Source organism: Nonomuraea sp. NPDC048881 (assembly GCF_040649795.1).
In the GTDB taxonomy this organism is placed as follows: domain Bacteria; phylum Actinomycetota; class Actinomycetes; order Streptosporangiales; family Streptosporangiaceae; genus Nonomuraea.
In genome coordinates this window covers 1,127,961-1,176,758 of record NZ_JBEZGC010000001.1, presented here as the reverse complement: position 1 = coordinate 1,176,758, position 48,798 = coordinate 1,127,961, and the positions used below count along the sequence as shown (strand labels likewise).

Annotated in this window: 41 protein-coding genes (1 of these 41 cut by a window edge); 17 read left to right on the top strand and 24 right to left on the bottom strand. The window is 72.4% G+C overall.

Translation table 11 applies throughout. The annotated features are described in order from the left end of the window. The first annotated feature begins 561 nt into the window (after positions 1–561). A complete protein-coding gene (locus AB0C33_RS05535) occupies positions 562–1,587 on the top strand; it encodes an AI-2E family transporter (RefSeq protein WP_358283885.1) in 1,026 nt (341 codons plus the stop codon). Here the strand turns inward: AB0C33_RS05535 and AB0C33_RS05530 are convergent. The 4 genes from AB0C33_RS05530 to AB0C33_RS05515 form a co-directional block, all read right to left on the bottom strand. Further along, positions 1,564–2,286: a helix-turn-helix transcriptional regulator gene (locus AB0C33_RS05530; RefSeq protein ID WP_358283883.1), complete on the bottom strand. Its 723-nt coding sequence runs from the start codon at positions 2,284–2,286 to the stop codon at positions 1,564–1,566. The genes AB0C33_RS05535 and AB0C33_RS05530 overlap by 24 nt on opposite strands. Positions 2,287–2,322: 36 nt before the next feature. Then, entirely contained in the window at positions 2,323–3,177 is an 855-nt protein-coding gene (locus AB0C33_RS05525) for a hypothetical protein (RefSeq protein WP_358283881.1), read from the bottom strand. 86 nt (positions 3,178–3,263) lie between these two features. Then, on the bottom strand, positions 3,264–5,039 hold the full coding sequence (locus AB0C33_RS05520; RefSeq protein WP_358283879.1) for a hypothetical protein: 1,776 nt from the start codon (positions 5,037–5,039) through the stop codon (positions 3,264–3,266). Further along, positions 5,036–6,097 carry a MoxR family ATPase gene (locus AB0C33_RS05515; RefSeq protein ID WP_358283877.1) on the bottom strand — a complete coding sequence of 354 codons (1,062 nt, stop codon included), beginning with the start codon at positions 6,095–6,097 and terminating at the stop codon, positions 5,036–5,038. The genes AB0C33_RS05520 and AB0C33_RS05515 overlap by 4 nt, the downstream gene beginning before the upstream one ends. Positions 6,098–6,329: 232 nt before the next feature. On the opposite strand from AB0C33_RS05515, the gene erm reads away from it, so the two are divergent. Next, on the top strand, positions 6,330–7,157 hold the full coding sequence (gene erm / locus AB0C33_RS05510) for an ErmE/ErmH/ErmO/ErmR family 23S rRNA (adenine(2058)-N(6))-methyltransferase (RefSeq protein ID WP_358283875.1): 828 nt from the start codon (positions 6,330–6,332) through the stop codon (positions 7,155–7,157). Here the strand turns inward: erm and AB0C33_RS05505 are convergent. Next, the gene (locus AB0C33_RS05505) at positions 7,143–8,486 is read right to left on the bottom strand and encodes a hypothetical protein (RefSeq protein ID WP_358283873.1); all 1,344 of its coding nucleotides are present in this window, start codon (positions 8,484–8,486) and stop codon (positions 7,143–7,145) included. The genes erm and AB0C33_RS05505 overlap by 15 nt on opposite strands. Positions 8,487–8,603: 117 nt before the next feature. Between AB0C33_RS05505 and AB0C33_RS05500 the strand changes: the two genes are divergently transcribed. After that, positions 8,604–10,190, top strand: a complete 1,587-nt coding sequence (locus AB0C33_RS05500) for a molybdopterin-dependent oxidoreductase (protein ID WP_358283871.1) — start codon at positions 8,604–8,606, stop codon at positions 10,188–10,190. Here the strand turns inward: AB0C33_RS05500 and AB0C33_RS05495 are convergent. The 5 genes from AB0C33_RS05495 to AB0C33_RS05475 all read right to left on the bottom strand — a co-directional run bounded on the left by AB0C33_RS05495 (position 10,177) and on the right by AB0C33_RS05475 (position 18,683). After that, the gene (locus AB0C33_RS05495; protein ID WP_358283870.1) at positions 10,177–12,003 is read right to left on the bottom strand and encodes a glycoside hydrolase family 18 protein; all 1,827 of its coding nucleotides are present in this window, start codon (positions 12,001–12,003) and stop codon (positions 10,177–10,179) included. The two genes, AB0C33_RS05500 and AB0C33_RS05495, sit on opposite strands and share 14 nt — an antisense overlap. 76 nt (positions 12,004–12,079) lie before the next feature. Beyond that, complete coding sequence (locus AB0C33_RS05490; protein ID WP_358283868.1) at positions 12,080–13,768, bottom strand: carbohydrate-binding protein; 1,689 nt, start codon at positions 13,766–13,768, stop codon at positions 12,080–12,082. Then, the gene (locus AB0C33_RS05485) at positions 13,765–15,585 is read right to left on the bottom strand and encodes a glycosyl hydrolase family 18 protein (protein WP_358283867.1); all 1,821 of its coding nucleotides are present in this window, start codon (positions 15,583–15,585) and stop codon (positions 13,765–13,767) included. The genes AB0C33_RS05490 and AB0C33_RS05485 overlap by 4 nt, the downstream gene beginning before the upstream one ends. 502 nt (positions 15,586–16,087) lie before the next feature. Then, complete coding sequence (locus AB0C33_RS05480; RefSeq protein ID WP_358283865.1) at positions 16,088–17,917, bottom strand: M14 family zinc carboxypeptidase; 1,830 nt, start codon at positions 17,915–17,917, stop codon at positions 16,088–16,090. A gap of 73 nt (positions 17,918–17,990) precedes the next feature. Further along, complete coding sequence (locus tag AB0C33_RS05475; RefSeq protein WP_358283864.1) at positions 17,991–18,683, bottom strand: nitroreductase family protein; 693 nt, start codon at positions 18,681–18,683, stop codon at positions 17,991–17,993. Positions 18,684–18,777: 94 nt separating this feature from the next. Between AB0C33_RS05475 and AB0C33_RS05470 the strand changes: the two genes are divergently transcribed. The 3 genes from AB0C33_RS05470 to AB0C33_RS05460 are packed head-to-tail and all read left to right on the top strand — an operon-like array spanning position 18,778 to position 20,964. Then, entirely contained in the window at positions 18,778–19,254 is a 477-nt protein-coding gene (locus AB0C33_RS05470) for an Lrp/AsnC family transcriptional regulator (RefSeq protein ID WP_358283862.1), read from the top strand. A gap of 40 nt (positions 19,255–19,294) precedes the next feature. Beyond that, positions 19,295–20,206: an ATP-binding cassette domain-containing protein gene (locus tag AB0C33_RS05465; protein ID WP_358283860.1), complete on the top strand. Its 912-nt coding sequence runs from the start codon at positions 19,295–19,297 to the stop codon at positions 20,204–20,206. Beyond that, positions 20,203–20,964 (top strand): ABC transporter permease, encoded by a 762-nt coding sequence (locus tag AB0C33_RS05460; protein ID WP_352350427.1) that lies wholly within the window; start codon positions 20,203–20,205, stop codon positions 20,962–20,964. Before AB0C33_RS05465 ends, AB0C33_RS05460 begins: the two co-directional genes overlap by 4 nt. A 33-nt stretch (positions 20,965–20,997) precedes the next feature. Here AB0C33_RS05460 and AB0C33_RS05455 read toward each other — a convergent pair whose 3' ends face one another. Beyond that, complete coding sequence (locus AB0C33_RS05455) at positions 20,998–24,237, bottom strand: BTAD domain-containing putative transcriptional regulator (protein WP_358283858.1); 3,240 nt, start codon at positions 24,235–24,237, stop codon at positions 20,998–21,000. Positions 24,238–24,461: 224 nt separating this feature from the next. On the opposite strand from AB0C33_RS05455, the gene AB0C33_RS05450 reads away from it, so the two are divergent. Continuing rightward, positions 24,462–25,265 carry a hypothetical protein gene (locus tag AB0C33_RS05450; RefSeq protein ID WP_358283856.1) on the top strand — a complete coding sequence of 268 codons (804 nt, stop codon included), beginning with the start codon at positions 24,462–24,464 and terminating at the stop codon, positions 25,263–25,265. Positions 25,266–25,285: 20 nt separating this feature from the next. Here AB0C33_RS05450 and AB0C33_RS05445 read toward each other — a convergent pair whose 3' ends face one another. The 3 genes from AB0C33_RS05445 to AB0C33_RS05435 form a co-directional block, all read right to left on the bottom strand. Then, positions 25,286–25,450, bottom strand: coding sequence for a hypothetical protein (locus AB0C33_RS05445; RefSeq protein WP_358283854.1), 165 nt, complete (start codon positions 25,448–25,450; stop codon positions 25,286–25,288). A 64-nt stretch (positions 25,451–25,514) separates the two neighbouring features. Further along, positions 25,515–26,123, bottom strand: a complete 609-nt coding sequence (locus tag AB0C33_RS05440; RefSeq protein ID WP_358283929.1) for a hypothetical protein — start codon at positions 26,121–26,123, stop codon at positions 25,515–25,517. A gap of 14 nt (positions 26,124–26,137) precedes the next feature. Continuing rightward, positions 26,138–27,529, bottom strand: a complete 1,392-nt coding sequence (locus AB0C33_RS05435) for a selenium-binding protein SBP56-related protein (protein WP_352327571.1) — start codon at positions 27,527–27,529, stop codon at positions 26,138–26,140. A gap of 106 nt (positions 27,530–27,635) precedes the next feature. Between AB0C33_RS05435 and leuE the strand changes: the two genes are divergently transcribed. Both leuE and AB0C33_RS05425 read left to right on the top strand, forming a co-directional pair. After that, on the top strand, positions 27,636–28,289 hold the full coding sequence (leuE, locus tag AB0C33_RS05430) for a leucine efflux protein LeuE (RefSeq protein ID WP_358283853.1): 654 nt from the start codon (positions 27,636–27,638) through the stop codon (positions 28,287–28,289). Positions 28,290–28,506: 217 nt separating this feature from the next. After that, positions 28,507–29,148, top strand: a complete 642-nt coding sequence (locus AB0C33_RS05425; protein WP_358283851.1) for a VC0807 family protein — start codon at positions 28,507–28,509, stop codon at positions 29,146–29,148. Here AB0C33_RS05425 and AB0C33_RS05420 read toward each other — a convergent pair. Next, positions 29,056–30,024: a hypothetical protein gene (locus AB0C33_RS05420; protein ID WP_358283849.1), complete on the bottom strand. Its 969-nt coding sequence runs from the start codon at positions 30,022–30,024 to the stop codon at positions 29,056–29,058. The genes AB0C33_RS05425 and AB0C33_RS05420 overlap by 93 nt on opposite strands. A 16-nt stretch (positions 30,025–30,040) precedes the next feature. Further along, positions 30,041–31,216: a histidine kinase gene (locus AB0C33_RS05415; RefSeq protein ID WP_358283847.1), complete on the bottom strand. Its 1,176-nt coding sequence runs from the start codon at positions 31,214–31,216 to the stop codon at positions 30,041–30,043. 392 nt (positions 31,217–31,608) lie between these two features. Here AB0C33_RS05415 and AB0C33_RS05410 point away from each other — a divergent pair, with 392 nt between their 5' ends. The 8 genes from AB0C33_RS05410 to AB0C33_RS05375 all read left to right on the top strand — a co-directional run bounded on the left by AB0C33_RS05410 (position 31,609) and on the right by AB0C33_RS05375 (position 41,157). Further along, positions 31,609–32,226 carry a DedA family protein gene (locus AB0C33_RS05410; protein WP_358283845.1) on the top strand — a complete coding sequence of 206 codons (618 nt, stop codon included), beginning with the start codon at positions 31,609–31,611 and terminating at the stop codon, positions 32,224–32,226. Between the two features lie 36 nt (positions 32,227–32,262). Then, complete coding sequence (locus AB0C33_RS05405; protein ID WP_358283843.1) at positions 32,263–33,075, top strand: DMT family transporter; 813 nt, start codon at positions 32,263–32,265, stop codon at positions 33,073–33,075. An 87-nt stretch (positions 33,076–33,162) separates the two neighbouring features. Next, on the top strand, positions 33,163–34,368 hold the full coding sequence (locus tag AB0C33_RS05400) for a glycosyltransferase (RefSeq protein WP_358283840.1): 1,206 nt from the start codon (positions 33,163–33,165) through the stop codon (positions 34,366–34,368). Beyond that, positions 34,365–35,039 (top strand): DUF998 domain-containing protein, encoded by a 675-nt coding sequence (locus AB0C33_RS05395; protein ID WP_358283838.1) that lies wholly within the window; start codon positions 34,365–34,367, stop codon positions 35,037–35,039. The genes AB0C33_RS05400 and AB0C33_RS05395 overlap by 4 nt, the downstream gene beginning before the upstream one ends. 59 nt (positions 35,040–35,098) lie before the next feature. After that, complete coding sequence (locus AB0C33_RS05390; RefSeq protein ID WP_358283836.1) at positions 35,099–35,890, top strand: cytochrome P450; 792 nt, start codon at positions 35,099–35,101, stop codon at positions 35,888–35,890. Further along, positions 35,887–36,633, top strand: a complete 747-nt coding sequence (locus AB0C33_RS05385; protein WP_358283834.1) for an isocitrate lyase/phosphoenolpyruvate mutase family protein — start codon at positions 35,887–35,889, stop codon at positions 36,631–36,633. The genes AB0C33_RS05390 and AB0C33_RS05385 overlap by 4 nt, the downstream gene beginning before the upstream one ends. 7 nt (positions 36,634–36,640) lie before the next feature. Beyond that, entirely contained in the window at positions 36,641–39,619 is a 2,979-nt protein-coding gene (locus tag AB0C33_RS05380) for a BTAD domain-containing putative transcriptional regulator (RefSeq protein WP_358283831.1), read from the top strand. 35 nt (positions 39,620–39,654) lie between these two features. Further along, entirely contained in the window at positions 39,655–41,157 is a 1,503-nt protein-coding gene (locus tag AB0C33_RS05375) for an MFS transporter (RefSeq protein WP_358283829.1), read from the top strand. Here the strand turns inward: AB0C33_RS05375 and AB0C33_RS05370 are convergent. The 8 genes from AB0C33_RS05370 to AB0C33_RS05335 all read right to left on the bottom strand — a co-directional run. Next, complete coding sequence (locus AB0C33_RS05370; protein WP_358283828.1) at positions 41,126–42,364, bottom strand: MFS transporter; 1,239 nt, start codon at positions 42,362–42,364, stop codon at positions 41,126–41,128. The two genes, AB0C33_RS05375 and AB0C33_RS05370, sit on opposite strands and share 32 nt — an antisense overlap. Positions 42,365–42,577: 213 nt before the next feature. Next, positions 42,578–43,480 carry a serine hydrolase gene (locus AB0C33_RS05365; protein ID WP_358283826.1) on the bottom strand — a complete coding sequence of 301 codons (903 nt, stop codon included), beginning with the start codon at positions 43,478–43,480 and terminating at the stop codon, positions 42,578–42,580. Positions 43,481–43,560: 80 nt separating this feature from the next. Continuing rightward, a complete protein-coding gene (locus AB0C33_RS05360) occupies positions 43,561–44,505 on the bottom strand; it encodes a zinc-binding dehydrogenase (protein WP_358283824.1) in 945 nt (314 codons plus the stop codon). A 38-nt stretch (positions 44,506–44,543) separates the two neighbouring features. Then, positions 44,544–45,437 carry an alpha/beta hydrolase gene (locus tag AB0C33_RS05355; RefSeq protein WP_358283822.1) on the bottom strand — a complete coding sequence of 298 codons (894 nt, stop codon included), beginning with the start codon at positions 45,435–45,437 and terminating at the stop codon, positions 44,544–44,546. 60 nt (positions 45,438–45,497) lie between these two features. Then, entirely contained in the window at positions 45,498–46,892 is a 1,395-nt protein-coding gene (locus AB0C33_RS05350) for an FAD-dependent oxidoreductase (RefSeq protein ID WP_358283821.1), read from the bottom strand. A gap of 176 nt (positions 46,893–47,068) precedes the next feature. After that, the gene (locus AB0C33_RS05345) at positions 47,069–47,863 is read right to left on the bottom strand and encodes an ABC transporter permease (protein ID WP_358283819.1); all 795 of its coding nucleotides are present in this window, start codon (positions 47,861–47,863) and stop codon (positions 47,069–47,071) included. A gap of 14 nt (positions 47,864–47,877) precedes the next feature. Continuing rightward, positions 47,878–48,729, bottom strand: a complete 852-nt coding sequence (locus tag AB0C33_RS05340; RefSeq protein WP_358283817.1) for an ABC transporter permease — start codon at positions 48,727–48,729, stop codon at positions 47,878–47,880. Positions 48,730–48,731: 2 nt separating this feature from the next. Then, positions 48,732–48,798 carry the 3' end of a spermidine/putrescine ABC transporter substrate-binding protein gene (locus tag AB0C33_RS05335; protein ID WP_358283815.1) on the bottom strand. It continues 1,127 nt past the right edge of the window, so 67 of the gene's 1,194 nt are visible here — the last part of the coding sequence; its start codon lies off the right edge, out of view; it ends in the stop codon at positions 48,732–48,734.

The window sequence follows — 48,798 nt, the reverse complement described above, 5'->3', positions numbered from 1 at the left end:
CGTTCGTCCTGAGCCAGGATCAAACTCTCCAAACAATGCTTGGAAAAGTGGTTGAACCCAACCAAAAAGGAATCCGTCCATCCGCCGAAGCAGACTTGGACGGGGTTATGCATGTGTTTCATGCACTGGCTTTTAACACACTGTTGAGTTCTCAAGAAACGGACGCGTACTTCCTCACCAGAACCCGTTCCCGGATCCCCGCTCAGAGGCGTTCATTTCGTCTTGCGTTCTTTCGTTGTGTCTTAATTCTTTCAGCCGTTCAAGTCTCTGTCAAATTGACCGGACTTGCTCGACCTGCTGGAATTAAGTCGCGCCCCGCTTCCGGGACAACCCCTCTAACTTACTCCCAAGCCTGACTCTTGTCGAATCGACCTTCCGTTGGACGCGAACGTCCGCCGGAGTGGCAGTGTCTGGAGGTGGCCCCCGAGTGAGGTCGGCGATCAACGCCTTCCTCGTGGGACTGGTGAACTCTATGTACGGTCCCCAGAACCGTCAAATCGGCGACCCGCCACGCGTCGGGAAGACATGGTGGGTAGGTATTCCGGCGTGCGAGATCAATCCGTGCCGAGAGCACTCATCCTCCTGGTGGGCATCGCCGGCGCGGTGATCGCTCTGTTCGGGCTGCGCGAGGTCAATTCCATCGTCGGGCCCGTCGTGCTGGCGCTCGTGCTGGTCATCGCCGTGGCGCCGGTGCGGAGCTGGCTGTCGGCGCGGCGGGCGCCCATCTGGGTGCAGGTCGCCGTGCCGTTCCTGATCGTGGTGCTGGTGCTGCTCGGCATGGTGGGGATCCTGACGATCTCCGTCACCCAGCTCGCCTCGCTGCTGCCGACGTACGCCAAACAGTTCGAGGAGCTGCTGGCGGCGTCGCAACACTGGGCCGGCACCCACGGTCTGGGCAACGACGTGCTGGCCAAGGCGGTGCAGGCGTTCGATCCCGGCCGGATGCTGGGGCTGGCGCAGAGCCTGCTCGGGAGCCTGATCGGCGTGCTGTCGAGCCTGTTCCTGATCGTGGTGCTGTTGCTGGCGATGTGCCTCGACGCGCCGGTGACGGCGCGGATCCTCACCGCCGGCGAGGGGAACCGGCCGCAGCTGGTGACGGCGCTGGCGACGTTCGCGCACAAGACGCGGCGGTATCTCATCGTCTCGACCGTCTTCGGGCTGATCGACGCGGTTCTCGACGTCATCGTGCTGTCGTTGCTGGACGTGCCGTTGCCGCTGTTGTGGGGGGTGCTGGCGTTGATCGCCAACTACATCCCGAACATCGGGTTCGTCATCGGGCTGCTGCCGCCCGCCCTGCTGGCCCTCCTGCACGGCGGCGTCAAGACGATGGTGCTGGTCGTCGTGGCCTACATCGTCATCAACGTGGTCACGCAGTCGTTCATCATGCCGAAGTTCCTGGGGGACGCGGTGGGGCTCTCGACCACGATGACGTTCCTGTCGCTGATCGTGTGGACGTTCATGCTGGGGCCGCTCGGCGCGATCCTGGCGATCCCGCTCAGCCTGCTGGCGCGGGCGGTGCTGATCGACAGCGACCCGAGCGCGAAGTGGGTGCAGGCGCTGGTGTCAGGGAAGATGCCGGACGGGTGAGAGCAGGCGGCCCAGCGGGACGCCGCTCAGCCGTTTCACGTCGTGGGACAGGTGGGCCTGGTCGGCGTAGCCGGCGCGGACCGCCGCCTCCGCCGCCGGCACGCCTGCGCGGGCCAGGGTGAGCGCGCGCTGGAAGCGGACGACGCGCTGGAGGGTCTTGGGCGAGTAGCCGAAGGAGGCGACGCTACGGCGGTGGAGCTGGCGTTCGCTGAGGCCGATGGCCCAGGCGACGTCGCGCACGTTGCGGCCCATGCGCAGCGCCCCGGCGATGGCGGGCGCGGCCGGGTCGGGGGCGGGGGTCTCGCGCAGGCGGGTCAGGACGGCGGCGCGCATGGCCGCGAGCCGCGCCGCCGGGTCGGGCGCGAGGGGCGCGTCGGACAGCAGCGGGGACGCGACGGCGAGGGCGGGCAGGGCGGCGAGCGGGACGCGGCGGTCGCGCAGTTCGTGGACCGGGACGCCGAAGACGGCGCCCGCCGCGCCGGGCTTGAAGCGGATGCCGACGTAGGCGTCGCCCGCCGCCATCGGGGTGGGCACCGGGCCGGTGTCGGGGCCGGCCACGAAGAGGCCGCCGGGCCCCCAGACGAGGTCGAGACAGGCGTCGGGCACCACGAGCTGCGTGGTGTCGCCCTCGCTGACCTGCTGCCACACGCAGGCGACACGGCCGGAGAGAGCGTCGCCGGGGTGCCGTTCCGCGTACATGCCTCCAACGTACGCGACCCCGCCGACAGAATCCGTTCAGGCGGGCAGGCGGCCGTACGCGCGCAGGGTCTGCAGGCGTGCCACGGTCAGGTAGCCCCCCCATTCGTGGGCGACCAGCGGGGTCCAGGTGTTCCAGTTCGGCTGCCAGCCGCCTTCCGGGGACTGGGCGGCGGCCATGGCGTCCAGGTGGGGGTCGAGGGTGGCGGCGTCGAAGAGGGGCAGGGCCGACGGCGCGGGCGCGAAGTCGAGGGGGTGGTGGACCGCGCCTTCGGCGTGCGGGTCGAAGGTGACCGTGGCCAGGACGGCCTCGCGCAGCCGGTCGAACTCGGCGACCGCGCGCTCCCGGTCGGGGACGTGTTCGAGGAACACGAGCAGGGCGCGGGCCTCGTACGGAGTGGTCCGCGTGAGCTGGGCGACGCGCGACCAGCAGAAGTCGGTGGCGGGCCCGAGCCAGGGGTGGGTGACGCCGTGCTTGTGCAGCAGCCCGGCGAGCGCGGCGGTGGGGTTGAGGTCGCCGGGCGGGTCGTCGGGGGCCTGCCACCAGGGCGCACGCGGCGTGTCGCGGACGGACGGCAGCACGAACGGCACCCCGCCCCCGGCGGCCGTGATGCCCGCCAGGTAGTCGCAGGCGGCGGCGACCATCGGCGAGTCGAAGGCGTCGAGCTCGTCGAGGATCCAGAAGGCGACCTCGACCGGTTGCGGCTGGCTGCCGGCGCCGCGCAGGTCGGGCTCCAGGGCGTTGCCGAAGCCGCCGTCGGCGTTCTGGTAGCAGCGCAGGGCGTCGAGGACGCGGGCGCGGGAACCGCCCGCGAACAGCGCCTCGAATCTCAGTCTGTCGATGAGCCTGCCGTGGAGTCGCAGGAACTGTGCCGCTCGGTCGAGTGTGTCCATGTCCGCTTCCGTAGAGAGAGCCGTGTCCTGCGACGCTACCGCCGGGGGCGCGGACGGCTCTTGTCGGAATCGGACGCGTCGGCGGGTCACTTCATGAAGAAGACCGGGCCGCGCGGCCGGAAGGGCAGCGGCGCGCCCTGGGGCACCAGGAAGGCGTGCTCGCGGCGGATGCGCAGCACGTCGCACTGCCCGTCGGTGATCAGCAGGATGGGGCCGTCGGGCGGGAAGTCGTCGGCGCGTTCGAGCAGCTTGACGCCGGGCTGGAGGATCGTGCCGCCGCGGCCGCGCACCCTGACCCGGCCGGCGATCTCCTCGACCGGCAGGTAGCCGGCGTCGTAGGCGGTGGCGTCGCAGAAGACGACCCTGGCCCGGGGCACGTCGCGGGCGGCGGCGTAGGAGGCGATGGCTCCGAGTGCCTTGCCGAGCAGCTTGACGTCCATGGAGCCGGAGGTGTCGAGGACGACGCCGAACGTCTTCCTGCGGACGACCTCCTCGGGCCGTACCCGGCCGGGGCGCGGGATGCCGGGGCTGGCGGCCTGGCGGCGGGAGGCGCGGGCGTACGAGCGGCGCGACTCCTCGGGCCGGAAGTGCTCGTCGAACCAGCGGGCGAGCTGGGCGTCCCAGGGCAGGGGCGGCTGTTCGAGCGCGCGGATCTCCTGTTCGAGCCCGGCGGGCAGCAGGCCGCGTCCGCTGGAGTGGTGGTAGGCCAGGCCGGTGCACAGGGCGTTGCGGTAGTAGTCGTCGAGTTCGACGTGGCCGCGGGCCTGTCGTGCCGGGCGGTCGAGCACGTCGCCCATGCCCCGGCCGCGCAGGGTGGCCAGCTTGCGCATGCGCCGCAGGTCGCCGGCGATCTGGTCGTAGACGGCCTCGGCGGACAGCGTGCCGAGCGACTGGTCGAACAGCAGCCCTTCGGGCATCTCGCCGACGCCCATCTCGACCAGCCAGCCGTTGATCACGTAGTCGCAGGCGACGTTCCACAGGTACGGGTCGCGCATGCCGGCTCGTTCGCCGTGCCGCAGGGCGGCGTGCAGCATCTCGTGGGCGAGCACGAAACGCCATTCGTGCTCGGTGTGCGTGGCCAGCGGGTTGACGTAGATCTCGGCCGCCTCGGCGCTGACGGCGGCGATCGAGATGTCCCAGGCCCTGGCCAGCTCGGCGTCCGCGACGATCTTCATGCCCGCCGCCAGCGCGCCGAGCAGCGGGTACGACGACATGAACCAGCGCAGGGCGCCGTCCCAGGGGCCCTTGACGTGGCCTTCGGCGGGGGTGCGCGGCGCGCCGGCCCGGTCGAGCGCGGACGTGGCGGACCAGGCGACGCCGATCGCGAAGCCGCGCTGGAAGTCGAAGTGCTCGGCGTCCTCCTCGGTGCCGATATGGAAGTCGGCCGGGCCGAGCGGCTGGAACGGGGGCGGGACGCCGGCCTTGCGCCACCGTTCGGAGAGCGTCACCTCGTCCTCCTCGGGCAGTTCGGCGGGCAGCGGCGCGGGGCAGTGTCCGATCTTGACGGTGCGCAGGAATCGGTCGACCGCCAGGCAGCAGGCCGCGTGGTAGGCCGGGTCGGGCAGGTCGCCGTCGACGTCCTTGGGGGCGCAGGCGCGCGGGTCGGCGTGGCCGAAGCCCAGGTGGAGCAGCAGGTGGGCGAAGACCCATGCCCACTCCTCGGCGGGGGCGCGGCGCTTGGGGTGGAAGGTGACGTCGCTGTCCTCGCTGACGACGGCCCACGTCTCGGGCGGCAGCCGGCCGTCGGCCGCCTCCAGCAGGGTGCCGTGCAGGCCGGCGAACAGCGGGTGGCGGTTGACGGCGGCCCAGCCGTTCATGACCTCGGCCCGCCAGGGGTCGGCCTTGGGCTTGCGGCGGCTCACGAGCGGGCCGCCATGAGCCGGGGCACGTCCCTGCCGATCTCGACGAGGAACCAGGTGGGCAGCGCGGGCGCGCCGTCGGCGTCGTTGGCGATGACGAGCTGGGCGCATTCGAGGGAGATCTCGGCCAGCTCGACGAGCAGTGTCTTGGCGCGGAAGCCGAGGTCGCGGCCGCGGGCCGAGGCGCCGCGCTTGTCGGCGGGCAGCTCCTTGATCAGGCGGGCGCGGAAGGTCTCGGCCAGGAAGTAGAGCAGGTCGCGCTCCTCGGGGCGGCGCGGCCAGGGCGCCTCGCCCTTGAGCACGGCGTCGAGGTCGTAGGCGTGCCGGACGGTCCTGACGTAGGCGCGGAAGGCGGAGGCGTGGGCGGTGGTCAGGGTGCCGAAGGCGAGCATCGCGAGGGTCTCGTCGCCGACGTCGTCGCCGTAGGAGGTGAGCACGTCGGAGAGCATGTGCCAGGCGCGCGGCGAGGAGAACGGCTCCTCGGTCTTGGGCGGCGGGCTCCAGAGGTGGTCGGGGCGCTGGACGAGGTAGTCGACGATCCAGGGGTGGATGCCGCTGGACGCCGCCCACTTCAGCCAGTCGTCGGCCGAGGCGCGCAGGTGCACGTGGACCAGGCGGTTGATCAGGGCCGAGGCCATCGGGCGGGCCAGCGCGTTGTCGGTGGCCCGGTTGCCGGCGCCGATCACGACCGAGCCGGCGGGCAGCTCGTACGTGCCGATGCGGCGGTCGAGGATCAGTGAGTAGAACGCCTTCTGCACCTCGGGCGCGGAGGCGTTGAGCTCGTCGAGGAACAGGCAGTAGGGCTCGTCGCGGGCGATGGACTCCGGCGGCGCGAACCGGCTGCGCCCGCCGACCAGCTCGGGCACGCCGATCAGGTCTTCGGGGGCGAGCTGGGTGCCGAGCAGGGTCACGCAGTCGAGGCCGAGGGAGCCGGCGAACTCGCGCACCAGCGAGCTCTTGCCGATGCCGGGCGCGCCCCACAGGAAGACCGGGCGGACCACGGCGACGTGCAGCAGCACCTCCGGAAGCTGCGCCGGGGTGACGGTGACCGTTGCCTGCATGCGTCCAAGGGTGACGAACCGGGCGTGCCCGCGCATCACATTTAATCGTTTGCCCTGGTGGCGCCGTCCGGCCTACTGTCGGCGCCATGTGTTCCATGTTCTGCACCGTGTTCATCCGCATCCGCCGCGGCCGGGCTCTGGCCCGCTAGCGGACGGCTGACACCGCGCGTCCGCCGGCGCGCCCGGGGCCCTTCGAGACCTGTTCATCTCGAGGACCCGAAAGGGCAGTGCTGTGGCGCAGAACTTCGCGCACGGAAACTATTCACACACCCAGAAGAACGTCAGGAACGGCGGCGGCGGTCGCACGCCCGCGGACCGGCTCAGGCGCGAGCTCTCGCAGAACTTCCTGGCCGACCGGCATGCCGTGGAGCTGATGGTCAAGGCGGCGGCGCCGGAGGGGCTGGTGCTCGAACCCGGCTCGGGGCCGGGCGTGCTCACGCTGGCGCTGGCCGAGGCCGGGGCGCAGGTGATCGGCTACGAGCTCGATCCCCGGCTCGCCGGGCGGCTGGCCTCGCGTACGCGCGACGATCCGCGGATCGAGGTGGTCAGGGGTGACTTCACGGTCGCGCGGGCGCCGCGTGAGCCGTTCGCGGTCGTGGGCAACATCCCGTACTCGATCACGTCGAGGATCGTCGACTGGTGCCTGCGGGCGCGGGAGCTGACCTCGGCGACGCTGCTCACCCAGCGGGAGTACGCGCGCAAGCGCACCGGCGACTACGGCCGGTGGAGCCTGGTCACGGTGTCGTCGTGGCCGTGGTTCGACTGGCGGCTCGGCAACACGATCGGCAGGGAGAGCTTCCGTCCCGTGCCGTCGGTGGACTCGGCGATCCTGCGCGTGCGACGGCGGCCCGAACCGCTGGTGAGCGACCGCGGGAGCTACCTGGAGCTGGTCGAGCTGGGCTTCGGCGGGGTCGGCGGCTCGGTGCGCGCCTCCCTGCGCCCGCGCTACCGGGGGGTGGACGCGGCGCTCGGCGAGGCGGGCGTGCCCCGCGACGCCGTCGTGGGGCACGTGCACCCGGACCAGTGGGTGCGCCTGTGGCGACGGCTAGAGCGCCGTTGAGGCGACCTTCGGCGGGACGGCGGCGACTCTGTCCTGGGCCGTCGACACGCGACGGGCCCAGGGCATCGCCAGCAGCAGCACCGGCAGCAGCACGATGGAGGCCCGTGACCAGTCGCGGTGGAGGTACCACCAGTCGTTGACGCTGAACTGCGTCATGTACAGGTAGCCGAAGGCGGCCCAGAAGGAGGTGCCGATGATGGCCGGCCAGGCCCACCTGGTCGGCCTGGCCACCAGGAACGGCATGAACCACAGCAGGTACTGGGCGCCGAGGCGGGGCGTCACGACCATGAAGATCAGCAGGATGGCCGTGGTCAGGTCGATCGGGTCGGCCCGCCGCCACAGCAGCAGGACGCCGACGACGCTGATGTAGATGAGCTTCGTGCCGAACGAGGCCAGCCCCGGCATCAGGGCCCAGTCGCCGCCGGTGAACCACGGGGTGTAACCCCATTCGCCGACGATCGGACGGATGTCCTGGATGGTACGGATGACGGCCGGGATCTCGTCGAGCGTGGTGCCCGCGAAGATCGGCGAGGTGACCAGGAAGAACACCGGGACGATGCCCGTCATGACGAGCGCGGCGATCCTGGCCCGCAGGTGGGGCAGGAGCAGCAGCATGCCGGGGATCAGCCAGATCGGCCAGCTCTTGGCGCACAGCGCGAGGCCCATGAGCAGCCCGGCCAGCATGGCGCGCCGCAGGTCGGCGCGGTCGTCGGAGCCGGGCATGAGGGCGCGGCGCAGCGTGGCGACAGGGCGGCGCGCCACGGCGCCGAGGACGGCGGCGTCGATGGCCACGCCGGGACGGTCGGGTGCGCCGGGCCCGCGGGCCACCACGAACGCGGCCACGCCGAACACGAGCGCGACCGGCTCGACCTGGCCGTGGACGCTGGCGATGAGCACGGCCAGCGGGTTGAACGCGTACTGGAGGGCGCGCAGGGACGCCTTGGGGCCGCCGGCCAGCTTGCCGACCAGCGGGATCAGCACGATGTCGGCGACGACGGTGACCAGGCGGCCGGCGTACTCCCACGGGATGCCGAGCCACAGCAGGATGCCGTAGACGTAGGGGATGGTCGGCAGGAAGTGCCAGCCGCCCTCGCTGGCCAGCACCGGGTCCTTGCCCTGCAGCACCGCCTCGCCGGCGGGCTTGAAGCTCTCCATGAAGTCCACGGGTTGCCATGAGTCGATCGCCGAGGTGTACATGATCAGCACGCGGACTGCGATGCCGACGAGCACGGCGACGTAGAGGGGCGGACGCCAGTCGCGCCACTGCGCGACGAGGGCGAGGACGACACCGGTGACGAGGACGACCCCCGTGAGAACTGCGTAATCCATGGCGGCCCCTAGCCTGCCGTAACAATCTGAGTGCCGCCACCTGGGCTTCCAATTCTTATCCCCGACATGCGGACACGTAACGCGATAGAACATGACTGTCTGTGTTGAACTTTTTCCATGGGGGGATCGCAGGTCAACCAGGCACTGGTCAGGCTCTATTTCGAGGTGAGGGACGGGGTCCGTGACCCGGTCGCGGCCTGGGCGAAACTCACAGGCAACTCTCAGGTCTACCAGGCGCGGCGCGGGGAGCGGCGCGTGCCGCTGGACGACGCCACGGCGGCCGAGCTGGCGGCGGCGGCGATCGTGCACACGGCGTCGGAGCACGGCGCGGACCGGGTGGCGGCGCTGGCGACGTCGCCGCTGGCGGGCGTGGTGGACGGGCTGGGCGGCGCGCTGCTGACCGAGCATCCGTGCGCGTCGGAGCAGGTGCTCGGGCCGCGGTTCACGGGGCCGGGGGCCGAGGACTGGGCGCGGGCGGCGTACGTGCTGCTGTGGGGGGAGAACAACCGGCTGGCCCGGACGGCGGACACGCCCTGGGTGATCGCCGGGCGGTACAAGGGCCAGAAGGTGGTGGCGATCGGCACCCATCCGACCCGGTTGTCGGACGAGACGCTGGTCGTGCGGCCGGGCACGGACGGCGCGCTGGCGATGGCGATGGGGCACGTGCTGCTGAAGGAGTTCTTCCTGGACCGGCCGCCGTTCGCCGCGCACGCGATGGAGCGGACGGACCTGCCGTTCCTGGTGCGGCTGCGCGAGCGCGAGGACGCGTACGTGCCGGGCGGGCTGCTCGGCCGGGCCTGCGACCGGCTCAGCGTGTACGGCGGCGAGGCGGTGCAGGTGCTGCTGCCGCGCTTCGACTTCGGGCCGGGCGTGCTGCGGCGCGGCGTGCCGGTCGTCAGGGACGGCGGCGAGCTGGTGACCACGGTGTTCGACCTGCTGCTGGCCGCCTACGGCGTGGCGCGGGAGGGGCTGCCGGGGGTGTGGCCGCAGGGGTACGGGGACCGGGAGCCGTACACGCCGGGCTGGCAGGAGATCTACACGGGGGTGGCCGCCTCGCGGACCGTGAAGACGGCGCGGGAGCTGGGCGTGACGGCGGAGAAGACCGGCGGGCGGTGCATGATCGTGCCGGGCCGGCTGGAGACGCCGCACGCCGACACCGCCTACCGGGCGATGCTGGCGCTGCTGGTGCTGACCGGGTGCGGCAGCGGGTGGGCGCAGCCGGCGGGCGGCGCGGGGATCCCGCTGGTGCCGTACCTGTGCCTGCACGCCTGCGGGGAGGACCGCGCCGACGTGGGCGCGCTGAGCTGGGCCCTGTGCGAGGGCCTGTTCGCGCGCCGCACGTCGCGGTCGGTGCTGCTGGAGGCGGTGCGCGACGGGTGGCCGATGGCTCCCTCGCCGCGCGTGCTGGCCATCCCCCGGCCGATCTACCCGCTGCCGCCGGAGGTCGACCTGCTCATCGGCCCCGACGAGCAGTGCGACCTCGCGCCGCCGGACGCGGGCCTGGTGGCCGAGGCGGTGGCCCGGCTGGCCGGGCGGACGTCCCGGGCGGACCCGGACGGCACTCCGGCGGACGGGCGCATGCGCCTGATGGTCGACCACGCCTGGATGCACGAGTACGGCGAGGCGCTGCCGACCTACCGTCCGCCGGGGTTGGGGGTGCCGCTCAAGCCCACCCAGCTCGTCCGGCCGTTCACAGGCCGTTGAGGTAGGCCCGGTGGCTCCTTGAGAACTCGAAGGCGTTGTACCTGTCCCAGTTGATCGACCAGGTCATCAGGCCGCGCAGGTTCGGGTAGACGCCGCGGGGCCGGTAGCTGCCGCAGTTGCTGCCCTTGGCCAGGCAGTCGAACGCCTTCTGGACCTCGGCGACGGTGGTGAACCCGTTGCCCGCGTTGGGCGAGGCGGGCAGGCCGATGGCCACCTGGTCCTGGCGCAGCGGCGGGAACACGTTGTTCGGGTTGCCCATGATCGGGAAGCCGGCCAGCAGCATGTCCGTCATGGCGACGTGGAAGTCGTGGCCGCCCATCGTGTGGTACTGGTTGTCCAGGCCGGTGATCGGGCCGGAGTTGTAGTCCTGCACGTGCAGCAGGGTCAGGTCGTCGCGCAAGGCGTGGATGACCGGCAGGTAGGAGGCGGCCCTGCTGTCGGCCGAGCCGTTCGGGCCGGGGCCGTAGAACTGGTAGCCGAGCTGCACGAAGAACGTCTCGGGCGCCATGGTGAGCACGAACTTGGCGCCGTAGCGGCTCTTGAGCGCGCGCAGCGCGGAGATCAGGTTGACGACGACGGGCGTGGTGGGGCCGGCCAGGTTCGTGTCGCCCTGGTTGAGGTAGAGGGAGTGGCCCTCGAAGTCCACGTCGAGGCCGTCCAGGCCGTACCTGTCGATGATGGCCGCGACCGACTCGACGAACTTGTCCCTGGCGGCCGTGGTGGTGAGCTGCACCTGGCCGTTCTGGCCGCCGATGGAGATGAGCACCTTCTTGCCCTGGGCCTGCTTGGCCTTGATGGCGGCGACGAAGTCCGCCTCGGGTTCGACGTTCGGGCACTCGGCGACCGGGCACTGGCGGAAGCGGATGTCGCCGGAGGTGACCGAGGTGGGCTCGCCGAAGGCGAGGTTGATGACGTCCCATTCGGCGGGCACGTCGGCCATGCGGATGTAGCCGGAGCCGTTGGCGAAGGAGGCGTGCAGGTAGCCGACCAGGACGCGTTTGGGCAGTCCGCCTCCCCCGCCGCCGCCCGCGGTCGTGGTGCCGGTGGCCTCGGCGGTGTAGGGCGAGCAGTTGCCGGCGGCGTCGCAGGCGCGGACCTTGAAGCGGTAGGAGGTGGAGGCGGCCAGGCCGGTGGCGGTGTGGCTGGTGGCGGTCACGGCGACCGGGGCGCCGCCGTCGCGGGAGACCTCGTACCGGTCCACGCCGACGTTGTCGGTGGCGGCCGACCAGGTGGCGGTGAGCGAGCTGCTGGTCGCGCCGCCCACGGTCAGGTTGCCGGGGACGGTGGGAGCCTGGGTGTCGCCGCCGCCTCCGCCGCCGGGCGCGCCGTCCAGGACGACGTCGTCGGCGAGGTAGGCGCTCTGGCCGTACCAGGAGTTGAGGTAGATGGTCACGGACGTGGTGGCGGCGCCGGTGGTGAACGTGGTGCGCAGCTGCGTCCAGGCCGAGCCGGGCGAGCCCCACGTCTGGGGGTCGGTGCCGCCGGTGCCGGTCGCGCCGAGGAAGACGTAGCCGCCCTGCACCCAGGCCGACAGCGTGTACGACGACGACGGCTGCACCTTGATCTGCTGCTGGCAGCGGGCGAGGTCGGCCCCGGCCGGGGTGGCCTTGAGCGCCTTCGTCCCGCCGTGGACGGGCGAGGTGACGGCCGCGGCCCCGGCGGAGGAGCTGCAGGTCCAGCCGGTCAGCCCGTCCTCGAAGCCGGGGTTGGACAGGATGTTCGCGGCGGCGGCCGGGGTGGCGTGCAGGACGGTGAGTCCCAGTGCGGCCAGGGCCGTGGCCGCCAGTCCGCGCAGTGTCGTGCGGGGTCTCATGCGGGTCCTTTCGGGGGGTGCGGACCGCGCGCCGGTGCGGCCCGCCACCGCGGGGGTGGCGGGCCGCCTCAGCGGGTCAGAAGCCAGCGGTGATCTTGGTGAACTCCCAGTTGTCCTGGGCGATGCCACTGCAGTTCTCCGCGACGCCGCCGCCGGGGCAGGGGCGGTCGCGGTTGACCGACCAGAAGGCGAGCCTGGTCAGGCCGTGGGAGTTGGCGTAGTCGCGGATCTGGGTCCAGGTGCTCTGGTTGGTGAGCTCCTGCTGGTCGGACAGGCCGTTCATGCCGGAGATGCCCATGTGGGCGTACGCCTGGGCGTCGGTCCAGCCCTGGGCGGTCTTCAGGGCGTTCTTGAGCCCTTCGGCCGCGTTGACGGTGTTCTGGTACATGTTGGCGCCGCCGCCGAAGTCGAACGGCATGATCGTGTAGTTGTCGATCGGCACCGCCAGTTCCTTGGCGCGGTTGATCAGGCGGGTGCCGTAGTAGGTCGGGCCGGTGGTCGCGGTGCCGAAGGTGACGGCGATCTTGACGTTCGGGTTGGCCGCCTTGACGATCTTGAGGGCGTTCAGGATGCGGTCCTGGACGGTCAGGTTCTCGAACTCGTCGGTGTTCTCGATGTCGAAGTCCACCACGGCCGGGCCGACGGCGTTGATGACCTTCTGCACCGCACCGGCGAACAGTTCGGGCGTGGAGCAGTTCGGGCCGAGCTTGTTGCCCTGCCAGCCGCCGAAGGACACCTGCACGCTGCCGCCGGCCGCCTTGATGGCCGAGATGGCCTGCGCGTCCTGGCCGCCGGTCAGCGGGCGCTGCCCGTCCCACGCCGGGTTGCAGCCGTTGCTGGCCAGGATGAAGGCCATCGTGAACGACTTGATGCCGGTCGCGCTCATCACCGTGGTGGGAGAGGGCGGGTCGCCCCAGCCGGTGTAGAGGTAGGGGGCGCCGGGCATCTTGCCGCCGGTCGGGCAGCCGGTCGTGGTCGCCGAGACGTCACGCCCGGCCGACTCGCCCACCGAGTTGTACGCCTTGACGGTGTAGGTGTGGCTCTGGCACGCGCTCAGCCCGGAGATCGTCGTGCTGGTCCCGGTGACCTCGGCCTTCTGGGTCGCGCCCTCGTAGACGCGGTACCCGGTCACCGTGCCGGAGGAGGCGCCCCACGACAGCGCGATGCTGGTGTCGGTCACGGTCGTGGTGACCGTGCCGGGCTGGCCGGGCGCGCCGGTGCCGCCGGGGGTGGTCACGCTGAGCGCGTTGCTGACGCCGGACAGGTTCCCCGCGGCGTCGCGGGCCCGGACGGTGTAGCTGTAGGTGGTCGAGGCCGTCAGCCCGTTGTCGGTGTACGTCGTGCCGGTCGCGGTGCCGACCTGGGTGCCGCCGCGGTAGACGTTGTAGCCGGTCACGCCGACGTTGTCGGTGGAGGCGTCCCAGGCCAGGCCGGCGCTGGTGGCGGTGACGGTGGTCGAGCGCAGGTTGCCGGGCACCGACGGCGGGGTGGGGTCGCCTCCGCCGCTGCCCTGCTTCCACAGCGCGGGCACGTTCGGCGGCTCCCAGCCGGGCTGGGAGGTGTGACCCTGGAGGGCCACGTAGTCCACGCCGTTGTAGGTGACGGCGGCGCCGGTGGCGTAGGCGGTCCACGGCGCCCAGGCGGCGGCCAGCTGCTGCTGGGCGGCGGCGCCGTAGGCGGTGGGGACGCCCGTGGCCAGGCCGGCCCCGGTGAGGGCGATGGCCAGGCCGGCCACCGAGCTGATCAGTCTGCTGCGTAATCTCATGGCATTCCCTGAAGGTGCGGCTTGACGGTCTTGGAGAAGGACCAGTTGTTGCTGGCGTCCCAGTTGATGGACCAGGTCATCGCGCCCCGGATGTCCGGGTAGGCGCGGGGCGGCACGAAGGATCCGCAACTGGTGCGCTTGGCCAGGCAGTCGAGCGCCTGGTTGACGAGGGAGGGCGAGACGACGCCGCCGCCCGCGGCCCCGGGCCCGGCCGGCAGGCCCAGTGCCACCTGGTCGGGGCGCAGGCCGTTCTCCAGCTGGATGCAGGCCAGGGCGGTCATGAAGTTGACCGTCCCCTGCGAGTACGCCGCGGACTGGTCGCAGCCGAGCATGGAGCCCGAGTTGTAGTACTGCATGTTGACGACCGTGAGGATGTCCTTGATGTTCAGGGCGAGCTTGAAGTACTCCATCCCGGTCGACTGCATGTCGATGGTCTGCGGGGCCATCATGATGATCAGTCCGCTGCCGGCCTTCGCGCGCAGCGACCGCAGGGCCTGGCCCATGTAGGTGGCGTTGAGGCCGTTCTCCAGGTCGATGTCCACGCCGTCGAAGCCGTAGCTCTGCATCAGCGCGTACACCGTGTCGGCGAACTTCGTGGCGGCCGCGCCGCTGGAGACCTGCACGCGGCCGGCCTCGCCGCCGACCGACAGGATGACCTTCTTGCCGCGCTGGTGCAGGGCCTGCACGTCGGCCTTGAACTGGGCGTCGGTGTAGCCGCCGAGCGCGGTGGAAAGGCCCGGGTCGACCGAGAAGACGACCTCGCCCGCGGTGGAGGTGGCCTCGCCGAAGGCGACGGCGACGACGTCGTACTCGTTGGGCACGGCCGACAGCTTGAGCTCGGTCGCGGCGTTGACGAAGTTGTGCCAGTAGCCGGTCAGGAAGTGCTTGGGCAGCGGGTCGGTGGTGCAGCCCGGGGTGGTGAAGGTCGCGGGGTCGCTGGGCGGGCCGTCGCCGGCCGCGTTGGAGGCGGTGACCGTGACCGAGTACGAGGTGCAGGCGGTCAGGCCGGTGAGGGTGTGGGAGGTGCCGGTCACCGTGGCGACCTGGGAGCCATTGAGGCGGACCTGGTAGCCGGTGGCGCCGTTGACCGCCGGCCAGCCGAGCGTGGCGCCCGTCTGGGACGTGCCGGTCACGGTGATCGGGCCGGCCTTGCCGGGCACGCCGGTGCCGCAGCCCGTGGTGGTCGCGGTCACGGCGTCGCCGGCGGCCGACTCGCCCGCCGAGTTGTACGCCTTGACGGTGTAGGTGTGGCTCTGGCACGTCCCGAGGCCGGAGATCGTCGCCGTGGTGCCGGTGACGGTGGCCTTGACGGCGCCGCCTTCGTAGACGCGGTAGCCGGTCACCGTGCCCGTGGAGGCGCCCCAGGACAGGGCGATGCTGGTGTCGGTGCTGGTCGCGGTGGCCGTGCCGGGCTTGCCGGGGACCTCGACGGTCGTGCCGCCGCAGGAGGAGCCGTTCAGCGTGCAGCCGGTGATGCCGGGGAAGTTGCCGGGGGCGCCGTTGAAGCCGAAGCTCGTGCTCGCCCCGGCCGCCAGCGGTCCCGCCCAGCTCGGCGCGGTGAACGTGTAGTGCTGGCCGCTCCTGGTCAGGACCGCGTCCCAGGCGGACGGGATGGAGAACCCGGCCGGCACGTCGAACTGCACGTTCCAGGCCAGGGGGGCGGTGGTGCCGTTGACGACGGTGACCTTGCCCTCGAAGCCGGACCCCCAGTCGGCGACCTTGACGAAGGTCGCGGTGGCGGCGGCGGCGTGGGCGGGCAGGGCCAGGAGACTCAGTGCGAGGGTCGCGAGCGCTAAGAAGATCGCGCGAAATCTCACTGTCGATTTCCGTTCTTCTGGCGTGCCGTACGGCTTGCACCGGGGGGTGAGAGCGCAAGCCGTACGGCACGGGCCCGTGGAGGTGAGACACGGGCCTTTTCGGGGGGTGTCGGCGCAGGCCGGTGGAAAAGCGAGGCGCGCGCGGAGCTTGCAGCGGCAGTCAGGGCCGGTGCGTCCGGCCGGGCCGCGTGACCGCTCCAGCGGCTGGGAAGAGGTGGGGGGTGTGCACGCCCGCAGCGCCGGGGGCGTGGCAAAGGGGGTCGTTCGGGCGGATGTCTCCGCAGCTCAGCAGCGAGTCATGCGGGCGGCGAGCGAGTCATGGGCCATCCGATCCATGATTTCTTTTAGGAAAGTTTCCTAAGAGTTGTCGCGATCGTAGCCTTGACACCCTGTGCTTACAAGACCCAATCACGTGACGGCCCGTGACGTGCCGAAACGCGGCGGCAACGGCGGCGCCCCCTCGCCCGGACCGGGGTCCGGGCGAGGGGGCGCGGTGGTCGGGTCAGGGCTGCTGGGTGATCTTGACGTCGTCCACGCCCGCCTCCACCAGGGAGGCCCCGGAGGCGTCGGCCGCGTCGATGAGGATGCGGACCGTCTGGCCCGCGTAGGCGGTCAGGTCGGCCGTCGCCACGGCCCAGGCGCCGTTGCGGTTCGTGGCCGCGCCGGCCTGCTGGAACACGGTGGTCGTGGTGCCGCCGACCACGCGGACCCGGAAGTAGTCCGCGCTGGAGGCGTTGGAGCCGTGCGCCAGGTACCACGACAGCGACAGGCTCAGCGTGCCCGTCGAGGGCAGCGTGATCGGCGGCGACTGGATCGAGCTGACGCCGCCGTCGAGGTCGTAGTCACCGGCCGCGGCGCCCGCCAGGCGGCCGGTCACCAGGTCGTTCGTGCCGCTGGCCGTGGTGCCGAGCTGCTTGGCGCCCGAGGAGGTGGTCGCCTCGGGGTCGCCGCGCTCCCACGCGCCCGTGGTGGCGGTGTCGGCGCCGGACGGGTTCGCCGTCCAGCCGGTCGCCGTCTCGAACGTGTCGGACCAGACCGTCACCGGCGGCGTGCCGGTGCCGCAGTACTGCGACTCCTTGCCGATGATCCGGTAGACGCAGTCGGAGTACTCCAGGAAGCGCAGCACGGCCTCCTTGTTGCGGGTGGTCTGCGGGACGATCTGCTCGTCCGGCGGGTAGAAGCCGGGGCTCGCGCCGACCGGGTACATCTCGAACGTGAAGCTGAAGATCTTGTACTGGCCCCACATCCAGTCGTCGATCGTGCCGTCGGTGATGTAGAGGTCGCTGGACTGCTCGGGCGTGTAGCCGTTGGTGCCGGCCATGTTCTGACCAAGGGTGGCGTGGGCGTCCCGGTCGTCCTGGGTCAGGCCGGGGGCGGTGTCGTTGTAGGTGTAGCCGTAGGGCCACAGGACCAGCTCGCTGTAGGTGTGCCAGTCGAGGTTCGTCCTGATCTGCTGCACGCCGCCGACGACCCGGCTGCGCACCCAGTCGGCCGCCGCCTTGACCTCGGGGGCCGACTCGGCGCTCGCGCCGCGGTAGGTCTCGCTGGAGGTCGAGCCCGAGGAGCCGCCGCAGCAGCCCCACTGGTAGGCCCAGTTGCGGTTGAGGTCGGTGCCGACCGCCGAGGAGCCGGAGTTCGGCTGCCGGTTCTTGCGCCAGGAACGGTAGGTGCCGCTGGCGATGTCGTACTCGCCGCCGTCCGGGTTGAGGTCCGGCATGATCCAGATCTCACGGGTGTTGACCAGGTTCGTGATCCTGGCGTCGGTGCCGTAGTTGTCGGCCAGCAGGTGCATGATGTACAGCGCCATCTCGACCGTGAGGTGCTCGCGGGCGTGCTGGTGGGCGGTGAACAGCACCTCGGGCTCGGCCTCGTCCGTGCCCACGTTGTCGCTGATCTTGACCAGGCGCATCGGCCGGCCCTCGTACGAGGTGCCGAACGTGCTCTGGCTCATGATCCCCGGATGGGCCGCGACCATGGTGTTGATCTCGGCCGTCATCTCCGCGTAGTTGTGGTAGCCGGAGTCCGACGGCGGGAAGTCGAACGTCCCGACGGCGTCCGGCGGCGCCGGGCGCGGGGCCTCCGTCACCCGGTAGCCGAGCCGCCTGATGGCCGCGATCTCCGCTCCCGTGGCGGTGACCAGCACCGAGTCCGCCTGCACGTCCTCGATGGCGGCGCCCGTCGCCGCCACGGCGCTGCGCTGCCGCGCGTCGGCCGGGCCGGAGACCCGGTACTGCTTGTTCGCCGGTGGTTCCGCGCCGGCCCCGGCGCCGGTCATGCCGGTCAGGCTGACCATGCCCAGGACCGCCAGCAGGATGAGTAATCGGCGTTTCACCTCGTCCTCCTCGCCCGCGCGGGACTGGGGGGTTTGACCCGCGCCTGAACTGAGAGTGAAGACGATGGGTGCCCTAGGAAAGGCCCAATTTTCCGTCGAACCGGATCAGGGCCTCTTCCAGCGGTTTCCTGGCGAGGTCAGGCACCTCGGCGTCGGGGGCGGCGTACCCGACGGGGAACAGGATGTAGGGCCGCTCGTTGGCCGGGCGTCCGCAGATCTCGCTGAGGAAGGCCATCGGGTTGGGGGTGTGGGTGAGCGTGGACAGGCCCATGGCGTGCAGGGCGGTGATGAACAGGCCGCAGGCGATGCCCACGCTCTCGTTGACGTAGTAGTGCTTGACCTTGCGGCCGCCGGGGCGCATGCCGTACTTCTCGGCGAAGCACACCACCAGCCACGGCACGACCTCCAGGTAGCCCTTGTCGGAGGTCGTCTCCAGCGGGGCCAGCGCCTCCCGCCACTCCTGCGGCAGCCTGCCGCCCTCGTAGTTGCGGCGTTCCTCCTCCTCGGCTGCCTCGCGGATGCGCCGCTTGACCTCCGGGTCGCCGATCACCACGAACTTCCACGGCTGCTGGTGCGCGCCCGACGGCGCGGTGTTGGCCGCCCGCACGGCCAGCTCGACGCAACGGTACGGCACCGGCTCGTCGCTGAAGAAGCGCACGCTGCGCCGCCGGTCGGCCAGCGCGTGGAACTCCTCCCCGCGCTTGATCATCTCGTCGGCGTCGTAACGTTCGGGCCGGTAGGGGACGAACGGAAACTGGTGCTCCATAAGATCCGCAGTCTCGGCACGACCGGCGGGTCTGACAACACCGCGCGCCGTATGCTGCCGATCTGACAGCCGAATCGGCTTTTGGGAGGCGAATATGCCGGCACGTCGCCGCGGGCTCGACGATCTAGACCTGCGCGTCCTGCGCCTGGTCGCCGACCGGCCGCGCAGCGGGCTGCTGGAGATCGCCCGGCTGCTCGGGGTGGCGCGGGGGACCGTACAGGCCAGGCTGGACCGGATGGCCGCGGACCGCGTGATCATCGACTACGGCCCGAACCTGTCCCCCGCCGCGCTCGGCTACCCGGTGCAGGCGTTCACCACCCTGGAGGTCGAGCAGGCCGCCCGCGAGCACATCTCCAGAACCCTGGAGTCCATCCCCGAGCTGCTCGAAGCCTGCATCGTGACCGGTCCTGGCGACGTCTGGTGCCGCGTCGCGGGGCGCGACAACGAGCACGTGCAGCGGGTGATCGACCGGATGCTGACGATCCCCGGCGTGCGCCGGAGCACCACCGTCATCGCGCTGTCGACCGTCGTGCCGCACCGGGTGCTGCCGCTGGCGGCGGCTGACAGGTAGGTGCCAGGCCGCTGCCAGCGCCCTCCGCGACCGTAGGGGCATGACATACGCGATCGAAGCGGAAGGGCTCGTCAAGCGGTACGGCGACAAGACCGCGCTGGACGGCGTCGGCCTGCGGGTCAGGACCGGCACCGTGCTCGGCGTGCTCGGCCCCAACGGCGCGGGCAAGACCACCGCCGTCCGCATCCTGGCCACCCTCGCCGCCCCCGACGCCGGCCACGCCACGGTCGGCGGGCACGACGTCGTCACCCAGGCCCGCCGGGTCCGCGAGCTGATCGGCCTGACCGGCCAGTACGCCTCGGTCGACGAGAAGCTGACCGGCACCCAGAACCTCGTGCTCGTCGGCCGCCTGCTCGGCCTGTCCAGGGCGGCCGCCAGAACCAGGGCCGCCGAGCTGCTGGCCAGGTTCGGCCTGGAGGAGGCGGCGGGCCGGGCGGCGGCCGGCTACTCGGGCGGCATGCGCCGCCGGCTGGACCTGGCGGTCAGCCTGGTCAGCCGGCCCCGGATCCTGTTCCTCGACGAGCCGACGACCGGCCTCGACCCGCGGGCCCGCGGCGACCTGTGGGACGTGGTCAGGGAACTGGTCGCGGACGGGGTGACGGTCCTGCTGACCACCCAGTACCTGGAGGAGGCCGACCAGCTCGCCGACGACCTGCTCGTCATCGACCGCGGCCGGGTGGCGGCGAGCGGCACGCCTGCCGAGCTCAAGTCGCTGGCCGGCGGCCACCGGCTGGACGTCCGGCCGCTGCACGCCGCCGACCTGGAGAAGGCCGGCTCGATCCTCGGCGCCACGGCCGTGGACGGGCTGCTCAGCGTGCCCGTGCACGACCTGGCCGCGCCGCCCGACCTGCTGAGGCGGCTGGACGACGCCGGGATCGTGCTAGCCGAGCACGCCCTGCGCCTGCCCTCACTCGACGACGTCTTCCGCACACTCACCGGAGCAAGCTCATGACCACCGCGCTCTCCCAAGGGCTGACGCTCGCCTGGCGCAGCCTGATCCCGTTGAAGAACAACCCCGGCCAGCTCGCCGGGCTGCTGCTCCAGCCCGTCTTCATGATCGTCATCTTCGTCTACCTGTTCGGCGGGGCGGCCGGCGGCGACCGGGCGGGGGCGGTGTCGTACATGCTGCCCGGTGTGCTCGTCCAGGTCGCGCTGATGGCGACGATCACGACGGGCATGAACCTGGCCACCGACATCGGCAACGGCGTGTTCGACCGGTTCAGGACGATGCCGATCGCCAGGTCGGCGCCGCTGGCCGGGCGCATCATGGCCGACCTGCTGACCCTGCTGATCACCATCGCCATGTCGCTGGCCGTGGGGTACGCCGTCGGCTTCCGCGTGCGGACCGATCCGCTGAGCGCGCTGGCCGGGATCGGCCTGGTGCTGCTCATGGTGACGGCGCTGAGCTGGGGGTCGGCCTGGATCGGGCTGGTGGCCAAGTCGGTCGCCTCGATGCAGGGCATCGCGACCGCCGTGCTGCTGCCGCTCACGTTCGGCAGCAGCGCCTTCATCCCCGCCACCGACCTGCCGGGCTGGCTGACCTGGTGGATGGGCGTCAACCCGGTCTCGCACCTGGCCGGCGCGCTGCGCGGGCTCCTGGTGGGCGGCCTGGCGGCGTCCGACGTGTGGATCACGCTCGGCTGGGCCGCCGCGCTGCTCGCCCTCTTCGCCCCCTTCGCCCTTCGTGCCTACAACAGGAAAGTGCGGTGACCGCGCCCTTCTACGTGGTGCCGCCGCGCCCTCCTACGTGGTGCCGCCGGCCATCGCGTAGAGCTCGTCCGGCGGCAGGGCGGCGCCCTCGGCGAAACGGCGGTCGAAGAGCTCGTCGCCGAGCGCCTTCCTGGCCGCCGCGTGTCCCTCCAGGGTGTCGGGCGAGGTGTCCTGGGGGACGACCGCCGACGCCCCGCCGAACAGCACCGCCGCCCGTTCCTGGTCGCCCGCGGCCTGCGCCGCCAGCGCGAACCCGGCCAGCGTCATCGACAGCAGCGGCCGGTCCGGGCTGACTTCGCCGAGGACGTCGAGCGCCTGGCGGTGCCGGGCCAGCGCGGCGTCCAGGTCGCCGGCGCGGGCCAGGGCCCGGCCGTAGGAGATCAGGTACACCGCCGTGATCTGCGGCACCCGGGGAGCCGCGGCCACGACGCCGTCCATGTCCCGGTAGATCGCCAGACTGCCGGCCAGGTCGCCGCGCCGCTCCTGGTACGCGGCCTCGCCCAGGCCGAGCAGCACCAGCGTCCACGGCGACGTCTCCTCGCCCACCCGGGACCTGGCCATGGCGAGATCGGCGCCCGCGCCGTCCAGGTCGTCCACCCGCAGGCGGAGCTGGGCGAGCCGGATCAGGGTGGAGATCGACTCGTCGTCGCTGATCCATTCGCTGGTCAGCGACCTGGTCTCGGCGATCAGGTCGTCGGTGCCTGCGCCGCGCTCGGCCCGCAGGTCGGCCAGGCCCAGCAGCGCCTCGCTCAGCCCCCAGCGGTCGCCGAGCCGCCGGAAGCCCTCGACCGCCCGTTCCAGCTCCCGCTCCCGCTCTCCCCCCGACCGCATCCGGCCGCCGATCATCAGGGCGGCGGACGACAACCACAGGTCGTCGCTGCCGGCGTAGTCGCCGATCAGCGCGGCCGCCCGCTCGTCCTGCCCGGCCGCCGCGGCCATGACGACCCTGCTGATCAGCAGCAGCGGGTGCACCGGCCCCTCCCGAGCCGCCCGCTCCACCAGCTCCTCCATCCGGGCCGACAGCTCCAGCATGGCCGCGCGGTCGTTGCTGATCGTCCCGAACACGTCGACGCCGTAGGCGAACATGCAGGACGTGTACGCCTCCGCGAGCCCCGGCGGCGGCGTGTCCCCGGCCAGGTCGAGCGCCTGCCTGGCCCAGGCCGCGCTCTCGCGGCGGTAGCCGCACATCCACCAGTACCAGTTGAGCGCCCCGCACAGCCGCAGCGCGGGCCCGGCGTCCCGCCGGTCGATCAGCCAGCGCAGCGCCGCCGCGAAGTCGTCGCGTTCCGCCGCCAGCCGTTCGATCCACTCCACCTGGGTGGCGGTGCGCAGCTCGGGCACCGCGCGTTCGGCCAGGTCGAGCAGGTGGCGGGCGTGCCGGTCGCGGTACTCGACGGTCTCGTCCGCCTCGGCCAGGCGTTCCAGGGCGTAGGCGCGGATGGTCTCCAGCATCGAGTAGCGGCCTTCGGGCGACAGGCGCACCAGGGACTTGTCGGCCAGCGCGCCGAGGACGTCGGCCGTGCCGCCGCACACCTCCTCGACGGCCTCCAGGGACGCGCCGCCGGCGAACACGCCGAACCGCCTGGCCAGCACGCGTTCCCGCTCGTCGAGCAGGTCCCAGCTCCACTCCACGACCGCCCGCAGCGTCTGCTGGCGCGGCAGCGCGGTACGGCTGCCGCCGTCGAGCAGCCTGAACCTGTCGTCCAGCCGGTCGGCGAGCTGGCGCGGGGTCATCGTGCGCAGCCGGGCGGCGGCCAGCTCGATGGCCAGCGGCATGCCGTCGAGCCTGCGGCAGAGCGCGACCACGGCCGCCGCGTTGCCCTCGTCCACGGCGAACGACGGCCGGGCCGCCGCCGCCCGGTCGACCAGCAGCCGCACCGACGGGTAGGCCGCCGCCTCGGCGGGTCCGGCGCCCGCCGGCGGCGGTTCGAGCGGCGGGAGGGGCAGCAGCCGCTCGCCCGGCACGTTGAGCGGCTCCCTGCTGGTGGCCAGCACGCGCAGCTCGGGGCACTCGTCGAGCAGCCGCTCGACCAGCACGGCCGCGGCCGTCACCACGTGCTCGCAGTTGTCCAGCACGACCAGCGCGGGCCGCTCGCCCAGCGCCTCGGCGACCTGCTCGACCACGTCCTTGGCCGCCTCGGGCGGGCGGTAGCCGGGGCGGTCGTCGCGCAGGCCGAGGGCGTCGAGCACGGCTCCGGACACGCCGGCCGGGTCACTGACCGAACCCAGCTCCACCATCCACGCCACGACCTCCCGCCGACCGCCGGGCTCGCCTGCCGTCCGAGGTGTGGAGGGTCCGGCGGCCGCCCGGAGGGCGGCCTCGGTGCGGGGTTCGGTGGACAGCTGAAGGGCCGCCTCGGTGCGCGGTTCGGTGGACAGCTGGAGGGCCGCCTCGGTGCGCGGTTCGGTGGACAGCTGGAGGGCCGCCTCGGTCGCCAGTCTGGTCTTGCCGGCGCCGCCGGGGCCCACGAGCGTGACGAGCCGGTCGTGGCGGAGCAGGCCGGTGAGCCGTCCGAGCTCGGCCTCCCGGCCGATGAAGCTGGTGCGCGGCTTGCGTACGTTGCCCTTCGGCCGGCTTCTGGGCCACGCGACCGGAGGCGGCTCCGCCGACAACACGGCCAGGTGCGCGGCCCGCAGCTCGGCGCCGGGATCGACGCCCAGCTCGTCGGCCAGCCGGTGACGGGTGCGTTCGAACAGCTCCAGCGCCTCGGCCTGCCGTCCGGACGCGGCCAGCCCGCGCATGGCCAGCCCGACCAGCCGCTCGCGCAACGGGTGCGCCGTCACCTCGGCGGCGAGCTCGACCGGCCGCCCCGCCGCCAGCAGGCGCTCGGCCCTGGCCTCGACCGCCGCCAGCCGCTCCTGCTCCAGCGCGGTCGCCGCGTCCGCCAGGTACGGGACCGACGTGAGATCCGCCAGCGCCGCCCCACGCCACAACGCCAGCGCCCGGTCCGCGTCCTCGCCGGCCAGCCGCCGGAACTCCAGCGCGTCCACCTGCTCGGCGGGGAGCGCGAGGGCGTACCCGGCGGGGCGGCTGTCGATCACCTCGTCCGGCCTGAGCGCCGCCCGCAGCCGTCTGACCAGCGTCTGCAGCGCGTTGGCCGCGTTGGCGGGCGGCTCCTGCGGCCAGAGCACGTCGATCAGCCGCTCCGCCGTGACCGTACGGCCCGCTTCGAGCGCCAGCACGGCCAGCAGCGCCCGCAGCCGGAGACCGCCGACCACGACCGCTCCCCCGTCGCCCTCGACCTCCAACGGCCCCAGGATGGATATCCGCATCCATCACATCCTGCCCTGCTTGTACACATGCTCCGGTAGAGACCTTTCCCCCGTCCGTTTCCTCCCGGGGATGAACTCTTTCCACTGCCACGCGCCCGCCGTCCGTTTTTCGCGAACACAGAGCGTCATCGGCCGCTAACGTTCCGCCCGTGATCTCCTCCCAGCACGAGGCGCTGCACCGCGTCTTCCGTGACAATCCAGAGCTCTGCACGAGCGTCTTCAAGGTGCTCGACATCCCCTTCCCGTCACCGACCGAGGTCGCGGTGGTGGACACCGACCTGACCGAGATCAAGCCGATCGAGCGGCGCGCCGACACGATCATGATGTTCACGTCCCTGGAGGGACAGCACGCGGTCATCACCGAGTCGCAGTCCAAGCCCGACGACCGCAAGACCGCCGCCTGGGCGCACTACATCAGCCACGTACACGTCAAGTTCGGCTGCCCCGTGACGTTGCTGGTGATCTGCCAGGACGAGGCGACCGCCACCTGGGCCGCCCTTCCGAAGACGATCGGCCTGCCGGACTGGCCGACGCTGTCCGTCCGCGCGGTCGTCGTGGGCCCGCACAACATCCCCGTGATCGACGACCTCGCCGAGGCGGTGAACGACGTGGTGCTCACCATGTTCTCGGCGCTGACCCACGCCCGTTCCAAGGAGGTCGCTGCCATACTGGAAGTCCTGGCAGACGCCTTGGACACCACCGACACCACCAGCGCGGGACACATCGCCGAACAAACCGAAGTAGGCCTCGGAAACACCGACGCCCGACGAATCTGGAGAGACCTGATGGCGACCAAGACCTACCGCTACCAGTCCGAGTACGCCCAGATGCTGCGCGCCGAAGGCGAAGCCAAGGTGCTGCTGATGATTCTCGACGGCCGTGGAGTGGTGATCCCCGACGAGGTGCGCCGGCGCATCACCACCTGCACGGACACCACCGTCCTCGAAACCTGGTGCAAGCGGGCCATCCACGCCACCAGCCTCACCGACATCTTCGGCACGGACGACGAGCAACCGGAACAGGGCTGACCGGCGGCCATGACGTACCGCTACCGGTCCGAGTACGCCCAGATGCTGCGCGCCGAAGGCGAAGCGGAGGCCATGGCCAGGGACATGGCCAGGGGCATGGCCAGGGGGCTCTTGCGGCTGCTGGACGGGCGGGGCGTGGAGGTGCCCGATGACGTGCGGGAGAGGGTCACCGCCTGCACGGACATCGCCGTCCTCGAAACCTGGATCGACCGGGCCGTTCACGCCGACCGGCTCTGCGAGGTGTTCCGGTCAGGCCTGGAGGAGGGTGAGGAGGCCGGCGGCGATCAGGGCGGCGGCCCACATGCGGTCCACGTTGAACCAGGCGCGGCGCAGGATCGTCAGGCCGAGCACCTCGTAGACCACCAGGGCCACGACGCCGGCCACCACGAACATGGCCAGCGTGTGCAGGGCCGCCACCGCCAGCCCTCCTGAGACGGCGTGCCCCGGGTGGCCCTCCGCGCGCAGCCCGGTGAGTACGGGCAGCAGCATGAGCCCGGCGCCGTGGGCCGACGACATCAGGAACGACCAGCCGGCGAGCTGGGCGAGCGACAGGCGCATGCCCACCCACCGGAAGTGGCGGGTGGACAGCAGCCGCCACAGCCCGAACGCCACCAGCACCAGCCCGCCGACCACCGGCAGCGCCGCGCCCGTCACCAGGGAGCCGGTGGCGGCCACCACCAGGGCGACCAGGGCCACCGACGCCAGGTGGCCCAGGGCGATCACGGGGATCGACTGGAGCAGCAGGTCGCGGCTGCGCTCCTGCAGGCCGCGGGCCACCGCGAAGAGCCAGCCCATGGCCGGGTTCAGGCCGTGGAAGGCTCCGAGCAGCAGGACCGTCGCGGTGCTCATGGCGGGCATGGTGGCGGGCATGGTCACGGATAGCAGTAGGAGTCGGAGGAGGCGTCGCCGCCCTGGAGGCGCACCTGGTGGGGACGCAGGCCGCGGAAGGCGTCGCCGTGGGGGAAGAAGGCGGTGTCGAAGGTGAAGGAGTCGGCGTCGACCTTGGCGAGCCAGGCTCCGACGCCCTCGGGATAGAACTGGTCGTCCCAGGAGCCGTACAGGGAGTTGGTGAGGTAGACGCGGCGGCCGTCGCGGCTCACCTCGACCATCTGGGGGCCGCCGCGCAGCGGGAGTCCAGGCTCGGCGGGGTGCGGGGTGCGCCGGGTGATGCCGCCGATCCGCAGGGATCCCAGCTCGACCGGCTTGTACGGGTCCGACACGTCGTACTGCTTCAGCTCCCCGGTGCCCCAGCAGGAGACGTACAGGCGCTGGTCGTCCACGGAGAGGGCGATGTCGGTGACCAGCGGCGGCACGGCGGCGAACGGCTGCAGCACGGGCGGCAGCAGGGCGGGGTCGGCCGGTTCTGCGGGGATGGTGATGACCTTCCGCGCCTGCCAGCGGCCGTCCTCGTGGAACCACAGCCAGACGGAGGCCGACAGGTCCTCCACGCTGGTGACCACGCCGACGAAGCCGTACAGGCGGGTGGGGTCGTGGGCGGGGCGCAGCTCCAGCGGCATCTGGTGCTGATCGCCCAGGTCCACCTCCTGGACGTGCCGGCGCTTGCGCAGGTCCCAGAAGTGCAGCTTGTGGCCGTACTTGCGGCCGAGCAGCAGCTCGCCGACCACGCCGTCCTCGATCATGGACGGCGTGCCCCACTCCGAGGTGATCAGCACGTCGTGGTTGATGTGCCACCAGAAGTCGTAGGCGAGGTACTGCGGCCCGCGGTCCAGCTCCCACCGGCCGAGCACCTCGAAGGAGGTGTGGTCGAGCACGGCGATGCCGCCGGGGCCCTCGGCGCCGTCCGCGCCGCCGAGCGCCGAGACGTACAGGCCCTCGGGACCGCAGTGGACGGTGTGCGGGCGGGAGTAGCCCGCCCGCCTGGCCAGCGACTCGGCGTCGATCACCTTGACCAGCTCGGGGCTGATCCGGTCCTTGGTGTCGTAGATGTGGATGCGCGAGGAGCGCAGGCCGGGCACGACCAGGTAGCGCCGCTCGACGTGCGGGTGCGGGGCGTTGGGGCACAGAGCGCTGCTGCAGGCGTTCCAGCCGAAGTGGTGCAGCTCGTCGCCGGTGCCGGGCAGGTCGGTCCAGCCGATGACGGTGCCGTAGGCCGGCGAGGCGGGGTCGGTGTCGAGCACGGCCAGCGCGTCCGGACGATTCGCCGACCGGTCGAAGGCGGCGACGTAGGCCAGCTTCTCCACGGGGGCCTCGACGGCGTCGCGCGGGGAGGGGTAGAACGTGGGGTCGGGGGTCCAGAGAGCCATGACACCAGATATTCACGAGTATCCCTACTGGGTCAATAGGCATCAGCGCCGCAATGTGCAGCCACCGACCGACTGAATCGGCACATATCACGCGATACCGTTAAGCGTGTTCTTCGGTATCACGGACATCTGGACCTACGTCGTCGGCGCCTTCTTCATCGTGCTGCTGCCCGGCCCGAACTCCCTGTACGTCCTCAGCTTCGCCGCCCAGCACGGCGTCCGGCAGGGCTACCGGGCCGCGGCGGGCGTGTTCCTCGGCGACACCGTCCTGATGGTGCTCGCCGCCGCCGGGGCCGCGTCCCTGCTGCGCGCGACGCCCGTGCTGTTCACCGTCGTCAAGTACGCCGGCGCCGCCTACCTGGCCTGGATGGGCTTCCAGATGATCCGCGGCGCGGTACGGGCCTGGCGGGCCCGTCCGGCGGCGGCGGACGAGTCCGGGGCGGCCCCCGTGCGGCAGGCCAGGCCGTTCCGCAAGGCCCTGACGATCAGCCTGCTGAACCCGAAGGCGATCCTGTTCTTCCTGTCGTTCTTCATCCCGTTCGTGGACCCCGGGTACAGCGCCCCCTGGCTGTCGTTCCTCATCCTGGGCGCGGTGATCCAGATCTTCAGCGTGCTCTACCTCACCACGCTGATCTTCTCCGGCACGTTCCTGGCCGGTCAGTTCCGCCGGCACAGGAAGCTGAGCGCGGGCCTGACCTCGGGCGTCGGCGCGTTGTTCCTCGGGTTCGGCGCCAAGCTCGCCACGGCGTCACTCGGCTGAAAGCCGGGTTCAAGGGTGAGCTGGTTTCGTATGGAACCGATGGAACGCGGCAAAAGCGGCAGTCCTACTCGCCGGGCTCCGGTACGGTAGGCCACCGGCCTTCGGAGTCGCACCGGGCGGAGTCGCGTCCGGCGGTGACGACGACCGGTCCATCCGGCAAGCCTGGACCCCCGAAGCCCGGGTAGACGCTGATCGTCGGCCTATCTGCGGAGCAGCCTTGAACCACCATCCGGTCGCACTCCCCCGTCTGACCGCGCTCGCCCGTCAGGCGGCCCCCCGCCTGCTCGAAGGCGTGGTCGCCCCCCTGCTGGTGTTCTACCTCGCCATGGTCGTGCTGGGCTTCAAGTGGGCCCTGGTGGCCACGGTCTCCTGGGTGTACCTCGGCGTGGCCTGGCGGCTGATCAGAGGGATCAAGGTGCCCGCCACCATGTTCCTGGCCGCGTTCGCGGTCACGGTGCGGGCCCTGGTGTCGTTCTGGACGGGCACCTGGATGTGGTTCTTCATCCAGCCGGAGCTGGGCACGATCTGCATCAGCATGGTGTTCCTGGCCTCCGTCCGGCTCAACCGGCCGCTGGTGCAGAAGCTCACCCTCGACTACATCCACCTGCCGTCGGCCGTGCTCAAGCACGAGCGGGTGCGCAGGTTCTTCGCCAGGATCACGCTGCTGTGGGCGTTCGTGCTGCTGGCCAACTCGACGCTGAGCATCTTCCTGGCCGTCTACGAGAAGCTGGAGGGCTCGCTCGGCGCGTTCATGGTGCTGCGCACCTCAGCGGTGGCCGTGATCAGCGGGCTGGCGATCACCTTCTCGATCCTGGCGTTCAAGCGCGTCCTGGCCAGGCTGCACGTGGCCCACGCCTGACCGTTCGGCCAGCAGGAACGCTCCACACATCCCCATCACCAGCCCGGTCAGCATGCCGAACAGCTCGGCGAAGTCCGCGACGCCCGTGCCGCCGTAGGCCAGGGGGCCGCCCGTGGACCTGACGATCATCGAGAACAGCCCCCAGCCGAACAGCGAGCCCGACCCGAGCCAGGCCAGCGCCAGCGGCCGCCAGAACGGGCCGTTCCCGCGCCGCCTGACCAGAGCCACCAGCGCGGCCGCCCCGCCCACCGCGAGCAGCGCCTTCAGCCCGTTCTGCACGGCCTGGACGGTCCCGTCGAACGCCATGACGACCCGCAGCGCCCCGACGGCGGTCGCCACCAGGAGCGCGCCCCACGCCACCACCTCCTGGAACGATCGGGTCGCGCTGGGGAACGGCAGCCTGACCGGGGTGGCGAAGACGGCGGGCCAGCGGTCGCGGGCGTAGAGGGCGAAGGCCGTCATGAGGGCGACGCCGAGAGTGATGAAACCGCCGTAGACGACCAGATAGACCCAGGTCTGGATCGGGCCGCCGCTGAAGATCGTCAGGCCGCCGATCAGCAGGATCAGCGGGGTCGTGACGGCCAGCACCGACAGCAGGCCGGTGCCCACCCACAGTGGCAGCAGCACCAGCCAGGCGGGCAGCCGCATGCCCCAGCGCATGGTGAAGGCCAGGGCCAGCAGCAGCGCGGCGGCCTCCATGGCGAAGGTCAGCGCGTTCATCCCCAGCATCTGCCCGTTGTCCATGAGCGCCGGGTCGGAGACGCCGACGGGGTCGCCGGTCAGCCAGAGCGTCTTGATCGTGAGGTAGGGCAGCGTGGCGGCGACCGCCACGATCGCGGCGGTGAGCCGGCCGATGCCCGCTCGCTGTTCTGTCATGCCACGATCGTGCGCCTCAGGCGGGCCGGTCCCCTCCCGACCGGCGGGGATCCGCCTCCCCCTCGCGGGGGAGCTCGACGGCCAGGCGGAAGCCGTCGCCGTCGGGGCCCGCGGTCAGCGTGGCGCCGGCCAGCCGTACGCGCTCGCGCAGCCCCGCCAGGCCCAGCCCGCCGCGCCGGGCGCTGGGACGCGAGCTCGGCGGGCCGTTGCGCACGACCACCCGGTGCGGCGCGACCGACACGGCGACCGCCGCCCCCGGCGCGTGCTTGGCCGCGTTCGTCAGCCCTTCCTGGACGACGGCGTGCGCCAGCTCCGACGACGGCCCCGGCGCCAGCTCCAGGGTGATCGACATGCCGGAGTCCCTGGCCCGGCCGACCAGCTCGGCGACGTCCTCGCCCACCGGGGACAGCGGGGCCTCTTCGGCGTCCTCGCGCAGCAGGCCGATGATCTGGCGCAGCCGCTCGGTCGCGTCGGCCGCCGCCATGCGCAGCTCGCCGGCCGCCTTGACCTGGGCCGGGCCGAGCCCGGGAGCGACTTCGAGCCCGCCGGCGCGCACCGCGATCAGCGCCAGGTCGTGGCCGAGCGAGTCGTGCATCTCGCGGGCGATCCTGGCCCGCTCGCGCAGCCGCGCCTGCGCCTCGACCGACAGCCGCGCCTGCCGCCGCTGCTGGAGCACGCCCCGTCGGAGCAGGCCCAGCAGGTACGGGACCAGGTACGTGCCGACGAGCCCGGTGCCCATCGACACCCACAGCGCCAGGTCACCGCCCTGGAGCAGCACGACCCCGCAGCCGATGGCCGTGATCAGGCAGAACACGGCGCCCGCGGGCCACAGCCGGGTCATGCGCCGGCCGGTGAGGTAGGCGTACCAGATGATGAACGGCGAGGTCGCGAGCAGCGGCAGGATCTTCACGTCGCGCCGGGGCAGCAGCCACGTCAGGTCCACCGTCGCGAAGCCCTCGGTGAAGGTCCACGGGCCGAGCGGCAGCAGCAGCACCAGCGCCGCCAGCGGCCAGGGCCGGCCCACGAGCACGGCAAGCGCGGCCAGCCCGACCCTGGGCAGCGTCACCAACGCGAACCCGGCCGGATCGGCGAACGGGTCGGGGCCCATGGCGGTCACGAAGATGCCCAGCACGGCCCACAGCAGCAGGTCGAGGACGACCTGACGGCGACTCTCACGACGCAGACGGTTCACGCCCCGACGGTATCCGCCGCCCGGCGCGGCCGGTCCCGCCCGAAGGTCATGCGGCGCCCCTGACGAAAGTCAGGGTGGGGCCTGGTGCAGTGATCACGGTGGGGCTAACCCCACCTGAAAGGCGGATACCTCCTCTCCTGTTTCCGGGGCGCGCAACCGGTTTGATCGTGGGTGTCACACGGAAGTCGCACGTCCGCCCCTGACGAAAGTAGGGGGTGGCGCGTGCCGATGGGCCGATGTGCCACGACCTGCGGAATTTCTACCTTCATGGGGTAGGCGGCCCTGACCCTCCTAGGGGACGGGCCCGCGTTCGACCGGGGGCATCCCCGATGTCCCCGGTCCGCTCACGCCGACAGGCTTGGTGAGTGCCCTGACGATCGGAGTCCACGCATATGTCGCACGCCATTCTCGACCTCGTCCAGCAGGTGATGTCATCGCCATGGCTGTACGTGGCGCTGTTCGCCCTGGCGCTGCTCGACGGGTTCTTCCCCGTCGTGCCCGCCGAGACGTCGGTCATCACCGCGGCGGTGTTCGCCGCCTCCGGCCAGACCAACCTGGCCCTGGTGATCGTGGTCGCGGCGCTCGGCGCGTTCGTGGGCGACCACGTGTCGTACCTGATCGGCAACAAGTCGGCCAGGCGGCTGCGGGACAAGAAGGCGTTCGTCTGGGCGCGCGGCGCGCTGGCCGAGCGGGGCGGAATGGTGCTGGTCGTGGCCAGGTACATCCCCGGCGGGCGGACCGCGACGACGCTGACCATGGGCGCCGTCGGTCATCCGCTGCGCTCGTTCACGTTCTTCGACGCCATCGCGACGAGCTCGTGGGCGGTGTACTCCGGGCTGATCGGCTTCTTCGGCGGCATGGCCTTCGAGAACGACCCGATCAAGGGCCTGCTGCTGGGCCTCGGGATCGCGCTGTCGATCACCGGGCTCGTCGAGCTGGTGCGGTGGGCCAGGAAGCGGCGCGCCACCCAGCCTTCCCCGGAACGTCTTCCGGTGGACACGTCCGTTTGACCCTGTCCGGCAACCATCCGTCTGAAAGGAGTGCGCATGAGTGTGCTGGCCGCGGCGATCGCGCTGGTCGGTTCGCTGTTCTTCGCGCTCGGGGCCGCGCTGCAGCAGTTCGAGGCGGCGGGCTCGGCGAAGCCCGCGCTGCTGGCCCTGCTGCGCAGGCCGCGCTGGCTGCTCGGCGGCGTCTCCATCGTGACGGGCGGCGGCCTGCACATCGTCGCCCTCGGGCTCGGCCCGCTGACCGTGGTGCAGCCGATGGGGGTGGCCAGCCTGCTGTTCGCGCTGCCCATCGCCGCCGCGCTGCACGGCCGCCGGCCCTCCCGCAAGGAGCTGGCCGCGGCGGGCGTGGTCGCGGCCGGGCTGATCGGCCTGGTGCTGCTGGTGCCCGAGTCCGACGGGCCGACGTACCTGGCGCCCACGGGCGTGCTCACCCTGCTCGCCGTGGCCGGCGTCGCGGCGGTGCTGCTGTGGGCGGGCTCGAAGGCGGCCTCCCCCGCCGGCCGGGCCGCGCTGCTGGCCACCGGCTCCGGCGTCCTGTACGGCGCCACCGCCACGCTCATGCGCGTGCTCGTGGACGGCGGCTGGAACTGGTGGTACCTGCTGGCCCTGCCGGTGCCGCTGCTGCTGGCGCTGGTGATGCTGCAACGCGCCTACGCCGTCGGGCACTTCGGCGTCTCCTTCGCCTCGCTGCAGATCGCCGACCCGCTCACGGCGGTGGCCTTCGGGGCGCTGCTGCTCGGCGAGCCGCTGCCGTCCGGCCTCGCGCCGATCGCGGCCGCCGCCCTGACCGCGGCGGGCACGTTCGCCCTGGCCCGGACGTCCCCGCTGGAGGCGCGCAACGACCTCGCCTGATCCCCTCCCCTGACCGAAACCCCCTGTTCGTCCATCGGCCCTCCCCCAGCCGTCCCCCCTTGTGAAAGCGGAGTCACCGTCATGGCCATGCCCCTGCGCAACGTCACCGACCACGCCCAGCTCGCGCCCGCCCCCGAACGTCCCCGCCGCGTCCTGATCTCGACCGACACCTATCCCCCCGACGTGAACGGCGCCGCCTACTTCACCCACCGCCTGGCCACCGGCCTGGCCGCGCGCGGCAACGAGGTGCACGTGGTGTGCCAGTCGGAGGCCGGCCCGGCCAGCGCCGACGTGGTGGACGGCGTGATCGTCCACCGGCTGCGCTCGGCCCCGCTGCTGGTCCACCCGACCATGCGGGTCACCGTGCCGACCAGGCTCGACCGGCTGGTGGCCGACATCGACCCGGACGTGCTGCACACCCAGGGCCACTTCGTGGTCGGCCGGGCCGCCATCGCCGCCGCCCGGCGCCGCGGCGTGCCGGTCGTGGCCACCAACCACTTCATGCCCGACAACCTCTTCCAGTTCGGGCACGTCCCCGAGGCGCTGCGGGCCAGGGCGGGCCGGCTGGCCTGGCGCGACTTCAGCCGCGTCTTCAAGCGCGCCGACCACATCACCACGCCGACCCCGCTGGCCGCCAAGCTCCTGTCCGACCAGGGCTTCTCCCGCGACGTCGAGGCCGTCTCGTGCGGCATCGACCTGGCCAGGTTCCACCCGCACGCCGAGCCCAAGTCGTGGGCGCGCCGGCGGTTCGCGCTGCCCGACCGGCCGACCGCCCTGTTCGTGGGCCGCCTGGACGAGGAGAAGCACCTCGACGAGCTGATCCGCGCGCTGCCCCTCGTGCTCAACGAGACCGACGCGCAGGTGGCGTTCGTGGGCCGCGGCAACCAGCGGATGGAGCTGGAGAAGCTGGCCAAGCGCATCGGGGTGGGCGACCGGGTGTTCTTCGTCGGGTTCGTGCCCGACGAGAGCATGCCGCAGGCGTTCGCCGCCGCCGACGTGTTCGCCATGCCGGGCGTCGCCGAGCTGCAGAGCATCGCCACGCTGGAGGCCATGGCGTCCGGCCTGCCCGTCGTGGCCGCCGACGCGATGGCCCTGCCGCACCTGGTGAACGGCAACGGCTACCTCTACCAGCCGGGCGACGTGGTCGCGCTGGCCAGGCACCTGACCGCCGTCCTCACCGACGACGACCTGCGCGCCCGCCTGGGCAACGCCAGCCGGGCGCTGGCGCTGACCCACGACGACCAGGTGTCGCTGGCCCGCTTCGAGCAGATCTACGACGAGGTGACACGATGACCTGGCGTGCCGTGCTCGCTCCCGTGGCCGGAGCCGTGGCGGCGGTGGCCGCCCTCGGCTACGCGCAAGTGACCCTGCCCGAGCAGCCGCTGATCAGCGACTACGCGCTCGTCCCCGGCGGCATGCTGCCGGTGCTGGCCGGGACGCTGGCGCTGGCCGCCGCCTGCCTGGCGCTGGCGTACGGGCTGGCCGCCCGGGAACCGGGGCGGACCGCCGCGACCCGCGTGCTGCTGCTGGCGGGGGCGGCCGGGCTGATGCTCAGCGCCATCTTCCCCACCGATCCCGGCATGTCGGACGTCAGCACGCTCGGCGGGGAGATCCACCGCTGGTCGGCGGCCGTGGTCTTCACCGCGCTGCCGGTCGCCGGCTGGACCCTGGCCAGAGGACGGGCGGCGGCCGCGCGCTGGAGCGCGGTCAAGGCCCTGAGCGTGACGTCCGGGCTCACGCTGGTCGCGTACCTGGCGGCCCACCCGGCCGCCGTCACCTCCTCGCTGATCGGCGGCGAGGCGTACTACGGGCTGCTCGAACGGGGACTGGTGCTGGCCGAGATCGTCCTCGTCGTCGCCATGGCGCTGGCCTGCGCACCGGGCCGCGCCGCCGCACGGGTGCAGGGCACGCGGGCCACCGGGACGCCCGCGCAGCCCGAGAGTCCGCAGCGGCTGGCGGCGTGACGGGGATGCGCAGCCACACTTCGCCCGCCGTCGAACGGTCGGCGGCCTAGCGTGGACCCATGCTCATCACCCACCACGCCGAAGCCCGGGCGGTGCTCTCCGACGGCCGGTACGTGCCGCCGCCCGTCCCGCAGGACGGCGAGCCGGGGACGCTCTCCTGGCTGCGGGCCCACGTGTCGCGCTTCAGCACCGGCGAGACGCACGCCGAACGCCGCCGCCTGGTCGTCGAGCGCCTGTCCGCCCTGGACCCGGCCGAGCTGCGGACGGCCGCCAGGGCCGCGACGCTCGACCGTTGCGGCGACCGTTGCGGCGACCGTTGCGGCGACCGTGACGGCGACTGGCGCGGCGTGCCGACGGCCGTCCTGGGGGCCGCGCTCGGCGTGCCGGACACCTCGGCCGTGCCCGCGGCCGCGAGCGGCTACCTGTCGGGCGAGGGGAGCCCGCAGGCCGACGCCGCCGTCGCCGAACTGCTCGGCCTGACCGACCTGCCGGCCGTCACCCTGCTGCTCCAGGGCCACGCCGCCACCGAGGCGCTCATCGAGAACGCGCTCACCCACGCCGTGCCGGGCGACGACCCCGAGGCGGTGCTGCGCGAGACGCTCAGGCAGGACCCGCCGTTGAAGGCCAGCCGCAGGCTCGACACCCGCACCGGCGAGGAGGTCACGATCGACCTGGTCGCGGCCAACCGCGATCCCGAGGTGTTCGCCGACCCCGACCGCTTCGACGCCTCCCGGAGCCCCGCCCCCCACCTGACGTTCGGGGACGGCCTGCGCCCCTGCCCCGCTCCCGCCCACGCCCTCGCGCTGGCCGCCGGCGTGCTCGACGCGCTCCTCGAAGGGACCCGCCGATGAACTTCCACGACCTGCACAAGCCGGGCGACCCGCTGCTGCTGCCCAACGCGTGGGACTACGGCTCGGCCGCGATCCTGGCCGCGCACGGCTTCCCCGCGATCGGCACCACCAGCCTCGGCGTGTCCGCCGTGCACGGCAAGCCGGACGCCGCCGGCGCGACCAGGGCCGAGACGATCGAGCTCGCCGAGACGGTCAAGGACCTGGGCGTGCTGGTCACGGTGGACATCGAGGGCGGCTTCAGCGACGACCCGCAGGAGGTGTCGGACCTGGTCGCGAGCCTGGCCGCGCTCGGGGTGGCGGGCGTGAACCTGGAGGACGGCCGTCCCGACGGCACGCTGCGCCCGGTCGAGCTGCACCGGCGGATCATCGAGGCCGCCAAGGGCCACGGCGTGTTCGTCAACGCCCGCACCGACACCCATTGGCTGGGCACCGGCGACTGGCGCGAACGGGTGGACGCCTACGAGCACGCCGACGGCATCTTCGTCCCCGGGCTCTCGGATCCGGCGGAGATCGCCGAGGTCGTCGCGCGTACGCGGCTGCCGCTCAACGTGCTCTACCAGCCGGGCGGGCCGACGCTGGACCGGCTGGCCGAGGCGGGGGTGGCCCGGGTGAGCACCGGCTCGCTGCTCTACCGGGCCGCGCTCCAGGGCGCTCTGGCCGCCGTGCTGGGCGCGCAGGGCAAGGACGCCCCGGCGCTGCCGACGTACGGAGAAATCGCCGCACTCCTCCCGCAGACCCGATAATCGGGGCATGCGCTTCGAGATCCTCGGACCCACCAGCGTGCTGGACGAGGACGGCGCGCCGGTGGCGCTCGGCGGGCCGCGGGTGCGCGCCCTGCTCACCCTGCTGGCCCTGAACGCCGGCCGCGTCGTCGGCGCCGGACAGCTCGTGGACGACCTCTACGGCCCCCACCCGCCGGACGGCGTGGCCAACGCGCTGCAGTCCCAGGTGTCCAGGCTGCGCCGGGCGCTCGGCCGGGACCTGGTCGAGTTCCACCCGGCGGGCTACCGGCTGGTCGCCGACCCGCACGACGTGGACGCGTGCCGCTTCGAGCTCCTGGCCCTGGACGGGCGGCGGGCGCTGGCCGCCGGGGACGCCGGGCGGGCGGCGGCGCTGCTCTCCGAGGCGCTGGAGTTGTGGCGGGGCGCGCCGCTCGCCGACGCGCCGCACGCGGTGTCCGCCGCGGCCGGGCTGGAGGAGCTGCGGCTGGCGGCCGTCGAGGACCGCCTCCAGGCCGACCTGGCGCTCGGGCGGCACCGCGACCTGGTCGCCGAGCTGCGCCGGCTCACCGCCGCCCATCCGCTGCGCGAGCGCCTGCGCGCCCAGCTCATGCGCGCCCTGTACGGCAGCGGGCGGCAGGCCGAGGCGCTGGCCGTCTACGACGAGGCGCGGCGGCTGCTCGACCGGGAGCTGGGCATCGAGCCGGGCGCCGAGCTGGCCGCCGAGCACCTCGCCGTCCTGCGCGCCGACCCGTCCCTCACCCCGCAGAACACCGCGCCGAACCCCCCGCAGAACACCGCGCCGAACCCCCCGCTGAGCACCGCGCCGAACCTCCCGCTGAGCACCGCACCGAACGCCGCGCCGGCCTCCGCACCGGCTTCCGCGCCGATCCAGCCGCCGGTTCCCTCGTCCCTTCCCGCGCCCGGAGGGCCCGCCGGGTCGTCGCGCGGGGGGTTCAAGCAGGGGTTGCGGGCGCAGCTGACCAGTTTCGTGGGCCGGGCGGAGGAGCTGGCGCAGGTGGGCGCGCGGCTGCGGGACAGCAGGCTCGTCACGCTGATCGGCCCCGGCGGCGCCGGCAAGACCAGGCTGGCGCAGGAGGCGGCCGCCCAGGAGCCGGGCGACGTGTGCTTCGTGCCCCTCGCCCACGTGGCCGGCGCGGCCGGGGTGCCCGGCGCGGTGCTGGTCGCCCTCGACATCCGCGACGCCCTGCTGCCCGCGCCCCAGCGCGCCGCGGTCGGCCCCGTCACCCGGCTGCTCACCGCGCTGGCCGAGCGCGACCTGCTGCTCGTCCTGGACAACTGCGAGCATCTGGTCGCCGCCGTGGCCGAGCTCGCCGACGCGCTGCTGGCCTCCTGCCCCGGGCTGCGGGTGCTGACCACCAGTCGCGAGGCGCTGGGCATCACCGGGGAGTCGATCCTGCCGGTGTCCCCGCTGCGCCTGCCGCCGCCGGAGCCGGACGACCCGCTGGAGTACGCCGCCGTCCGGCTGTTCGCCGACCGGGCCGCCGCCGTGCGTCCGGGGTTCGCCGTGGACGCCGGCAACGCCGCCGACGTGGTGCGCATCTGCCGGGCGCTCGACGGGCTGCCGCTGGCCATCGAGCTGGCCGCGGCCCGCCTCCGTACGCTGTCGGTCGCCGACGTGGCGGCCCGCCTGGACGACCGGTTCCGGCTGCTGACCCGCGGCAGCCGTACGGCGCTGCCCCGGCACCAGACGCTGCGCGCGGTCGTCGCGTGGAGCTGGGACCTGCTGGACGACGCCGAGCAGCGCCTGGCCGCCCGCCTGAGCGTGTTCGTCGGCGGCGCCACGCCCGAGGCGGCCGAGCGGGTGTGCGGGCTGCCGGAGGAGGTGCTGTTCTCGCTGGCGGAGAAGTCGCTGGTGGAGTACGTCGGCGGCCGGTACCGCATGCTCGACACGATCCGGGCGTTCTGCGCGGAACGCCTGGCCGAGTCCGGCGAGACCGCCGCGATCAGGGACGCGCACACCGGCTACTACCTCGACCTCGTCCTGACCGCCGACCCGCTGCTGCGGACCGCCGACCAGCTCATCTGGCTGGCCCGCCTCGACCAGGAGAGCGACGACCTCGAAGCCGCCGTGCGCTGGACGACCGCGTCCGGGGAGCCGGAGACCGGCCTGCGGCTGCTGGCGCACAGCGCCTGCTACTGGTGGATGCGCGGCCACCGCGGCGTCATCGCCGGGCTGGCCGCCGCGCTGCTGGCCAGGATCGGCGACGCCCGCCCCGCCGGCATGGAGGAGGAGTACGTCATGTGCCTGCTCGTCACCGCCTGGACGGGCGTGGCCGACGACGTCGTGCGCGAGCGGCTGGCCGAGGTGCGCGAGCTGCTGCCGATCGCCCACCTGCCGGAGCGGGTGGAGTTCCTGATGATGATGCGGTCGATGTTCACCGGGCCGCCGGGCGACGTCGAGCAGATCTACCGCGAGCTGCTGGCCCACACCGAGGGGCTGCCGCCCTGGCAGCGGGCGTTGTCGTACAGCGGCGCGGGGTTCGTGCTGCAGATCCTGGGGCGGATCGAGGAGTCGCTGGCCACCTTCCGGCGCGCCCTGGCCGCCTTCCGGGGCATCGGCGAGCGCTGGGGGACGGTGCTGGTGCTGTCGGGCCTCGGCGAGCTGGCCTCCCGCGAGGGCGACTACGCGGCCTCGTACGCGCTGTCGGACGAGGCGCTGACGCTGGCCCGCGAGCTCGACGCGCGGGCGGAGATGGCCGAGGCCCTGTGCCGGCGCGGCGACGCGCTGCTCGGCATGGGCGAGCCGCTGGGCGGGCGGGCCGACTACGAGGAGGCGGCCGAGCTGGCCCGTCGCGTGGGTTCCATGGACATGCTGGCGTGGGCGCACCTCGGGATGGCCGAGGTGGCGCTGATCGGCGGCGAGCGCGACGCCGCGCTGTCCCTGCTGGCCCAGGCCCGCGCGGAGTGCCCCGACGACTGGTACAGCACCGAGGACATCCGCAACCGCATCGACGAGGCCCTCGGCCGGGCGGTCAGCGAACGGTAGGCGGCCCGTCAGCCGTCCTCGCCACCGTGGACGGCATGACGCGAAAATGGGCCTGTCTGGCCATCGCCTGCCTGGCGACGCTGCTGCTCTCGGTCGATCTCACCGTGTTGCATCTGGCGCTCCCCCGGCTGGTCGCCGACCTCGGTGCGAGCTCGACGCAACTGCTCTGGATCGGCGACATGTACGGGTTCGCCCTGGCCGGGCTCCTCGTCACCATGGGCAACCTCGGGGACCGCGTGGGCCGCAAGCGGCTGCTGCTGATCGGCGCGGCCGGTTTCGGCGCCGCCTCGGTGGTGACCGCCTACGCCCCGAACCCCGAGCTGCTGATCGCCGCCAGGACGCTGCTGGGCGTGGCGGGCGCGATGATCATGCCGTCCACGCTCTCGATCGTCAGGAACGTCTTCGCCGACCCGCGTGAGCGGACCGCGGCCATCGGGATCTGGAGCGGGATGAGCGCGGCCGGGTTCGCGCTGGGGCCGGTCGTCGGCGGCGTGCTGCTGGACCATTTCTGGTGGGGGTCGGTGTTCCTGATCAACGTGCCGATCATGGCGCTGGTGCTGGTCTGCGGGTTCCTGGTGCTGCCGGAGTCGCGCGGCCCCGCCGGGCGGGTGGACGGGCCCAGCGTGGTGCTGTCCTTCGCCGGTGTCGTGACGGCCGTCTACGCGGTCAAGGAGGCCGCCCACCAGGGCTTGGTCCACGCCGACGTGCTGGGGGCGGCCGTGGTGGGCGCGGTGTGCCTGGTGCTGTTCGTCCGGCGGCAGGGCCGGCTGGCCACGCCGCTGATCGACGTACGGCTGTTCCGGCGGCGGGCCTTCAGCGCGTCCGTGGGCACGAACCTGCTGGCGATCTTCGCGTTGTCGGCCATGAACCTGCTGTTCGCCTGGTACCTGCAGCTCGTCCTGGGGTGGACCCCGCTCCAGGCCGGGCTGGCGCAGCTCCCCGGCGGTCTCAGCGGCGCGGTGGGCGGGGTGCTCGCGGCCCGGCTCATCGGCCGGCTCGGCAGGAACGGCGTGGTCGCGCTCGGCCTGGCGCTGAACGCCGGCGCGTTCGTCCGGTACGCCATGCTCGGCACCGAGCTGGACTATCTCACCCTGCTGCCGGTGATGATGATCGGCGGGCTGGGGGTCGGGCTCACCTTCACCGTGAACAACGACAACATCCTGGCCACCGCGCCCAAGGAGCGGGCGGGGGCCGCGGCCGCGGTGTCGGAGACGGCGTTCGAGCTGGGCGGGGCGCTGGGCATCGCGGTCCTGGGCACGGTGCTCAACAGCGTCTACCGCGCGAACCTGCTGGTGCCCGCCGGGGTGCCCGGCGAGGCGGCACGGGAGTCGATCGCCGGGGCCACCGCCACGGCGGCGGAGCTGCCCCCGCAGGCGGCCGGGGAGCTGATGCGCGCGGCGCGCACGGCGTTCGTGTCGGGGATGCAGGTGACGACGCTGGTCACGGCGGTCCTGCTGGCCGTGGTCGCGGTGTTCGCGCTGGCCTGGCTGCGCGGCGTGCCGAAGGTCATCCAGGAAGAGCAGCCGGTCCCTCGGTGAGCGACGGGGTCTCTGCCGCGGGCCCGGCGGGCAGCGGGCGCAGGCTGCGCACCCTGGCCAGCACGAGCAGCGCGGCCACGCCCGTCGCCGCCGGCGCGACGACGAACGCCAGGGACGCGCCGAAGTGGTCCACGAGCTGCCCGGCGACCGACGACCCGGCCGCGATGCCGAGGGCGATGCCGCCGTTCAGCCAGGTGAACGCCTCGGTGCGGACCTCCGCCGCGACCAGGCCCTCGACCAGGGTGTAGCCGGTGATCACCACGGGGGCGATCACCAGGCCGGCCAGGGCGGCGGCGACGTACATGTGGGGGACGGCTCCGGCCAGCGTGAACGCGCTGGTCGCGACCGCGAGCAGGGCCAGCCCGGCGACCAGCCGGGCGCGGGCGGAGGACCGCCAGCGGACCGCGCCGTACAGCAGGCCGCCGAGCATGCTGGCGCCGGAGAAGACGCCGTAGACGGGTCCGGCGGCGGCGGGCGCGTGCAGGGCGGTGGTGAGCGAGGTGACGCCGACCTGGAGGCTGCCGAAGACCGACCCCATGGCCAGGAAGGCGGCGGCCAGCAGCGCCACGCCGCGCCGCCGCAGCACGCCCTTGGAGGCGGCGATCCTGACCGGCACCGGCTCGGGCGCGCCCGTCCGGACGGCGGCGAAGACGACCGTGCCCACCAGGATCAGCACCAGCCCGCCGAGCAGCGCGACCACCGGCGAGTACGCCGTGGACAGCCCCACCAGCAGCACCGGGGCCAGCGTGAACGTCAGCTCGTCGGTGATCGACTCGACCGCGAACGCCGTGTTCAGCCTGCCGGTGCCGCCGAGCCGGTGCGCCCAGCGGGCCCGGACCATCGAGCCGACCTGCGGTCCAGACGCGCCGACGAGGGCGGCCATGGCGACCAGCGGCGCGAGGTGGGCGTGCGCGGCGGCCAGGGCCAGCAGGCCGCCCATGGCCAGGGCGTGCAGGGCCACCTGCGGCAGCAGCACGCGGGCCTGGCCGTACCGGTCGGCCAGGCGGCCTGTCTGGGGGCCGATGAGGGCCTGGCAGACGGCGGAGGCGGCGGCGGTGATCCCGGCCGCGCCGTAGGAGCCGGTGGACCACTGGACCAGCAGCAGGATGCCCATCTGGGTCATCGCGAACGGCACCCGGGCCAGCAGCGCGGGCACGAGGAACCGCCAGGCGCCGGGGGTGGCCAGCACGTCGAGGTAGGACTTCAAGGGTCTCCGTCCAGATCATGACGGAGTCCTCCCCCGGGGGAGCGCACCGTCGGAGGTGGGCTTCGACCGGGGTAGATACCGGCGGGTGCCGGCCGCCGAGCGGTCAATCAGTCATTTCACTCAAACGCGACAAGAGCCGATCCTATTGCAGGAAACGTGCGACTTACTTCATTCCGGCGAGGTCCGGGAGGGCGGAGGCCGGGAGGGGCGGCGTCAGGGGCCCGGGTTCCTCGGGCAGGACCGGATCGTCGTCGGCGACAGCTCGTCGAGGCGGGAGCCGATCATCCTGGCCACCCCCTCGATGGTCTCGATGCCCGCCCCCTCCCCCGGCTGCTCGTCGGTCTGCACCGCCAGCAGCAGGTCCCGCCCCGGCCCGACGACACGGCCGTAGCTGGTCACCGCCCAGGTGTTGTGGATGAACGGGCGTGGCGTCCAGCCGTTCTTCAACGCCACCCGGTCCACCGGGCGGGCGGCCGCGCTGACGCCCCACGACTGGTCCTTGACCACGCGTCCCATCAGGCCGAGCACGAGGTCGCGGTCACGGCCGGACAGGCCCTCGCCGCCCTCCACCAGCACCTGGAGCAGGCGGATGCGGTCGGCGGGGCTGGTGTTGGTGCCGCCCCAGAAGACGCCGGGCCCGGGGACGGTCTCGGTCAGGCCCATGCGCCGGTAGAACTCGCCCATCGCGCCGCCGACCCGGCCCCACAACGCGTCCGCGGCGCCGTTGTCGCTCTCGGTGATCATGCGCTCGGCCAGGTCGCGTTCCTCCTCGCCCAGGCCGCCGCGGCCGAGCACGAGCGCCGTCAGGATGTCCACCTTGACGCCGCTGGCGGTGATCATGTCGTGCTGGTGCTCGCCGCGGCCCAAGGTGATGCCGCTGTCGCGCTCCAGCATGCTGTAGGCGACCCGTCCCGGGCGTCTGGACAGGTACTGCTCGATGTCGTGCTCAAGCCGGTCGCGGGCCGCCCTCCCAGCCCTCTTGTCCGGAAATTTCAGGACGCATCGGCCGACCGTCACCGGCGCCTTCCGCACGCCGGGCACCCCGGGCAGCCGTCCGGCCGCACATCCGGCCGCGAGCCCCCAGACCACCACGACGGCCAGCCATCTCCACCACACCCGCAAACCCCCGCGATCGTCACGTCTCGGGGGTTTTGATCACCTTCTGCCCAGTGGCGTCAATGGTCACACCCTGCACGTCAGGGCAGGAGCACCACCTTTCCGACAGTTCGCCGTCCGGCCAGGTCGGCCACGGCCCGGCCGGCCTCCGCCAGCGGGTACTCGCCGCCCACCAGCGGCCTCAGCCGCCCGGCCGCGGTCAGCGCGAGCAGCTCGCCCAGCGGGGGCCCGACCATCTCCCGCCGCCCCCGCAGCGGACGCAGCCAGAACCCGAGGACGGCGAGGTTGCCCGCGGTGAGCCGCGCGACCTCGACCGGCGCGGCCTGCTCCCCCGACGACGACCCGTAGCTCACCAGCCGCCCGAAGGGGGCCAGCACGGTCAGCGCCGCGTCGAAGACCGCGCCGCCCACCGCGTCGAGCACGACGTCCACCGGCCGGTCGCCGTTGGCCTCGATGACGCGCTCGGCGTACCCGTCGGCCGCGCCGTCCACGGCGGCGTCCGCGCCGAGGTCGAGGGCGAGCGAGCGTTTGTCCTCGCTGGAGGCGGTGGCGATCACGCGTCCGGCCCCGAACACCTTGGCGAGCTGCACGGCCAGGCTGCCGACGCCGCCCGCGCCGGAGTGGACGACCACGCTCTCGCCCTCCCTGAGCCGCGCCGACGAGCGCAGCAGGTGCCAGGCGGTGAGCCCCTGCACGAGCAGCGCCAGCGCCTCCCCGGCCCGCAGCGAGCCGGGCACGACCACGACGTCGCCCTCGTCCAGGACGGCCCTGGAGGCGTAGCCGTTGGCGGTGAAGCCCATCACCCGCCGCCCCCGGGGATCGAGCCCGACGACCTCGCTGCCGGGGATGTGCGGCAGGCGGTCGGGGGCGGAGTAGTGGCCGGAGATCTGCCGCACGTCGGCGAAGTTCAGCCCCGCAGCCTCGACGTCGACCAGCACCTGGCCCGGCCCCACGACCGGGTCGGGCACCTCGGCCTCTTCGAGCACCTCCGGGCCGCCGAAGCGGGTGAACTGGATGGCACGCATGAATCCCCCCATTCCGCGCGATACCCCCAGCGTAGACGTCAGGCTCCGGAGCCTCCCGGCCGGAGGTGCTCGGCGAGGAAGTCCGCGGTGGCGTCCACGGCCTGCGACACGTACGGCTCGCGGTCGTAGAGGTCGATGTGCTGCTTGGCGTCCACCCAGACGAGCCTCTTGGGCTGGTCGAGCCGCCTGAACGCCTCCTCGGCCCCCTCCGGCGGGCAGAACCTGTCGATCACGCCGTGCACGATCAGGGCGGGCTTCGGCGACAGGAAGTCGGCGCCCATCATGTTGTCCATGGTGATCAGCTCGCGCAGCCCGGCCCGGGTCACCGCGTTCCGCCAGGAGGCGGAGGCCCCGCGCTCGGTGCCGTAGTAGGCGAACGGCTCGTCGCCCGGCATCGCGGCCTCGCCCTCCTCGGCCACGGCGGGCAGGTACTCGACCGGGCCGCCCCGGTCCTGCCGCTCCAGCACGCCGGCGAACCCGGCCAGCGCCGCCTGGTAGTCCATGCCGGACCGCATCGTGTACGGGTTGTTGTAGGCCCCGGCGATGCCCGCGAACGCCCGTACACGCGGGTCGAAGGCGGCGAACCTCAGCGCGTACCCCGCGCCCAGGCAGATGCCGACCGCGCCGATCAGGTCGCCGTCCACCTCGGGGCGCGAGCGCAGCAGCGACACCGCCGCCCGCAGGTCGGCCAGCTTGCCCTGCGGATCCTCGTGCCCGCGCGGCTCGCCGCCGGACTCGCCCCAGTTGCGGTGGTCGAAGGACAGCGTCACGTAGCCGCGCCGGGCCAGCCGTTCGGCGTACAGGCCGGTGACCTGGTCGCGCACCCCGGTGAACGGCCCGGTGAGCACCAGCCCCGGCCAGGGGCCCGTGCCCTCGGGCGTCCGCAGGTCACCGGTCAGGCGCACGCCGTCGGCGGCGAACTCGACTTTCATGGTGACAAGTGTGCGCCAGGCCCGCCGCGGGCGGGCCCGGCGCCCCCTCGGAACACCGGATCAGGAGTCGAACCCGAGGCCCATCCTGTCGAGCGTGCGCAGCCACAGGTTGCGCTTGCCCTGATGCTGGTCGGCCTGGGCGATCGACCACCGGGTGAACTGGATCACCCCCGACCGGACCGGCTCGGGCGGGAACGGCACCGGCTTCTCCTTGACCATCCGCAGCTCGGTCCGCTCGGTGGCCTCCCCCGACAGCAGGTCGAGCATCACGTTCGCGCCGAACCTGGTGGCCCCGACGCCCATGCCGGTGTAGCCCACGGCGTAGGCCAGCCGGCCGCCGTGCGCCGTGCCGTAGAAGGCGCTGAAGCGGCTGCAGGTGTCGATCACGCCGCCCCAGCGGTGCGTGAAACGCACCTGGGAGAGCTGCGGGAACGTGGTGGCGAAGTGCTCGGCCAGCTTGACGAACGTCTCGTCGCGCTGCTCGTACTCCGGCTTGACCAGGCCGCCGTTGTAGTAGACCGCGTCGTAGCCGCCCCACAGGATGCGGTTGTCGTCGGTGAGCCGGTAGTAGTGGAACTGGTTGCCCGAGTCGCCGACGCCCTGCCGGTTGTGCCAGCCCACCTCGGCGAGCTGGGCCGCGCTCAGCGGCTCGGTCATCAGGGCGTAGTCGTACACCGGGACGACGAAGTGCTTGAGCCTGCGCAGCAGGGGCGGGAAGACCCCCGTGCCCAGCGCCACCCGGCGGCCCACGACCGACCCGTACGGGGTGCGCAGGGTGATCGTCGTGCCGTCGTCGCGCAGCGAACGCACCGGGCTGCGCTCGAAGACCCGTACGCCGAGCCGCAGGCACGCCTCGCGCAACCCCCAGGCCAGCCGCGCCGGGTCCAGCATGGCGCAGCCGCTGCGTTCCCACAGGCCGCCCAGGTAGGTCGGCGAGTTGACCTCGGCCCGCACCTGCCGCTCGTCCATCGGCACGTAGTCGAGGCCGAGCTCGGAGATCAGGTCCAGGTGTTCGCCCAGCGAGTCGAGCTGCCACGGCTCGGTGGCCACGTGCAGCTCTCCGGTGCGCTCGAAGGAGCAGTCGATGCCGTGCCGCTCCAGCGTGCGCTCGATCTCGTCGAGGTTGTCCACGCCCATGCGTTCGAGGCGGCCGATGTCCTCCGGCCACCGTTCCAGGCCGTTGGCCAGGCCATGGGTGAGGGTCGCCATGCAGAACCCGCCGTTGCGGCCGGTCGCCGCCCAGCCGATCCTGCGCCCTTCGAGCAGGACCACGTCCAGCGAAGGGTCACGTTCCTTGGCCATCAGGGCCGTCCAGAGCCCCGAGAAGCCTCCTCCGACGACGACCAGGTCGGCGTCGGTGTTTCCGATGAGCCGCGCGCGCGGCTCGGGTCTGGCCGGGCTGTCCAGCCAGTACGGCTTGCGCTCCGCGTCAGCCAGCGCCTTCAGCGGATCCACAAATCCCACTTCCCTACGAAAGTCTTAGTTGTTCTTTGTTGATTGCGGGATCCAAAAGCATGATGTGATCACGCGCGGGTTCCCCCCGCCGAAATCCGATCTCGCCTCCCTGTTCTTGGTCGGAATACACCAATCCCCCCGCCGGATCGCGGGGGGAAAGCCTGTTGGAGCAGATCCTAGGCGCGGCGTCTGGCGGCCACGGCGTTCGCCACGGCGATCAGCACACCGATCCCGAAGATGAGCGTACCCATCACGTTGACCTGCGGTGGAATGCCGGTCTTCACCGCACCCACGATCCACAGGGGGAAGGTGACGGTCGAGCCGTTGACGAAGCTCGTCACCACGTAGTCGTCGATCGACAGCGCGAAGGAGAGCATCGCGCCCGCGAGCACGCCCGGCATGATCGAGGGCAGCGTCACCTGCCGGAACGTGCCCCAGGCGGTCGCGCCGAGGTCCTTGGCCGCCTCCTCCAGCGACGGGTCGAGCGTGATGACCCGCGCCCTGACCGTCACCACGACGAAGGAGAGCGAGAACAGCACGTGCGCGACGATGATCGTGTTGCCGTCGCGCGGCACGTTGCCCGAGACGAACAGCGACAGCAGCGAGGCCCCCATCACCAGCTCCGGCGTGGAGATGGCGGCGAAGACCAGGAAGTTCGTGGCGCTGAGGCCGCGGAAGCGGTGCCGGCCGACGGCCAGGCCCAGCATCGTCCCGATGACGACCGTGATGACGGTGCTGACCAGGGCGATCACGATGGAGTTGCGCAGCGCCGTGGTCAGGTCGGAGATCTCGAAGAGCTCGCCGTACCACTTGAGGGTGAAGCCCTGCCAGCTCGTGTTCGACTTGCTCTTCTTGTCGTTGAAGCCGAACAGGATCATGACGGCGATCGGCGACGACAGCCACAGGATGATCAGCCAGGTGTAGACGTGCAGCAGGCGGTCGCCGAACCTGCCCCGCGTGCCCCTGCTCATTGCTCGCTCACCGCTCATCGCGCCGCCGCCTCCAGGACGTTCTCGGTGCCGAGCGCGCGGGCGTAGACGAAGATGCCCACCAGCAGGATCGCCATCAGCGTGAACGACAGCGCCGAGGCGGTCGGGTAGTCGAGGTTGGTCAGGTACTCGGTCTGGATGATGTTGCCGATCATGGTGTTGGCCGTGCCGCCGAGGATCTGCGCGTTGACCGGGTCGGCCGTCGCGGGCACGAACGTCATCAGCACGCCGGCGAAGACGCCGGGCAGCGACAGCGGCAGCACCACCCGGCGGAAGGCCCCGGCGCGGGTGGCGTACAGGTCCTGGGCCGCCTCCACCACCCGCGGGTCCACCCGCTCCAGGGCCACGTAGATCGGCAGGATCATGAACGGCAGGAAGTTGTAGGTGAGCCCGCCCACCACGGCCACGGTCGTGGCCAGCACGTGGAAGCCCTCCGGCAGCAGCCCCCAGCCCTTCAGCGTCCCGAACAGGATGCCGTTGTCGGCCAGCAGGAAGTTCCACGAGATCGTCCGCAGCACGAACGACACGAAGAACGGCAGCAGCAGCAGGAACAGGTACACCGACTTGCGGCTGCCGCCCTTGAAGGCGATCCAGTACGCCACCGGGTACCCGATCACCAGCATGGCCACCGTGGCCAGGCCGCCGTACAGGAGCGAGCGCAGCAGCTGGTCGCTGTACCTGCCGAGCGCGTCGGCGTAGTTGGAGAAGCTGAACGTCATCGCGTAGCCGTCGATGGCGTTGCCCGTCTGGAGCGAGACCGACGCCATCGCCACCATGGGCACGACCAGGAAGATCGCCAGCCACAGCCAGCTCGGCAGGGCGAGCAGGTAGGGGGTGAGCCGTTTCATGGCTATGCCTGGGTGATCGACTGGAAGATGGAGTTGAACACCTGCTCCTGCTGGGTGGTCAGCGTGGTG

What these genes read in the sequence shown, in the direction of transcription:
- AB0C33_RS05530 (WP_358283883.1), bottom strand. Translation starts at nt 2,286, where the DNA reads ATGTACGCGGAACGGCACCCCGGCGACGCTCTCTCCGGCCGTGTCGCC.
- AB0C33_RS05525 (WP_358283881.1), bottom strand. Translation starts at nt 3,177, where the DNA reads ATGGACACACTCGACCGAGCGGCACAGTTCCTGCGACTCCACGGCAGG.
- AB0C33_RS05515 (WP_358283877.1), bottom strand. Translation starts at nt 6,097, where the DNA reads ATGCAGGCAACGGTCACCGTCACCCCGGCGCAGCTTCCGGAGGTGCTG.
- AB0C33_RS05505 (WP_358283873.1), bottom strand. Translation starts at nt 8,486, where the DNA reads ATGGATTACGCAGTTCTCACGGGGGTCGTCCTCGTCACCGGTGTCGTC.
- AB0C33_RS05500 (WP_358283871.1), top strand. Translation starts at nt 8,604, where the DNA reads ATGGGGGGATCGCAGGTCAACCAGGCACTGGTCAGGCTCTATTTCGAG.
- AB0C33_RS05495 (WP_358283870.1), bottom strand. Translation starts at nt 12,003, where the DNA reads ATGAGACCCCGCACGACACTGCGCGGACTGGCGGCCACGGCCCTGGCC.
- AB0C33_RS05490 (WP_358283868.1), bottom strand. Translation starts at nt 13,768, where the DNA reads ATGAGATTACGCAGCAGACTGATCAGCTCGGTGGCCGGCCTGGCCATC.
- AB0C33_RS05475 (WP_358283864.1), bottom strand. Translation starts at nt 18,683, where the DNA reads ATGGAGCACCAGTTTCCGTTCGTCCCCTACCGGCCCGAACGTTACGAC.
- AB0C33_RS05470 (WP_358283862.1), top strand. Translation starts at nt 18,778, where the DNA reads ATGCCGGCACGTCGCCGCGGGCTCGACGATCTAGACCTGCGCGTCCTG.
- AB0C33_RS05465 (WP_358283860.1), top strand. Translation starts at nt 19,295, where the DNA reads ATGACATACGCGATCGAAGCGGAAGGGCTCGTCAAGCGGTACGGCGAC.
- AB0C33_RS05460 (WP_352350427.1), top strand. Translation starts at nt 20,203, where the DNA reads ATGACCACCGCGCTCTCCCAAGGGCTGACGCTCGCCTGGCGCAGCCTG.
- AB0C33_RS05455 (WP_358283858.1), bottom strand. Translation starts at nt 24,237, where the DNA reads ATGCGGATATCCATCCTGGGGCCGTTGGAGGTCGAGGGCGACGGGGGA.
- AB0C33_RS05445 (WP_358283854.1), bottom strand. Translation starts at nt 25,450, where the DNA reads ATGTCCGTGCAGGCGGTGACCCTCTCCCGCACGTCATCGGGCACCTCC.
- AB0C33_RS05440 (WP_358283929.1), bottom strand. Translation starts at nt 26,123, where the DNA reads ATGCCCGCCATGAGCACCGCGACGGTCCTGCTGCTCGGAGCCTTCCAC.
- AB0C33_RS05435 (WP_352327571.1), bottom strand. Translation starts at nt 27,529, where the DNA reads ATGGCTCTCTGGACCCCCGACCCCACGTTCTACCCCTCCCCGCGCGAC.
- AB0C33_RS05420 (WP_358283849.1), bottom strand. Translation starts at nt 30,024, where the DNA reads ATGACAGAACAGCGAGCGGGCATCGGCCGGCTCACCGCCGCGATCGTG.
- AB0C33_RS05410 (WP_358283845.1), top strand. Translation starts at nt 31,609, where the DNA reads ATGTCGCACGCCATTCTCGACCTCGTCCAGCAGGTGATGTCATCGCCA.
- AB0C33_RS05405 (WP_358283843.1), top strand. Translation starts at nt 32,263, where the DNA reads ATGAGTGTGCTGGCCGCGGCGATCGCGCTGGTCGGTTCGCTGTTCTTC.
- AB0C33_RS05400 (WP_358283840.1), top strand. Translation starts at nt 33,163, where the DNA reads ATGCCCCTGCGCAACGTCACCGACCACGCCCAGCTCGCGCCCGCCCCC.
- AB0C33_RS05395 (WP_358283838.1), top strand. Translation starts at nt 34,365, where the DNA reads ATGACCTGGCGTGCCGTGCTCGCTCCCGTGGCCGGAGCCGTGGCGGCG.
- AB0C33_RS05390 (WP_358283836.1), top strand. Translation starts at nt 35,099, where the DNA reads ATGCTCATCACCCACCACGCCGAAGCCCGGGCGGTGCTCTCCGACGGC.
- AB0C33_RS05385 (WP_358283834.1), top strand. Translation starts at nt 35,887, where the DNA reads ATGAACTTCCACGACCTGCACAAGCCGGGCGACCCGCTGCTGCTGCCC.
- AB0C33_RS05380 (WP_358283831.1), top strand. Translation starts at nt 36,641, where the DNA reads ATGCGCTTCGAGATCCTCGGACCCACCAGCGTGCTGGACGAGGACGGC.
- AB0C33_RS05375 (WP_358283829.1), top strand. Translation starts at nt 39,655, where the DNA reads ATGACGCGAAAATGGGCCTGTCTGGCCATCGCCTGCCTGGCGACGCTG.
- AB0C33_RS05360 (WP_358283824.1), bottom strand. Translation starts at nt 44,505, where the DNA reads ATGCGTGCCATCCAGTTCACCCGCTTCGGCGGCCCGGAGGTGCTCGAA.
- AB0C33_RS05355 (WP_358283822.1), bottom strand. Translation starts at nt 45,437, where the DNA reads ATGAAAGTCGAGTTCGCCGCCGACGGCGTGCGCCTGACCGGTGACCTG.
- AB0C33_RS05345 (WP_358283819.1), bottom strand. Translation starts at nt 47,863, where the DNA reads ATGAGCAGGGGCACGCGGGGCAGGTTCGGCGACCGCCTGCTGCACGTC.
- AB0C33_RS05340 (WP_358283817.1), bottom strand. Translation starts at nt 48,729, where the DNA reads ATGAAACGGCTCACCCCCTACCTGCTCGCCCTGCCGAGCTGGCTGTGG.